The organism is Vibrio sp. HI00D65, assembly GCF_001635455.1.
GTDB lineage: Bacteria > Pseudomonadota > Gammaproteobacteria > Enterobacterales > Vibrionaceae > Vibrio.
Window position 1 is genome coordinate 1 of record NZ_LWEH01000225.1, and the last position, 57671, is coordinate 57671.

At 44.2% G+C, this 57671-nt stretch carries 44 protein-coding genes, 2 pseudogenes and 1 riboswitch (1 of these 47 running past the window's edge); of the genes and pseudogenes, 19 read left to right on the top strand and 27 right to left on the bottom strand.

Annotated elements, in window-relative coordinates:
* On the bottom strand, positions 1 to 1500 hold a 1500-nt coding region (locus A3712_RS16235; protein WP_157618790.1), incomplete at its 3' end, for an Ig-like domain-containing protein.
* Between the two features lie 403 nt (positions 1501 to 1903).
* Between A3712_RS16235 and A3712_RS16240 the strand changes: the two genes are divergently transcribed.
* From A3712_RS16240 to A3712_RS16255, 4 genes and pseudogenes are all read left to right on the top strand, one after another.
* Positions 1904 to 3211: a TolC family outer membrane protein gene (locus A3712_RS16240; RefSeq protein ID WP_063524272.1), complete on the top strand. Its 1308-nt coding sequence runs from the start codon at positions 1904 to 1906 to the stop codon at positions 3209 to 3211.
* Entirely contained in the window at positions 3211 to 3828 is a 618-nt protein-coding gene (locus A3712_RS16245; RefSeq protein ID WP_063524273.1) for an OmpA family protein, read from the top strand. The genes A3712_RS16240 and A3712_RS16245 overlap by 1 nt, the downstream gene beginning before the upstream one ends.
* A gap of 135 nt (positions 3829 to 3963) precedes the next feature.
* Positions 3964 to 4314 (top strand): DUF2750 domain-containing protein, encoded by a 351-nt coding sequence (locus A3712_RS16250; protein ID WP_004738289.1) that lies wholly within the window; start codon positions 3964 to 3966, stop codon positions 4312 to 4314.
* 255 nt (positions 4315 to 4569) lie between these two features.
* Positions 4570 to 4839: pseudogene (locus tag A3712_RS16255) on the top strand (GGDEF domain-containing protein); the annotation flags it as partial.
* A 104-nt stretch (positions 4840 to 4943) separates the two neighbouring features.
* Here the strand turns inward: A3712_RS16255 and queC are convergent.
* Positions 4944 to 5639 carry a 7-cyano-7-deazaguanine synthase QueC gene (gene queC, locus A3712_RS16260; protein ID WP_063524275.1) on the bottom strand — a complete coding sequence of 232 codons (696 nt, stop codon included), beginning with the start codon at positions 5637 to 5639 and terminating at the stop codon, positions 4944 to 4946.
* A 63-nt stretch (positions 5640 to 5702) separates the two neighbouring features.
* A complete protein-coding gene (gene queE, locus A3712_RS16265; protein ID WP_331710902.1) occupies positions 5703 to 6371 on the bottom strand; it encodes a 7-carboxy-7-deazaguanine synthase QueE in 669 nt (222 codons plus the stop codon).
* Positions 6372 to 6555: 184 nt separating this feature from the next.
* On the opposite strand from queE, the gene A3712_RS16270 reads away from it, so the two are divergent.
* The gene (locus A3712_RS16270; protein WP_063524309.1) at positions 6556 to 7365 is read left to right on the top strand and encodes a Cof-type HAD-IIB family hydrolase; all 810 of its coding nucleotides are present in this window, start codon (positions 6556 to 6558) and stop codon (positions 7363 to 7365) included.
* Positions 7366 to 7442: 77 nt separating this feature from the next.
* On the opposite strand, the gene A3712_RS16275 is transcribed toward A3712_RS16270, so the two are convergent.
* The 16 genes from A3712_RS16275 to A3712_RS16350 all read right to left on the bottom strand — a co-directional run bounded on the left by A3712_RS16275 (position 7443) and on the right by A3712_RS16350 (position 31671).
* Positions 7443 to 8855, bottom strand: a complete 1413-nt coding sequence (locus A3712_RS16275; RefSeq protein WP_063524277.1) for a bifunctional NUDIX hydrolase/phosphatase PAP2 family protein — start codon at positions 8853 to 8855, stop codon at positions 7443 to 7445.
* An 83-nt stretch (positions 8856 to 8938) separates the two neighbouring features.
* Entirely contained in the window at positions 8939 to 9418 is a 480-nt protein-coding gene (locus A3712_RS16280; RefSeq protein WP_063524278.1) for a GNAT family N-acetyltransferase, read from the bottom strand.
* A 327-nt stretch (positions 9419 to 9745) separates the two neighbouring features.
* A complete protein-coding gene (prpF, locus tag A3712_RS16285) occupies positions 9746 to 10918 on the bottom strand; it encodes a 2-methylaconitate cis-trans isomerase PrpF (protein ID WP_063524279.1) in 1173 nt (390 codons plus the stop codon).
* A gap of 9 nt (positions 10919 to 10927) precedes the next feature.
* Positions 10928 to 13582 (bottom strand): Fe/S-dependent 2-methylisocitrate dehydratase AcnD, encoded by a 2655-nt coding sequence (gene acnD, locus A3712_RS16290; RefSeq protein WP_063524280.1) that lies wholly within the window; start codon positions 13580 to 13582, stop codon positions 10928 to 10930.
* A 78-nt stretch (positions 13583 to 13660) separates the two neighbouring features.
* The gene (prpC, locus tag A3712_RS16295; protein ID WP_063524281.1) at positions 13661 to 14851 is read right to left on the bottom strand and encodes a bifunctional 2-methylcitrate synthase/citrate synthase; all 1191 of its coding nucleotides are present in this window, start codon (positions 14849 to 14851) and stop codon (positions 13661 to 13663) included.
* Between the two features lie 159 nt (positions 14852 to 15010).
* The gene (gene prpB, locus A3712_RS16300; protein ID WP_063524282.1) at positions 15011 to 15907 is read right to left on the bottom strand and encodes a methylisocitrate lyase; all 897 of its coding nucleotides are present in this window, start codon (positions 15905 to 15907) and stop codon (positions 15011 to 15013) included.
* 37 nt (positions 15908 to 15944) lie between these two features.
* On the bottom strand, positions 15945 to 16664 hold the full coding sequence (locus A3712_RS16305) for a GntR family transcriptional regulator (RefSeq protein WP_063524283.1): 720 nt from the start codon (positions 16662 to 16664) through the stop codon (positions 15945 to 15947).
* A 290-nt stretch (positions 16665 to 16954) separates the two neighbouring features.
* On the bottom strand, positions 16955 to 17275 hold the full coding sequence (locus tag A3712_RS16310; RefSeq protein ID WP_231891833.1) for a hypothetical protein: 321 nt from the start codon (positions 17273 to 17275) through the stop codon (positions 16955 to 16957).
* A 184-nt stretch (positions 17276 to 17459) separates the two neighbouring features.
* Positions 17460 to 18242, bottom strand: coding sequence for a winged helix-turn-helix domain-containing protein (locus tag A3712_RS16315; protein ID WP_063524284.1), 783 nt, complete (start codon positions 18240 to 18242; stop codon positions 17460 to 17462).
* 327 nt (positions 18243 to 18569) lie between these two features.
* Entirely contained in the window at positions 18570 to 20204 is a 1635-nt protein-coding gene (locus A3712_RS16320; protein ID WP_063524285.1) for a carboxylesterase family protein, read from the bottom strand.
* 92 nt (positions 20205 to 20296) lie between these two features.
* Positions 20297 to 22894 (bottom strand): hypothetical protein, encoded by a 2598-nt coding sequence (locus A3712_RS16325; protein ID WP_063524311.1) that lies wholly within the window; start codon positions 22892 to 22894, stop codon positions 20297 to 20299.
* Between the two features lie 317 nt (positions 22895 to 23211).
* Positions 23212 to 23901 (bottom strand): hypothetical protein, encoded by a 690-nt coding sequence (locus A3712_RS16330; protein ID WP_063524286.1) that lies wholly within the window; start codon positions 23899 to 23901, stop codon positions 23212 to 23214.
* Between the two features lie 196 nt (positions 23902 to 24097).
* Entirely contained in the window at positions 24098 to 25018 is a 921-nt protein-coding gene (locus A3712_RS16335) for a hypothetical protein (RefSeq protein WP_063524287.1), read from the bottom strand.
* 73 nt (positions 25019 to 25091) lie between these two features.
* Positions 25092 to 25823, bottom strand: coding sequence for a hypothetical protein (locus A3712_RS16340; protein WP_063524288.1), 732 nt, complete (start codon positions 25821 to 25823; stop codon positions 25092 to 25094).
* Between the two features lie 50 nt (positions 25824 to 25873).
* Positions 25874 to 28105, bottom strand: coding sequence for an inverse autotransporter beta domain-containing protein (locus tag A3712_RS16345; RefSeq protein WP_063524289.1), 2232 nt, complete (start codon positions 28103 to 28105; stop codon positions 25874 to 25876).
* A 395-nt stretch (positions 28106 to 28500) separates the two neighbouring features.
* Entirely contained in the window at positions 28501 to 31671 is a 3171-nt protein-coding gene (locus tag A3712_RS16350) for an HD domain-containing phosphohydrolase (protein ID WP_063524290.1), read from the bottom strand.
* Between the two features lie 383 nt (positions 31672 to 32054).
* On the opposite strand from A3712_RS16350, the gene A3712_RS16355 reads away from it, so the two are divergent.
* The 5 genes from A3712_RS16355 (at position 32055) to A3712_RS26870 (ending at position 36661) form a co-directional block, all read left to right on the top strand.
* On the top strand, positions 32055 to 33026 hold the full coding sequence (locus tag A3712_RS16355) for a tripartite tricarboxylate transporter substrate binding protein (RefSeq protein ID WP_063524291.1): 972 nt from the start codon (positions 32055 to 32057) through the stop codon (positions 33024 to 33026).
* Between the two features lie 240 nt (positions 33027 to 33266).
* The gene (locus A3712_RS16360) at positions 33267 to 33767 is read left to right on the top strand and encodes a tripartite tricarboxylate transporter TctB family protein (protein WP_063524292.1); all 501 of its coding nucleotides are present in this window, start codon (positions 33267 to 33269) and stop codon (positions 33765 to 33767) included.
* Positions 33768 to 33777: 10 nt separating this feature from the next.
* Positions 33778 to 35298 (top strand): tripartite tricarboxylate transporter permease, encoded by a 1521-nt coding sequence (locus A3712_RS16365; RefSeq protein WP_063524293.1) that lies wholly within the window; start codon positions 33778 to 33780, stop codon positions 35296 to 35298.
* 196 nt (positions 35299 to 35494) lie between these two features.
* Entirely contained in the window at positions 35495 to 36253 is a 759-nt protein-coding gene (locus A3712_RS16370; RefSeq protein ID WP_063524294.1) for a sulfite exporter TauE/SafE family protein, read from the top strand.
* Positions 36254 to 36475: 222 nt separating this feature from the next.
* Complete coding sequence (locus A3712_RS26870; protein ID WP_082856252.1) at positions 36476 to 36661, top strand: hypothetical protein; 186 nt, start codon at positions 36476 to 36478, stop codon at positions 36659 to 36661.
* A 149-nt stretch (positions 36662 to 36810) separates the two neighbouring features.
* Here the strand turns inward: A3712_RS26870 and A3712_RS16380 are convergent, their stop codons facing one another.
* Entirely contained in the window at positions 36811 to 37224 is a 414-nt protein-coding gene (locus A3712_RS16380) for a VF530 family DNA-binding protein (protein WP_032554115.1), read from the bottom strand.
* Between the two features lie 386 nt (positions 37225 to 37610).
* Here A3712_RS16380 and A3712_RS16385 point away from each other — a divergent pair.
* Positions 37611 to 38769: pseudogene (locus tag A3712_RS16385) on the top strand (HD-GYP domain-containing protein).
* Positions 38770 to 39125: 356 nt separating this feature from the next.
* Positions 39126 to 40433, top strand: a complete 1308-nt coding sequence (locus tag A3712_RS16390; RefSeq protein ID WP_063524296.1) for a hypothetical protein — start codon at positions 39126 to 39128, stop codon at positions 40431 to 40433.
* Positions 40434 to 40511: 78 nt separating this feature from the next.
* On the opposite strand, the gene gnd is transcribed toward A3712_RS16390, so the two are convergent.
* The 5 genes from gnd to A3712_RS16415 form a co-directional block, all read right to left on the bottom strand.
* Positions 40512 to 41960: a decarboxylating NADP(+)-dependent phosphogluconate dehydrogenase gene (gene gnd / locus A3712_RS16395; RefSeq protein WP_008220794.1), complete on the bottom strand. Its 1449-nt coding sequence runs from the start codon at positions 41958 to 41960 to the stop codon at positions 40512 to 40514.
* Between the two features lie 29 nt (positions 41961 to 41989).
* Positions 41990 to 42706: a 6-phosphogluconolactonase gene (gene pgl / locus A3712_RS16400; protein WP_063524297.1), complete on the bottom strand. Its 717-nt coding sequence runs from the start codon at positions 42704 to 42706 to the stop codon at positions 41990 to 41992.
* Positions 42703 to 44205, bottom strand: coding sequence for a glucose-6-phosphate dehydrogenase (zwf, locus tag A3712_RS16405; RefSeq protein WP_063524298.1), 1503 nt, complete (start codon positions 44203 to 44205; stop codon positions 42703 to 42705). The genes pgl and zwf overlap by 4 nt, the downstream gene beginning before the upstream one ends.
* A 457-nt stretch (positions 44206 to 44662) precedes the next feature.
* Entirely contained in the window at positions 44663 to 45358 is a 696-nt protein-coding gene (locus tag A3712_RS16410) for a response regulator (protein WP_063524299.1), read from the bottom strand.
* A 61-nt stretch (positions 45359 to 45419) separates the two neighbouring features.
* On the bottom strand, positions 45420 to 47072 hold the full coding sequence (locus tag A3712_RS16415; protein WP_063524300.1) for an ATP-binding protein: 1653 nt from the start codon (positions 47070 to 47072) through the stop codon (positions 45420 to 45422).
* Between the two features lie 602 nt (positions 47073 to 47674).
* On the opposite strand from A3712_RS16415, the gene A3712_RS16420 reads away from it, so the two are divergent.
* The 6 genes from A3712_RS16420 (at position 47675) to A3712_RS16445 (ending at position 55016) form a co-directional block, all read left to right on the top strand.
* Positions 47675 to 47902: a hypothetical protein gene (locus A3712_RS16420; RefSeq protein ID WP_063524301.1), complete on the top strand. Its 228-nt coding sequence runs from the start codon at positions 47675 to 47677 to the stop codon at positions 47900 to 47902.
* A 214-nt stretch (positions 47903 to 48116) separates the two neighbouring features.
* The gene (locus tag A3712_RS16425) at positions 48117 to 49565 is read left to right on the top strand and encodes a TolC family protein (RefSeq protein ID WP_063524302.1); all 1449 of its coding nucleotides are present in this window, start codon (positions 48117 to 48119) and stop codon (positions 49563 to 49565) included.
* A 3-nt stretch (positions 49566 to 49568) separates the two neighbouring features.
* On the top strand, positions 49569 to 50543 hold the full coding sequence (locus A3712_RS16430) for an HlyD family secretion protein (protein ID WP_063524303.1): 975 nt from the start codon (positions 49569 to 49571) through the stop codon (positions 50541 to 50543).
* 7 nt (positions 50544 to 50550) lie between these two features.
* Entirely contained in the window at positions 50551 to 51759 is a 1209-nt protein-coding gene (locus A3712_RS16435) for an ABC transporter permease (RefSeq protein WP_063524304.1), read from the top strand.
* A complete protein-coding gene (locus tag A3712_RS16440; RefSeq protein WP_063524305.1) occupies positions 51756 to 52925 on the top strand; it encodes an ABC transporter permease in 1170 nt (389 codons plus the stop codon). Before A3712_RS16435 ends, A3712_RS16440 begins: the two co-directional genes overlap by 4 nt.
* 549 nt (positions 52926 to 53474) lie before the next feature.
* Positions 53475 to 55016 carry an alanine/glycine:cation symporter family protein gene (locus A3712_RS16445; protein ID WP_063524306.1) on the top strand — a complete coding sequence of 514 codons (1542 nt, stop codon included), beginning with the start codon at positions 53475 to 53477 and terminating at the stop codon, positions 55014 to 55016.
* Positions 55017 to 55155: 139 nt separating this feature from the next.
* Here A3712_RS16445 and A3712_RS28630 read toward each other — a convergent pair whose 3' ends face one another.
* Together A3712_RS28630 and A3712_RS16450 are read right to left on the bottom strand one after the other, a co-directional pair.
* The gene (locus tag A3712_RS28630; protein WP_269451429.1) at positions 55156 to 55290 is read right to left on the bottom strand and encodes a hypothetical protein; all 135 of its coding nucleotides are present in this window, start codon (positions 55288 to 55290) and stop codon (positions 55156 to 55158) included.
* A 310-nt stretch (positions 55291 to 55600) separates the two neighbouring features.
* Positions 55601 to 56335 (bottom strand): hypothetical protein, encoded by a 735-nt coding sequence (locus A3712_RS16450; RefSeq protein WP_063524307.1) that lies wholly within the window; start codon positions 56333 to 56335, stop codon positions 55601 to 55603.
* A 529-nt stretch (positions 56336 to 56864) separates the two neighbouring features.
* Positions 56865 to 56984: riboswitch (glycine riboswitch) on the top strand.
* Positions 56985 to 57113: 129 nt separating this feature from the next.
* On the opposite strand from A3712_RS16450, the gene A3712_RS16455 reads away from it, so the two are divergent.
* A protein-coding gene (locus tag A3712_RS16455) for an alanine/glycine:cation symporter family protein (RefSeq protein ID WP_063524308.1) crosses the window boundary here: on the top strand, positions 57114 to 57671 show its start. 813 nt of this gene lie beyond the right edge of the window; 558 of the gene's 1371 nt are visible here — the first part of the coding sequence; the start codon lies at positions 57114 to 57116; its stop codon lies off the right edge, out of view.

Here is a 57671-nt window from a genome sequence, read left to right on the forward strand (position 1 = left end):
TGTGCCCGGCGTGAAGGCCACACTTGGTGTGCCGTCTTCTTCATCCGACGCCGTGAACGTCGCCACCACGGTATCTACCGCCGCGTCGTTTTCATTGAACGCTGCCTCTGCCACCACATCGATGGTTGGGCCGTCATTTTGAGCGTTATAAGTTGGTGTATCGCTGTCAACCGCCGTCGCATTGTCGCTATCGGTCGCCGTTAGGCTCACCGCTGGCAGTGTCTCGCCTGCATTCACCGCGTCAACACCCGCTTGCGTCAGTACCACATCGGTGCCGCTGATCGCGTAGTAACCATCGGTGTTTGTGCCCGTCGTGAAGGCCACACTTGGTGTGCCGTCTTCTTCATCCGACGCCGTGAACGTCGCCACCACGGTATCTACCGCCGCATCGTTTTCATTGAACGCTGCCTCTGCCACCACATCGATGGTTGGGCCGTCATTGATTTCCTCCACACCAACATCAACAATAATAGTGTCTGTTCCGCCATTTCCATCGCTAACAACAACAGTGAAGCTATCATTGCCGTTGTAATTTTCGTTTGGTGTGTAAGTCCAATTACCGTCTTCATCGACAACAACGGTGCCGTTGGATGGATCAGTGCCTTTGGAGAAGTTTAATGAATCACCATCAGTGTCTGATGCTGATAGGCTACCGCTGACTGGGGTATCTTCGTCGGTAGTTGCAGAAACACTATCGATAAGTGGATTGCCATTGACGTCTGTGATAACTGGCGTGTCGTTGGTTGGGTTAACACCAACATTTACGGTGATCGTATCAGTACCGCCTTGGCCATCGGATACCATGGCAGAGAAACTATCATCACCATTGAAGTCATCGTTTGGAGTGTAAGTCCAGCTTCCGTCACTGTTTAAAACAACTGAACCGTTACCGGGAGATTGTGACAAGCTAAACGTAAGAGCGTCATTATCGTCGTCAGAAGCATTTAATCTACCGCTTACAGGGGTATCTTCATCCGTTGTGAAAGAGACAGTATCTCCGACAACAACATTGTTGGGATCTGTAAATATAGGGGCTGTATTTGACTGCGTTGAAGATTCCGAGATAGAGCGATAGGCATCAAGAAGGCTCAAGCTTTGAGTGCGAGAGATGCCCAACGCTTCCAAGCCTTCGGTTACGAACTCGGTATCAGGGATAGTTTCTTCACCATCTCGCTTAATGGTGCCACTGATGCCTGGACTTGAACCATTTTGACCGGCAGCCGTCGAGAATTCTTCACCTAATTCAGCGGGATCTTGTCCTTCTTCTAGAGCCTCAAAAATGTTCGCAATATCTTGATCAAGTTCAAGCTCACCGTCTTCTGGTGAGAAGCGCTTCACGGATACATCGGGGCCATTTGATTCATTTAGAGATTCAAGAACGACATCTCCCGCCTGAAGTGTTTCACCTTCTTCTAGGACTTTAATAGTGCCATCTATTGAAATAACGATGCGCTGGCCTAGTGCCAATGCACCGCCTAGATTCAATGTTGTAATGTCCATATTAACCCCTAAAAACCCATCTTTTGTTGTCAACGTCAAAATAGTGACATCTCTTTATAATATTAGTTAGAATATAACATCTAGAATCATATTGTTCATAGTTATGAATCTATTATTTAACAACCTTAGATACAAGGTAATGACAATGATCACAGCAAGTGACAATTCAGGTGATTAAAACATCAATATAAGTTATTGTGTTAACGAGAGATAATGAGAATATTAATATAAGATTTATGTACCTAAAAACAACATAAACCGCACATCGGTCAGTTAACAAGTTTTACAAACATACACGGTAGCTTCTAGAGCGAACGTTATTTTTTTGGCGGTTCACCTAAGTTTGATGTCTTTATACAGTAAAGCTCAGATTTTGGTGCCAGTCCATTTGGGGAGACGGGAATTGAATTGCACTCAAGCAACAACATTAGGATCAGCAATCGCATTAAGCTTGACTGCTAGTGCACAAACCTTAGAACAGGCCGTAGGATTTACTTTACAAAGTAACCCTGAGATCAAAAGTGCTTACAACGAATACATTAGTAAGCGTTACCTAAACGATGCTTCTGGTGGAGCCTACCGACCTAGTATCGATATAGACGGTGGCATAGGATACGAACACACAGACCTTGCCACAAATGCCGATACAACCGACCTGACTCGTAAAGAAGCAACGATCACACTAACCCAACTAATTTGGGACGGCGCTAACACATCGAATGATATCGACCGTACTGCAGCCGATGCTGAGTCTGTACGCTACCAGCTCCTATCTAACGCTCAAGACATCGCATTAGAAGTAACTAAAGTCTACCTCGACGCGGTGAAGGCCTATGAAGTACTGTCACTTTCTGAAAGCAATCTAGCAACACACAAAGAGATATACAGCGATATACGCAAACGCGTCGAATCTGGGATTGGCTCGACAGCAGATATGTCTCAAGTAGAAGCTCGAATTGCAAAAGCACATGGCAACCTACTCGCGGCTCAAAATAACCTGTTTGATACTCATACCCAATTCAAGCGACTTGTTGGTCAATCGCCACTAGGACTCACCTTCCCTCGTGCCGATGCGGGCGCTATTCCATACACAATCGATGGTGCACTGGCAAAAGCATTCAATCAACACCCAGTAATAAAGATAGCGCAAGCCGACGTTGACTCAGCAAAGTTTCAATATAAGCAATCGAAAAGCACCAACTACCCAACCGTGTCTTTTGAAGCCGCTCAAACCTGGCGCGATGATGCCGGTGGTACAGAAGGCGGTAGTGATGAGTTCTCTGCAATGGTTCGCTTAAGGTACAATCTTTATAACGGTGGTTCAGATCAAGACCGCGCTGAGAGTGCAGCCTACCAACTGAATAAAGCCAAAGATCTCCGCGAAAGCACTTATCGCAATGTCGAAGAAAGTTTGCGTCTTTCCTGGAGTGCGCTTGACCTCACCGTTCAACAAAAAGAGTTCCTATCTGATCACGTAGATTCGGCATCAGATACCGTTATCTCCTATGAAAAACAGTATCGCATCGGTAAACGTACCCTTCTCGATTTGCTCAACACCGAGAATGAACTGTTTGAAGCTCGTAAAGGCTATTTGGATGCCAAGTATGACGAGCAATATGCGAAATATCGCGTGATGAACGCAACTGGTAATCTACTTACCGGCTTGCGAGTTGAGATCCCTGAAGAATGGAATGAAAAGGTGAATTATTAATGAAGCTAACAAACACAGTTTTATCGCTTTGCTTCATTGTTGTATCTACCCATGCTTTAGGTAACAACAATGAGGATGAATTTGAATATCGTGCCCTTCCGCCTGTCACTCAGATTTACGATCTGCAAGATGACGACAACGATGGGGTAATCAATGCGCGTGATTTGTGTGCCGATACACAGATTGGTGCAGAAATAGATAACGACGGTTGTGGTTCATATTTCGAATCGTCGGAGAAGAAAGAGCTCCATATACTCTTCGCCAATAACTCTACAGAAATTAACCCAGCTTTCCTTAATCAGATACGCCAAATGGCTGCCTTTTTGATGCGTTACGGGAGCACTACTATTGAATTGCAAGGTTACGCTAGTAAGGTAGGTAATGCCGAACATAATCTTAAGTTGTCAAAAGAGCGTGCTGCCAACGTTAGACGTGCACTTATCAGCAACGGCATTCAACCTTCTAGAGTCAACACCATTGGTCATGGTGATGTTGAGTTCAGTCGCAACGACACCGAAATCAACCACGCACTTCACCGTAAAGTCGTTGCTTCTGTGGCCGGTTTTAAAGGAAATATCAAAGAAGAATGGCACATCTTTACTAAGATTAAAAAGTAACTATCGTCGGACCTAACTGCACTGAAACGTTATCTTAAGTTAACATTTCAGTGCGATGATAATTCCTTGAATAGCATGTACCTAAGCCGTCTATAATGTTAATCTTGCCACGTTATCAACATAGAGAATTAATTCATGAGCAAACTAACAGCTGATACTCAAGCAAATCTAGAACTTTTCGTTTCTGAAACTCAAGAAACTAAACTGGTATGGGGCCTTCGCAACGAAGAAGGTTGGCTAGCATGTGACTCAAGTGAATTCGAAAACAGTGAAGTGATGCCTTTCTGGTCTTCAAAAGAAGATGCTCAAACTCACAACGTTGAAGAGTGGGCTGACTTTGAAGTACTAGAAATCCCACTAGACATCTTTGTAGAAGATTGGCTACTAACTCTTGCTGAAGACGGCGTACTGGTAGGTGTTAACTGGAACGAATCTCTAGAAGGCAAAGAGCTTGAACCTTCTGACCTAGCGAAATTATACATCTAATTTCAAATATCGGCCGTACAAATAGTATGGCCGATATCTCTCTGATAAAACTGAATAAATTAGAGTTCTATTTCGCAATACCTCTTACAAATACCCATGAAATTTGAAGCAAGATCAAACTAACCATAGAATATCCTTCTTTATCCTAATTGATAGTTTCCTGTGGCTCGTTCGATTTTCCTCAGCTTTATATTCTTGGTTTACTTTCCAACTCACAGCCAACCAGTCACTCTAAGTCGCTCTTCAGACTCATCTATCACGTTGCCAAATGCGGCTGTTACCGACACTCCAAATGCTGATTGGAATGCACTCTATCTTACGACATTGAGTCACTCCCCTTCTCGTGCACTTACCATGCTTCAAACACGCTACATGAGTACAAACTCGTATGGAAAAAAGCTCTACCTTTTAGGTCTATTATATCAATACATGAGCGAGCGAGAACAACCATTTTATGGCATTGCATCTAACGACAGTGAGTATCAAGCCATAGAGCAAGCATTTGTTGCCGCGCTCGTTGAAGATAGATGAGCTCTATTCAGTGCTTGACCAAGCTCTATACCAGGCAAAAAGTAACGGCCGAAACTGCATCATTGATGCGTATAACGCCCCCATTGACCTGCCTGAGATTATTTATTCTCAGCCTGCTTACGAACCAGTTCAGCCATGATAGATTCGCGATCATCTAGGTAGTCGTTTAGGCCAACTTTTCTCAGTTCACATGCCGGGCAATCGCCACAGCCATCGCCGATGATGCCGTTGTAACAAGTCAGGGTTTTATTCCGCACAAGCTCAAGTGCTGAGTATTGATCGGCTAAAGCCCAAGTTTCAGCCTTGTTTAGCCACATTAGTGGCGTTTTAATATCCAGCTGCTTGTCCATACCTTGCACTAACGCAGAGTTCATCGCTTTTACAAAATCATTACGACAATCAGGGTAGCCAGAAAAGTCCGTTTCACATACACCAGTAATCACCGTTTCTGCGCCAATTTGATATGCGTAAATACCAGCAAGCGTTAAGAACAGAATGTTACGACCAGGAACAAACGAGTTCGGTAATCCGTTCTCTTGCAGTTCATGAGAAACAGGAATATCGTCACGAGTCAAAGAGCTGATAGCTAGCTCGTTTAAAAGAGTCACATCCATCACTTTATGCGCCTTCGCGCCTAACTCTTTAGCTAGTGATTCAGCGACTTCAATCTCGAGTTTATGACGCTGACCATAGTCAAACGTAATCGCATGAACTTCATCATACTCTTTCAGTGCTTGAACTAGACATGTGGTTGAGTCTTGACCACCACTAAATACTACAACTGCTTTTTTCATTTCCATTCCTACCTAAAACTGACGAGCTTTCTACAACGGGTAAGTACCCTGCAATGTTACAAACTATGCGATGCTCAAGTACTTATGAGTTTGAATTGATAAGCGCCAGTTGCGCTCAATGCAGGTATCAATACAAAGCTTCGTCGCACGATCTTTTTGGCTAATTGGTTGTAGAGCAATCACAGTATCGTCAGATACTTCTGCTCGTTCCAGTAAACCATCAAGTTGCTCGATGTCCTTACCTGTCCCTACTGGGTGCTTAATCTCGTTAGCACGCTGTAAAGCGCTGTCTAAGATTTCCAGTTTCGCTTTCATTGCCACCTTAGGTGACACCGTAACCCAAGTATCTGGTGTCGCTTTTACCTCAGATGTACCGCTTGTCTCAATTTGGCAGCGACAGCCGTGTTTCTCAAATGCTTCAGTAAGAGGGACAAGATCATAGATACATGGTTCACCACCTGTAATCACAATGTGTTTTGCAGTGTAACCTTGCTTGATGTATTCATTCACGATTCCTTGAGCATCAATAGAAGACCAAGTCGGTGAATCCTCTGTCTTAACCATGATATCACCAAGGCTAGTCTCGTCTTCTGGCAAAGCTTCCCATGTCTGTTTGGTATCACACCAAGAACAGCCTACGGGGCAAATCTGCAGACGAACAAAAACAGCAGGAACGCCGGTAAACACGCCCTCCCCCTGGATGGTTTCAAACATTTCGTTAATCTTGTACAACTTTCCCTCAGCTCAATCATTTGATGAAATTAATCAACCGCAGACCTTAAAGCACTTGCCTCTTTTGGTCAAACAAATGAGTACTGATAAATCACTTAATCAAAGCCCTAGCCTAGCGTTTCTAGTTCCCTTATCCTTTCGCCCATCAGATTTCGTTAGCTTTTTATTTTTAGTAAGGAACAACATGTACAAACTGATTGCTCTTGATATGGACGGTACGCTGCTCAACAGTGATAAAGTAATTTCTCAAGAGAACAAAGACGCAATAGCCAAGGCTCGTGCTGCCGGTGTGAAGGTCGTTCTGGCTTCTGGCCGCCCTTTAGAAGGCATGCAGAGCAAACTCGACGAGCTTTCAATTAACGGCGAGGATGACTTTGTACTCTTCTACAATGGCTCTATGGTTCAGAATGTATCGACAAAAGAGATCATTCATAGCGAGATCAGTAATGGTAAAGCGGCAAAAGAAATCGCAGCACTTGCCGAGCAGCTTGGTGGCTATGTCCATGCATTCAGCAAAGTTCATGGCTTAATTACACCAGAGAACAACGAATACACCGGCATTGAAGCTCGCATTAACGGCTTAGAGATCACCGAATTCGATTTTTCTCAGTTGGAGGACGACCACGAAATCATTAAAACCATGATTGTTGCTGAGCCAACGAAACTGACAGACATCATCAGTAAATTGCCACAAGAGCTTAAGAATCGTTTTACTATTGTGCAGAGCGCTCCTTTCTTCTTAGAGTTCCTCAATCCTAACTCAAACAAAGGTGTCGGTATTGAAGCTATTGCCAAACACTTAGGTATTACAGCCGAAGAAGTTATCTGTATGGGCGATGCTGAAAATGACCACCATATGCTCGAATACGCGGGCCTAGGAATTGCAATGGACAACGCGATGGAAGAAACCAAGAATATCGCTGATCATATCACTGCAAGCAACGACGACCATGGTGTAGCGGTCGCGATTGAAAAGTTTATCTTCAACTCATAACGATTAAATGCCAAATCATTGAGACTAAAAAGGCTGTGCAATGCACAGCCTTTTTGTAGTTAACAAGTATCGTTCGACTATTTTCTTGCCCAAGGCATACGAAATGCCACAACACCAAACAAAATCAAAATTGGGAAACGCAGCGTATCGACAATAAATGAAGCGATACCACTAAATGATACAAAGCTCCCAGCCCAGCTAATCAACAGATTTCCCGCTAACAACATCACCATAACACCAAGCACAATCTTAAATGAGAACTTGCCGGTTAAAGGTTTCGAGTCCGTTAACGTTACCAAGCATGCAATAGTCATTAAAATAGCGACCCAGAATGAGAACGTTGGCAATGGCCAGATAACCGTGAGTACGATTGATAGCAGGCATAAACCCCACCACACACCTTTGGAACTCAATAGCACACTAATATCAACATCGGGTTTACTATCAAGTCTCACTATATGCCAAGTCGTTAAGGCGCCTAACAAACCGCCCATCAAAACATCACTGAAAAACGCACTGCCTGTATAAGCTTTGAAAAGCATAATCCAAAATAGCCCAGCTAGCACTATCAGTATCGATTTCTGTTCGAAGATACGTTTTAACTTCCACAACACCAACAAAGTTAAACTCACCCATAGCGCTGCCAACAAACTTGGAAAACTATAACCACTGCTCATAACGAGCTTCAATGTTGGAAGATAAGCGTGCGGACGTGGGAAACCAAACCCTTGGTGCGCGATTAATGTTAGCAGTGTCACCGAAATCAAGGTGAAACCGAACTTCAACGCAAACTTGCGACCAAAATACCAAGCAATTAGCGGCAAAATCACAATGAAAGCCCACGGTTTTGCGAGTAGATCGGTCAATAGAACCGTATTAGAAAAGATACTAGGTAGGTTATCGAACATGTTTTGCAACGAGACAATCCAACCTAGTTCAACTTGATGAACTTTTGGCGCTGCCCCCACCAGCTCCGTCACATAAGTCACAGGCTGATTTGTCGCTAATAGAAACAGCTTATAAATCTCAGACCACTGTTCTGGGTAGCGGTATTGATTTGCTGGTAGCGCAGTAGGAGGAAGCAACATCGCCCTACTCACTTCCACTCCATAATGCGGAGCAAACCAAATAGGTAATTCAAAGCCACCTATCTCGTTTCGAGCTTGATAACTGATCACCTCAGAATCTGAGATACAATCATAAATAACAGCGCTGTCAGTGTAACCAAGTACATCACCAACCGTTACGGATAGCCCCGCTTCTTCCCAGGTTTCGCGCTGCGCTGCAATAGCAGGTGATTCACCGGCGACTACGGTGCCTCCTGGGAGAGACAATTGCCCCGTGATCAGCTCATCAACTAACACAATTTGATTATCAGCACGTACTACACACAAGGCGCCCGCAATATGATCAGGCAAGGTGTTGTTTGCCAAAGCGGGAGTAGTACTCAACAGAGAAATAATAAAAATCAATAGATATCGAATAGCCAACGAATTTACCTACAAATAATAGAAGAAATGGAGACTGCTATCGCAGTTGAACTATTGTAATGAAACACACACAAAATCGCTGTCTATGTTTTGTGCAAAGCCTTTCTCATCCATTGAATGTGAGGTGTGAACCCCATTTTTTGATAGAAGTCCTTGGCAGGTGAATTAAAGTCCCAAACCTCGACGAACACTTGCGCGACACCATAGTCTTCGAAAGTAGATTCGATACGCTCAAACAGCGACTGAGCCACATCCGCTTTTCGGTATTCCGGTAAAACAAAAAGCTCATCGACACTCCCCATCTGAACCGGCTTACTCACAGTAGAGATCAGCTCGCAGAAATGCCCTGAAATGAAGCCAACAATCAGCTCACCTTTTAACGCTACATACACCAAGCATTCAGGATCATCCAAGTATCTTGCGATACTCTTTTCCTGCTCGATCTCTTCTGCGGTTTTAAAGTGCTCAGGGCAGGCTATATGATGGTGGTGGTGAAGATCAAACATCAACTCATTAAGTTGTTCTAGATCGGTGTGCTTTGCGGCCCTTAGGGTGACATTCATGGCGAGTGCGGTTCTCAAACGAGTTAATAGCTAAATTGAGTCTAGTTTACTTGCCATTGATATCTACACAAGTGATTGAAATAACTCGTAGTCTAGAGCGGATGTTTTGGATACGAAAATGACCACATTATGGTGGTTAATTCAGGGTGTTGTAAACATATTGGCGCAGGAAGGTTGTACTTCCCCCTTCCTACACCCCTGAGCAATTTCAATTCCACCAACCTTAGACCATTGCACACGCACAACGTTAATCCCCAAAAAAAGTAAAAAAGATTTATTAATGAGGGTACATCTTCTCTTGGTTCTTGAGACAGCCGCAGAATCGCTTTATTTAGAAAAAGGTACACGAATGGCACCTTCCATGATCACTCGGGCGCTACGACTCATGATCGCCCTCTCTACCTTCCATCCATTTTCAGTCTGGATCGCTTTAGCACCAACCTTTAACGTTCCTGATGGATGACCAAAAATCACAAAGTCACGAGAGCCTCCTCCCGCCGCTAAATTCACTAAAGTCCCGGGGACACTTGCCGCTGAAGCGATCGCAACCGCAGCTGTGCCCATCATGGCATGATGCAATTGCCCCATAGACAAAGCCCGGACCAACAGATCGGTATCAGCGACAGCAACTGCCTTGCCACTTGAAGCTTGATACGTTTGAGGCTTCGCCACAAAGGCAACCTTTGGGGTGTGCTGGCGTGATTCCGCTTGTTCTAACGAATCAATAAGTCCCATCGCAACTGCGCCATGCGCTCGGATAGACTCAAACATTTCTAGAGCTTTTGGATCACTGTTGATATCTGATTGAAGCTCTATGCCTTTATATCCAACCGATTCTGCATTAATAAAAATAGTCGGTATTCCCGAATTAATGTATGTCGCCTTGATGCAACCTAGATCTGGAACATCTAAGAAATCGACCACATTTCCTGTAGGGAACATCGACCCAGTCCCATCTGTCGGGTCTAGAAAATCGACCTGAACTTCAGCGGCGGGGAAAGTCACACCGTCGAGCTCAAAATCTCCCAATTCTTGGACTTCACCATCCACGATGGGCACATGAACAATAATGGTTTTCTCTATGTTCGCTTGCCATACTCTCACTTCGACCAATCCGTTTTCCGGAATACGACTTGAATCGACCAAACCACGGTGTATAGCAAACGGACCAATTGCAGCAGACAAGTTACCGCAGTTACCGCTCCAATCGATAAACGGCTTATCAATGGCTACCTGCCCAAAGAGGTAATCAACATCGTGACCAGCTTTACCACTTTTCGACACGATAACGGTTTTACTGGTACTGGACGTCGCGCCTCCCATACCATCAGTTTGCTTACCATAAGGATCTGGGCTGCCAATCACACGCAGAAGAAACTCGTCTCTCGCTGGCCCCGCAACTTGTGCCACTTCTGGTAAGTCATTCAAGCAGAAGAAAACACCTTTGCTGGTGCCTCCACGCATATAAGTTGCCGGGACTTTTATCTGTTTAACGTTCATCACAGGATCCTATTGCGAGAGAAAGTCTTTGGCAAAGCGTTGCAATACGCCACCAGCGCTATACACACTCACTTCATCTGCCGTATCCAATCTACAAGTAACTGGTACATCTAGTTTTTCACCGCTTTTACGAGTAATGACCAACGCCAAATCTGACCCCGCCTGGATGTCGCCATACACATCGTACAATTCAGTACCATCGAGTTGTAAGGTGTTGCGGTCCGTCCCCTCTTTGAATTGCAGAGGTAAGACGCCCATACCCACTAAATTGGTTCTGTGGATTCGCTCAAAGCCCTCAGCGACGATCACTTCAACACCCGCTAATCGCACACCTTTAGCCGCCCAGTCGCGTGATGAACCTTGTCCATAGTCTGCGCCTGCAACAACGATCAAAGGTTGTTTACGGTTCATGTAGGTTTCTATCGCTTCCCACATTCGGGTAACTTGCCCATCGGGCTCAACTCGAGCTAGTGAACCTTGGACCACGGCACCTGACTCCTTGACCATTTCGTTGAACAGTTTCGGATTAGCAAAGGTGGCTCTTTGTGCCGTTAAATGATCACCTCGGTGAGTCGCGTAAGAGTTAAAGTCCTCTTCTGGAACGTCCATTTTGGCGAGATATTCACCTGCCGCACTTGGTGCAAGAATCGCATTTGATGGTGAAAGATGATCGGTGGTGATATTGTCACCTAAAATGGCTAGAGGTCTCATACCAGAAAGGCTTCGTTCACCTGCGAGCGCACCTTCCCAATAAGGCGGTCTACGAATATAAGTGCTCTTAGGTCGCCAATCGTAAAGCGGCTCACTGCTTAGCTGCTCATCATCGGGCTGGAACATTTTCACGTAAATTTGTTGGAACTGTTGAGGTTTAACATGCTCACCAACAACCGCATCGATCTCCGCATCACTTGGCCACAAGTCATTTAAATAGATAGGGTTGCCGTTGCTGTCTGTGCCGAGGCTGTCTTTCTCGATATCAAAGCGAATCGTACCAGCCAAGGCATAAGCAACCACTAATGGCGGTGACGCTAGAAAAGCTTGTTTAGCATAGGGATGAATTCGACCATCAAAGTTTCGATTTCCTGATAACACCGCTGTTGAATAGAGATCGCGGTCAATGATTTCTTGTTGAATTTGAGGATCCAGTGTCCCGCTCATGCCGTTACAAGTCGTACACGCATAGCCAACAATGCCGAAACCCAACTGTTCCAGTTCAGGGAGCAAACCTGCTGAATCTAGATAGAGCTTGGCGACTTTAGATCCTGGAGCAAATGACGTTTTCACCCATGGCTTGCGAACCAAACCAAGTTGATTGGCTTTTTTCGCTACTAGTCCCGCTGCTACCACGTTTCTTGGGTTACTGGTATTGGTGCAAGAGGTAATCGCGGCGATAATTACCGCGCCATCCGGCATTTGCTCTTCGCTATATTGTTCAGCGTGTTGCGTTTTCCAAGAAGATTGGCTGACACCTTGCTCGGCAAGCTCACTGGTTGGTAGGCGGCGATGAGGATTCGAAGGCCCTGCAAGGTTTCGCTCGACTTTCGACAAATCAAATTCGAGTACACGCTCATATTGAGCAGAATCGAGCTCATCCGCCCACAGTCCGGTTTGCTTAGCGTAAAGCTCGACTAACTCAACCTGTTCAGGAGCTCGACCTGTCAGCTTGAGGTATTGAATGGTCTGCTCATCGATGTAGAACATGCCCGCCGTCGCACCGTATTCAGGCGTCATGTTTGAGATAGTCGCTCGGTCACCAATGGTCAGTGCACGAGCGCCTTCACCGAAGAATTCTAAGTAACTTGAAACCACCCTTTCATTGCGAAGAAACTCGGTAATTGCGAGCACAATATCGGTTGCTGTAATGCCCTCTTGTCGCTGACCGGTCAGTTTAACGCCTACGATATCTGGCAAACGCATCATCGAAGGGCGACCGAGCATCACTGTCTCGGCTTCCAATCCACCGACACCAATCGCAATAACGCCCAGCGCATCAACATGAGGCGTATGGCTGTCGGTGCCAACACAGGTATCTGGGAACGCGATACCTTGTTTAGATTGAATGACCGGAGACATCTTTTCCAAGTTAATCTGGTGCATAATTCCATTGCCAGCAGGAATCACACTCACGTTTTTAAACGCCGTTTTACACCATTCAATAAAATGAAAACGATCTTCGTTGCGACGCTCTTCAATTGCGCGGTTTTTATCAAACGCTTCGCTATCAAACCCAGCATGCTCCACAGCTAAAGAGTGGTCCACAATCAGTTGAGTTTCGACCATTGGGTTTACTTTGGCTGGATCCCCACCTTGGTCAGCAATCGCATCTCTTAAGCCCGCCAAATCAACCAAAGCGGTTTGACCCAGAATGTCATGACACACGACACGCGCTGGATACCAAGGAAAGTCTAAGTCGCTCTTGCGCTCGATGATTTGTTTCAAGCTATCTTCAAGAGCAGCTGGATCACAACGTCTTACCAATTGCTCTGCCAATACTCTCGACGTATACGGCAAGGTTTTATAGCTGCCCGGAGATATCGCGTCTACCGCTTCACGGGCATCGAAATATTCTAAGCCAGTTCCCGGTAGAACCTTTCTGTATTGGCTATTTTCAACGCCTATATTTTGATCAAGGCTCTGGTTTTTCTCAATTTTCACATCAGACATACATACACCATTATCTAAGATTCTATTCATTGGCTCTCAAGGACAACTCGATATATAAATCGCCTTGAGACAAAAGGATTAACGTAAATGAATAGGTAGCCAGTCTTGATGCTCTGGCCCGGTGTAGTCTGCACTTGGACGAATGATGCGGTTGTTTTCTCTTTGCTCGAACACATGCGCCGTCCAACCGGTAAGGCGACTCATCACAAAGATAGGCGTAAATAGTTTGGTAGGAATACCCATGAAGTGATAGGCAGAAGCATGGAAGAAATCCGCATTACAGAACAGGCCTTTTTCACGCTTCATTACCGCTTCAACGCGCTCAGATACCGCGTAAAGCTGCTCGTCTCCCGCTTCTTGAGAAAGCTCTTTTGACCAGCGTTTGATTAGCGCGTTGCGTGGGTCACTGTCACGATAAATGGCATGACCGAAGCCCATGATTTTGTCTTTATTAGCAAGCATCTGCATGATATTGGCTTCTGCTTCATCGGCGGTTTTCCAATCTTGGATCATTTCCATTGCCGCTTCATTCGCGCCACCATGTAGAGGGCCTCTTAATGTGCCTATTGCTGCTGTTACACACGAATGAATATCTGATAGTGTTGATGCACAAACACGAGCTGCAAAGGTAGAAGCATTAAATTCATGCTCTGCGTAAAGCGTAAGCGAACAGTGCATGACCTTCTTGTGCAGCTCACTCGGCGCTTTGTCCGTTAGCATCTTCAAGAAATAGCCACCCAAACATGATTCGCTTTGGTCTTGTGTATCAATTCGCACACCACCGTAACTGAAGCGATACCAATAGCAGATAATGGCAGGGAAAAGTGCAAGCATACGTTCAGTTGCTGATAGCTGCTCAGAGAAGTCAGATTCTTGCTCTAAGTTACCCAACATTGAGCAGCCTGTTCTCATCACATCCATAGGGTGAGCATCTGCAGGGATAAGCTCTAAAGCGGCTTTCAACGGTTCAGGCAAGCCACGTAAACCAATCAACAATGTTTTGTAGTCGTCTAACTCTTTTTCACTAGGTAAATGACCTCTTAGTAGCAGGTGTGCTACTTCTTCAAATTGAGCATGATTCGCAAGGTCGGTTATGTCATAGCCACGGTAAGTTAAACCCGTTCCTGATTTGCCAACCGTACATAGCGCCGTCGACCCCGCGCTTTGCCCTCGTAGACCAGCGCCACCAATCGCTGGCGCTACACTTGCTTGTTGTTTTACTGCAGAACCATTATCGACAGTTGCTTGATCACTCAAAGATACAGACATGATGAACTCCTTTTCTGGGTTAGCCGCCCTGCACTCTCTGGTGCTGACTATTTATATTCAGTGACCGCAACTATCTCATTCGATTTCACGGACCCGATGTGGCTGACTAACCATTCACGTTATTGGATTAAGTTGATGTTTTAATGTTTGAAACTGTGTTTATTCTTCACTCGAAAACAATTGATCCAGCTTGTTCTCGTAGTCGTGGTAATTCAGGTGTTCATAGAGCTCTTTACGGGTTTGCATTGAATCCAATAGTGCTTCCTGATTGCCTTCAACTAGCAAGTGCTTATAAACATTCTCTGCCGCTTTGTTCATTGCGCGGAATGCACTGAGTGGATAAAGCACCATGTCGACATGAGATTGCGCTAGCTCTTTGCAGTTGTAGAGTGGGGTTTGTCCAAATTCGGTGATATTGGCCAAGATTGGCACATGCTTACCTATTGCTGATTTGAGCGCTTCAGAGAACTTCTCGTATTGGTCGAGCTGATTCATCGCTTCAGGAAAGATCATGTCAGCACCCGCTTCAACACACGCAATCGCGCGTTCAATCGCAATGTCGATGCCTTCAACCGCCAGTGCATCGGTTCGAGCCATGATCACAAAGCTCTCATCAGTTCTTGCATCGATTGCCGCTTTTACTCGATCGACCATTTCCTGTTGGCTAACAATCGCTTTGTTTGGTCGGTGACCACATCGCTTCTGAGCCACTTGGTCTTCCATGTGAATGGCAGCAACGCCCGCTTTTTCCATCGCTCGAATGGTTCGTGCAATATTAAACGCCCCACCAAATCCCGTATCAATATCCACCAGCAAAGGTAAATCACACGCGTTGGTAATCCGTTCCACATCCACCAACACATCATTCAATGTGGTAATACCCAGATCAGGTAAACCGTGAGACGCATTGGCGATACCTCCACCAGACAAGTAGATTGCCTGATGACCCAAGTTCTTTGCCATGATCGCGCAATACGGATTCACCGTGCCGACGATCTGCAGTGGATCATTGTCTTGCACAGCTTGGCGGAATTTCGCTCCTGCTGATAACTTCATAATGACACTCCCTGTTTAATGATAATTTTTTAAGTTTCTAATCCACACCTTTGGATTGAATTTGTTGTTCGATAAGCAGACGACTACCGGAGATGTGCCGTCGCATCAGCATCTCTGCCAGCTCTTCGTCACGGTTACGAATTGCTTGTAGGATATATTTGTGTTCATCAAGCGCCTCTTTTGGTCGAGACTGTGCACGTGGCGATTGGTAGCGATACATGCGCAACAAGTGGTAAAGCTCATCACACAGTAAAGAAATAAGTTTGCTGTTGCGGCTGGCTTTTATGATTCGATAATGGAAATCGAAATCGCCGTGTTGATGAAAGTAGGAAGAACCCTCTACTTCATCGATATGTTTTGAATGTGTCGACAATAATCCTTCAAGCCCGATAAGCTCTTCTTGTGTGATGTGTCTTGCTGCTAGCCTAGCAGCCATGCCTTCTAGAGCCTCGCGAACCGCGTAAAGCTCAAGTAGCTTGTCAGCAGAAAAGGTAATCACTCGTGCGCCAACATGAGAAATCCGCTCAATCAATCCTAACCCTTCGACCCGCATGATCGCTTCACGTAATGGGCCTCGGCTTACCTCAAAGCGTTTGGCTAACTCGGGTTCAGAGATCTTGCTGCCCGGCGCTAAGTGACCGTTGACTATCGCTTCAACCAAGTATTCCGTCAGGCTTTCTGACTTGGTGTTTTCTTTGTCTCCAACACGCGTTTTGGTGTTGGCACTTAAGGTAAGATCTTTGATCGCGGTATTCATATTCACGCTGCCCACTTCTCATTGCTGAGCTTAATTGTAAACAATTCCATAACATAAATATAAAATAAACGATCAAATTGTCGACAATCAAGAGGATTGTCGACAATTTAGACTAAGGTATGACACTAAAAAGCTCAACAAGGTGGTGTAGGATTGGTGAATAGTCGTTAGCAGAGCTTAATCGCGTATTACGAGGTAAGTGAGGGGTTTGATACGAAACAGCACATCTTGGACATTTACTGTGTTACTCGTGCTTTGATTACAGGCATTAAGGAACAGCTATTGTTTTATCAGGTTATTGGCACGTATTGTTGACTGCGAGAACGCGATACCAACGTTGGGAACTCAAATATTCCGCCCTTGATAAGTACGATATGTTGGCTAAAGTAATTCACCGCACTCCGACTCACATCCCGGGTTCGTGTTTTCATTACGATCTCAGATGCCGTAAAAAACAACTCTTCAAAATATGGAGCAGTATCGTGCTCAGTAAAGTCCTCTAGTTCAGAATCATATAGACAGTACTCGAAAACATTTTTATGCCTTTCAACCACTTGCGCTTCAGAAGTAAACAATACTCCATCGCCACTGTTTGAATAAGAATAAGACATGATGGAAAAATGTTCATCGGAAAAGTGAGTCGAGCTTAATGTCTTGAGTTTGAGTTCATTTTTTCTCTCAACGTACTGTTTATAGTTGTAGACAAAGCTTAAGTTATGACGATTCTGATGCGTATAATGCCTAATAAAAGAAAAAAGCATAAAAACTAAACTTAACAGAAAGAAAAAGTGATACTTATTGAAATTTTTCAAGGATATTTTTAATTTTTTCATTTTGAGAGTGAACTGATATTATATAGTTATTGGCATAAGAGTTTTGCGATACATCTTCTAACGCGTAGGCGAAGTAAACCTTCCTACCTTCAACTTGATAAAATAGCGTCATATTAGTTTTCAGTTTACTAATAAGCTCCAATAATGGCTTCGGCGTAGTATGCTCCCTTAAAGTGATCAGGTTGATATTATTTCCTGCCTGACTCTCCAAGACCTGTAGATGGTAGTCAGATGATATAAAAGAATCTTGCATATATGGGGAGATCTGGGATAGACCTGAGTAAGCATAATCCTGGTACAAAAAGTAACCACCAACTGTAAGATTCAAACTAATAAAGAAAGTTAAAATAGGTCTTGTCTTGGTTGATATCTTGCTAGTAATTTGCTGATATATCGGCTCTTTTTTTTCAAGTTCTGGCTCTTCAAAGTCTAGGCTTATCTGTGTGTTATCAATAAACACATTCAATTTAGTGTTTATGCTGTAACCAACACCACGGAATGCCGTAATGTCAACATTCGCTTCTAGATCATAAAAAGCCTTTCTCAAAAGCGAAATGCTTCGCTTTATCGACCCCTCAGTCACCACCTTGTTCTTCCAAACCGTATCTAATATGGTCGATTTCTCAACCATTTCTCCCTGCTTCTCCAATAGGAGAATAGCTAGCTTAAACTCGTTATTATTGAGCAGTAACTCCTTCTCTCGGTAAGTTATTTTATTTTTCCCACTATCAAACTCTACGTTCATTGATAGAGTAACTCCACAGAAATGAATAAATTTATGTAATGTCTAACTATATCGACAAGTAATTGTAACGAGTACGCAACTTGATATATATACGTAATTAAACACTCTGAAATAATTCATTCATTTACGATTAAATTACACTGGATCGCTTCACAAAAAAACAAGGAAAATGTTTAAAAATCCACCTTAAAATATCTTTTACAAAAAAAAACCACGACCATATTCATTGATCGTGGTTTTGATTTTTTTGATTAACGATTACTTATAAAAATAAGAAGGTTTTAATTAACACATAAAGTTTTAAAACACATTTATTTGTTTAACACTCTAAAAAACCATCACTTGGTTTACTTGTTCACATAAGCTGGCATTCAGTGTGTTGTCCCAATCATTTTCCATAACAAACTCACCGTTAGTGTTAAAGACCGTCACATTGTCTTTTTCTAAAGCGTATGGTGTGAACGTAGAAGTCTGTAACCACTGTGACATAAGAGCATCTTTAACAGACTTGTCCTTATTAGAGAATTCAGCAGGTCCAGAGACTGCATTCACCTCATTGCCAAAAATGAAAGAAAGTTCTGCACCATGACATGAGCTCTCAGATGGCTTACACGTTTTGGCAAAGCTCTCTACGTAGTAGTCAGGCCACAGGCTAAAATCAGGTTGATAGTTGAACTGGTACAGCGCCGCATTCGAACCTCCAGCTGACAAGTTTTGCGCAACCTGTTGAGATGAACACGCAAACAGTACTTGATTCATTAGTTTACGGGCATTGGCTTTACGCTTTGCTGCGGTGGTGTTCCAGAAGCTTAATTTGAACTCCGGGATATTGCGCAGCTTAGAACCCTTATCTGCACCGAAAAACAGATCAATCAGTGAATTATAACTGCCTGGTAAATCAAGAAGCGCATCAAACGGCGCAACAAAGATATTCGACTCATCTTGGTTGAAACCCAGAGTCACATTAACACCATCTACTGACTTTAGTTCACTCGGCTGATACGGGACAGTCTCTCCATCGACATAGGGTGCCCAAGATAACAGACCCGCTGTTTTAGGGGTAATGCTGGTCAAGCTATTCAGCTGCGTTGCTACAGCTTTCATTTGAACCTGAACATCCACGATCTCTTCAAAAGGCACGCTAGTAATGTCTTTGTCCTTTCCAAGCTTATCTTGAACAATACCCGCTACCCATTTCGCTGACTCGGCATCTTTGTACTTAACGCCATATGGGTTACTTTCCATGATGGCACGTTGGTACAGGTGAGAGTTTTGTTGTTCATCCATTAATTGGATGCCAATCGACATCGCACCTGCACTTTCGCCAAACAGAGTAATGTTGTCAGCATCGCCACCAAAACTATCAATATTGGCATGAATCCACTGCAACGCTGCCTTCTGGTCTTGGATACCGTAGTTACCAGAGTGTTGCTCACTGTAGTAGCTGCCAAAAATACCCAAACGGTAATTCATGCTAACTAGAATAAAGGGGTTGCCCTCATCTGCATTTTTAGCAACAAGCTTCGCGCCATCAAACTGCTTAACTGTACTAGAACCAAGCTCAAATGCACCGCCATGAATGAACACATAAACGGGCAGCTTTTCGTCTTGTTCAACACCTGATGGGCGCCAAACGTTCGCATTTAAACAGTCTTCACTTTGTGTTTCTTGTACTACGCCGTTCGCTTCCATTGTGTGAGGTATTTGCGGGCAGATATCCCCTGCAGAAGTCACATCATAATGAACGCCAGCTTCAAAGTGATTAAGCTTGGGTGCCTGAAAGCGTTCTGCTGAAGCATATTTTACGCCCATAAACGCATCAACTTGTGATGAATAGCCCACCGGCGAATGTGCTAGGCCTTGTAGTGTCGCCCCTTCGATATCCACATTGGGTGCAGCAATGGCTTGGTTGCTTAACGCTAGAACGGCGCTTGCAATCGAGATTGATAACGTACTTTTCATCGGTTTACTCATAAATAGAGAATCAGTGTTATTTGTAAAAATCGAAAAAAAGGAGCAAGGTTTGTCACCTTGCTCCCTATGCTTACAAACTATTATTCAGGAGCGACTGTCCAAGCGTTGTAGCCTTTCTTCGTCTCAGTGAAATCAAGATTTGGTCGGCCCATTCCCGCTTCACACTTCGTTTCATTCGCTGGCAATGAGAAGAATGCATTGTGTGGGTTAAACTCTGGGAAGAAACGATACACCTGATCGAAAGCCACTGGCATAGACATTAAACGGTTATCGACCATTCGAGTTGTGCCCGCGCGAACCAGTTCCCAACGCTCATTCCAGTTAACACGAACATACGCGTCGTAATCTGAGTTGTTGGTCGCGGTCAGCTGGATACGACTCCAGTAATTCAGGAATGAGCCACCCGTTTGACATCTCATAGTCAAATCTACCGGTACAGTTTGTGGTCGGTTCGCTTCATTTTGAATACCGAAACGAGAAACAAACATGTGTTGGTTCATTGAACCCTTGTCACCATTTTTCGGGTAAACAATCAAATCCCCCCATTGACTACCACCAGCACCACCGCCACTGCGGTCAAAGACACGACCATTCCACAATGAAAAAATCGTCATCTCTGCAGTATTGCCTGAAGCAACAATAGATTCTTCTAGGTGGTTATCAGATTGCGCTTTAAAAGAGAACAATTGAGATACACCAGCGTCTACATTACATCCTTGGCTAACCACATTGTAACTGCTGTAACCATTTACCGTTAAACACTGTGTATCATCGCTCGCTGGGCGAACTTGGAATACATTCGTCGGGTGTGTGATGGTACCTGGCGCCGCTGGTACAAATTTAAACAGCACATTAGGGTCGGTATTTTCATTTACCGCTTGTGATGTGTCACAATCTTGGAAAGCAAACTTACCGCCAACATTGGTCAAACACTGTACGTTACCATTGCTATCGAAGTTAACAATACGCTTACCTCGGTCACCAATCGCAATATTGAAGCGTTTTGACTTCACCTTATCAACACCGTGTACACGGTAATGCGCGACAAGGTCCAGTGGGAGTACAACGTTTGCAAAACGTGGGAAGTACTGGTCATACTGACTGCCTAAGTTTGCAATTGCGTCTGTAATACCATCGTTAAGAGAAGCAACATCTAAGTAGAATTGACCATCTTCAGAGAACTCAACAGAGTTCGCTAAGATAGTGCCATTGATTGCCTTCTCTACCAGTTTCAAACCTTCTTCTACTAGGCTTGGTAGCTCGGGAGCGTATACCTTCACAAACTCAACCAGCGGATACTCTGCCGACCAAGTAACACTTTCCAAACCTGAAATGGCACTGTGATCCAGTGTATCAAGTGAAACTTGAATACCAGTGTTACGCGCTTCACGGCTGCCATTTCGGTTACCTTTGTTTGTCACCTTAGTAACAGCACCATTGATGTATGCGTTATCGTAAATCACATCGTTCGTTGCATCTGCATCGGCAAGCACAATTTGGCTGGCATCAGTGTTGTACGTAACAACCGTAGAAACGTTGTTCCAAGTAAATGTCTGTTTGCCTGTGGTTTGAAGATCGAACGCGACGTCGTTTATTACGTGGCCGCCTTGTAACGTTTTAGTTTGGGTGCCCGCTTGAATGCTTTGTCGGTTATCATCATCTTGCCATACATTAAGACCCGTCAGTTTTACACCGCTACCGTTGGCAATAAAGTCACACGACTCCGGGGTGTTTTGTGTCAACACACAGGTACTGTCTGGGTTATTAGAATCGACAATACGCATAGGCGATGCACTCAAGTAAGCGCCCTGGCCTGTCATTGTGGTGCGGCCTTGCGGATCAACAAAAGAAACCGGTGTGTCATTGTCGTTCAGCTTATAACCCAGCGATACACTGTAGAACGCCGCTGAATCCCAACCTTGTGAAGGGATAACCTGACCTGTGATGGTGTTGTGACCACTGTTGATGCTTTGGCTTTGGCCTGATAGCGTTACCCACTCTGGTAGGGTGTTGTCATCGCCAGTACCGCCCGTTTTTTCCAGTAGCACTCGAATAGGTTGGTTAGCAAAACTGTTTGCGCTGTCATTCTTTAAATCAAAGTCTAACGTAACTTCGATTGGCGTTTGGGTCGCTAGCCACATTTTGCCGTCTCGGGTCAGGTTGTCACCTTTTGCAGGCGCAAATGTCGCGGATGCGTTTTCAATTGCAGGCGCATCAGGGATCAAATCATCGATGGTGAGGTCGCCGCCCCACATTTTGCGCACGCCATCGGCCACCCACAGTTCTATCTGAACACCCGTGCTATGGAAACCAGACTCAGGAAGCAGACAAGACCACTGGCTATCCCCCAAGCTTGAACAGGTAGAATTGTGATTATCAGAGCCACGAATCACCACCTTGCTTGGCGCTTGCTCTTGGAACCACATGCCCTGTGGGAACGAAACCGGCGTGGTAATCAATACCTTTTGATTAGGCTCTAGAGTAAGCCCTTTTGGTTTAAAATTCGCAACACAAAATGCACTGGCACCATTAGGGTTGACATCTAAACACTGCTTGTTGGGCGGAATATTGTCTGCGCCATAACCTTCCGCAATGTTCTGAGTGTGTTGAGCGGCATGGGCTGCTGAAATGCTGGCTAAGCTGGTGAGCAACGCCGCGTAAATAGGAGAAAATTTCATTAAGATTTCAGTCTCTTTGATTGAAAGTAACAGTATTAAAATGGAGATAAAGGCCTTCAAAGCCTCAACCGCTGCGAATTCGTTGGCAACGAATGCCATTGAACGTGATCAGCCAAATGGCAATTGTTGGAAGTCATAGCCAACAGCAAGCGACGTTTAAAGACCCGCCAAGCTTGTGCTTGATTCGGCGTGAAATACAGTGAATTACCGTTAGTTTAGGTTTTATGAGCTTTTTTTAGAGGCTGTTAATTCAATGAGTTAGCTAATTAAGCCCGCTTCGTAGAAAGCGGGCGTACTCAGTGAAAGAATCGCCAGTGTTATGGCTGAAGAAGCGCAGGCACCTCGTCATTTTGCAAGGCGCAGGTGTGTAAAATGTCCAGAATCAGAGCATTTTCATCGATGGTGTCTTGGTAAGGAATGGTCGGTAGCCCTTCCAGCGCCAAATGAAGTTTTTCTGCGGTATAACGGTAGCTATCAAACCCCTGGTGTTTCCACAATTCAATCGAGGCAATGGCGCGATCAATACACGCCTCCATCGGTACCGGCTCCACCAAGTCGTCGACGGTCAGTTCGCCGCCCCACATTCTGCGCACGCCATCAGCCACCCACAGCTCAACTTGCATACCCGTACTGTGGAAACCAGCTTCAGGAATCAAGCACGACCACTGGTTGTTGCCTAAGCTTGAGCAAGTAGAATCATGAGCATCAGAGCCACGAATAACCACTCCAACGGGGGCTTGCTCTGGGTACCATTCGCCCTGTGGGAACGAGACCGGCGTGGTGATCAAGACCTTTTGATTAGGCCCTAAAGTAAGCCCTTCAGGTTTAAAATTAGCCACACAGTATTTACTGGCACCAGCAGGGTTGAAATCTAAACACTTAAGGTGGGGGGTGATATTGTCCGCGCCATAGCCTTCCGCAATGTTTTGAGTGTGTTGAGCGCCATGCGCTACTGAAATGCCGGCTAAGCTGGTGAGCAATGCCGCGTAAATAGGAGAAAATTTCATGGTTGTTGGTCTCTTGGTGATTAAATAAAAAGGGAAATGATTCAAAGGCACGAATCAGCCCGTTCTAAAAGCGGTACAAACGGGCGCATTGAATCGTGATTTTATGCGTGCTGAGTGAGTGGCATACAACGGCGAGAAAAAACTGCCATCCTACAGCCGATTGATACCCACTGCTGATTGATATAAAGACGATTGGTTAGCGGTCAAACTGCTGGCAATGGACCATGCTTGTTCGTCTGTCTTGGTCACTGCCCGCCATATTGAAATCAAAGCTAAGATCTGTGATGGTTATTTCAGGGTTTGTCTTCGGGTAATCCACTTCGGAACCAGCCGTTTTATATGACACGTAACCCCATTGAGGGGGGATCGATCCCTTGGTCAGCGTAATCGGTATCGGTTTTTTGCCATCGTATGAGAAGTCGACAACCAGTGTTTCAGGCAGCTTTTTGCTTTTAAATTTTGGGGTCGAGGGGTAGAAATTAACATCAGGTGCAGTTGCCGATTCTGAAGTTTCAACCACGCCCGGCACGGAATCAAACGCCAGCGCCTCAAAGCTCAACCGGTACTGCCGACTTCCTGATACATTTGAACCAATATTGCCAACGGAGATTTGCATAGTATTGACAGATTGTGCCTCGTAACAGATGCCTTTGGTGCCATCTGGCGGGTACTCGAGCGCCACGGGTAACGGTTCGCTTTCAAAAGTACGCGTTGCTTCCGGATAGCCCTTTTCGACCTGACCGCTGTATTTCACGGTCAGAGGTTTAAAGCCCACGCCTTTATCAAATACCTTATCAATATCCGATGGGTTGATGGTCAGGGTTGGCGAACTCGCAAAACACTCTCCCTGATCATTACACCACTGGTAGGTTTTTGAATCGGCAATGACCTCATCGCCATCGGGGTCGAGATCTTGAATAGGACGAACGGAGATGGGGCCTGTGCCTATGGTGTTGTTCTCACTCGGTGCGAAATTCCATTCGGGCATATCCGTTGGGTAACCGTGGCCTGAAATGGCGGACGTAGAGTTCGAGCAAACTTGATTTTCAGGGCATTCTGCCATTGCTGACCAAGAACAGCTTAAAGCCAAAATAGTGATGATGGATTGACGTATCATGGTTGTACCCCTATCGAGAGAAAGCGGGCTGAAAACAGCCCGCTTGGTTAGTGGTTAAAGCAATCTCAAAGGATTAACGCAGTAAAGCACGAGTAATTTGTGCCTCGTTCATAGACGCAGTGATCGTGTAACCTTGTGCCTCTTTCGGTAATACGAATGTTAGGTCGTTACCGGCATCAACCAGCGCCGCTTGAAGCGCAGCTTGAGCATCGCCTTTCGGGTAAAGGCCAGCGGTGTCTGTTTCATTTTCTGCCAGTGTGAACGTCACGTCTGCGATAGCTAGGTCAACAACCGCACCGTCATCCGCGTGTACCGTCAGAGTTTGACCCACTTCAGCTGTACCGCTGATGGTAAGAGCCGTCTTCGCACCAACCGTGAAGCTGTTCGAAGTCATTTCATTAGACACAAGCGTTGTTGATGGGTAGCCGTATTGAGTATGAACTTGCCACACTAGGTTTAATTGTTTGTTTTTTAACTCAGTGAAGTTTGAAAATGTAATGACACCGTCGTCCAGTTCGCTGATATCCGCTTCATCTACTTTTGCGTATTTGGTGCCACTCGCGTCTTGTAGCCAGTATGTCACCTTGGTGATGGCATCATCGTCTTGGTCTCCAAGAGTCGGTGTATCAAACTTAACTTCGATAGGTGCTGGTGCCCATAGAATTTCAGGTGTAGTTACTACAGGAGCCGATACCGTTGGCTGGTGCCCCAATACAGGTGCAGTCGCAACACTTTCGATAGCCCAAGCTGCTGTTGCTGTAAAACCACCCATAAGTAGGCCGATAGTGATCATTGATTTTTTCATTGTCTTTCCTTTCTGAACGAAAACGTTCATGTTTTATTGTTAGTTATGAATTACTTGTTGTTTGTCGCCGACTTTGAATTCGACGGTTTTTTCTTTGTCACTTGGACTTTGAACTGGAACCCTTGGTCTTCGCCTTTCAACACGTACTTTTGCTGATTTGCGTTCGCCACCTTGGTAAATTCGTTTTGAGTATCATGCTCTCTTCGGAACCATTGGAACGAGTATTGAGAAAGGTCTAAGACCGCCGCTTCATCTTCGAACACATAAGCCGTGATGGCTTCTGTCGTGAATAGGTCTTCATCTAGATGGTGCCCTTCATGAAACAGGTCAACACGATAGACACTGCCCTTTAACCACTCGATATTGCCTTGCTTTGCGTCTTGTTCGTTCTGGTCGTAAATTGCTGTTACCGTGACGGATTGCGCCACATGACTCAGTAAAACCAGCTCAGCAATGCCTTCTTCATTGGTGACAGTTTGGTAAACGAAATTCGCTTGGTTCGGTTCGAGCTCTAACGCCTCTCCATTCAATGTCAAAGATGTTAAGTCTTCAGCAGTAATCTGATAGGTCATTGGAATATCGGCAACAGCTTTGCTCAATAAGGCACTCGCAACGATGCTTTCACCCGCGATCGCGGTTTCTGGTTCAAACGAAATTGACTCAAGAAACTTACTGTCAGTGACGGTAATCGACATGGTATTAGACTCTTTCACTTGGCCGCTTTTTAGCTTGTATCTCACCTTGAGAGACAGTGTATTGTTGCCATCATAGCGGTAGCTTGGCGCGGTAAATAAAGGTACCGAAGCACTCTGATTGTTCAGATACGGATTAGCAGTACCTAACCAGGTGTAAGAGACGATGTCAGGTCCCCCTTTCACCTCCATCCACTCCGCTAATGACTGCTGAGAGTTTTCTGTAACCACTACAGATTCAGGCAGACGAATACTGATCTCTGCGTATTTCTGTTTGTATTCCAAAACAATGTTATGGTCACGTTCAACAAAGTCCGTTAAACGGTCTTGTTTTGGTAGCGAACTTTGGAAAACTTCACGGCGCTCAGGCTCGTAAAAACCGCTAAGAGACAAGGTATAGTTAACACCAGCTATCCACTGTTCACTTGCTCCTTCCTCGTTTTGGTATCCCAATGAGAACGCCAGCTCTTTGGTCGGTTTAAACTCGGTGTTTAACTCGAAACGCAACGGGTTTTTGGTCGGGTTACTGCCATCGCGATGTTCTACGTATCGACCAAGATATTGACCCGCAGTACCACTCACCTTCCAGCGTGTATCCATTGGTAGATAGCTTTCTAGCGTGAGATCCCAACCCTTCGCAGGCTTTTCAACAAGGCTGTTCATCCCTTCATACTCGTCCGGCGAATCTTTCCAATTCGACAGAGGAAAATAGAAGTTGGAGCTCATATTTCCGTAGCCCACCCCGTACTCAACACCTAAACTCATTCTTCGGTGATAGCGCTGGTGGTCATAATCTATAAAGGTGTTTACCCCGTAGTACTCATCTTCAGCGAGTTGACGATAACCCGTACCAATGTGCGAGAAGTCTCGGCCATGGAAGTCGTCTTGGTTAAAGACAGCACCCGCTTGAATAAACCACAAAGATTTATCGTCGGCTCGCCCAAAAGGGAACAGGCTTTCAACCTGATCAACTTGCCATTTGCTGCCTTTCGCTAAAGAGACACCTAAATCGAACTGTGCGCCACCAAAAGCTTCAGATAACCAGTCTTCTGTTTCACTCACACCAGCAGCCACCAAACGTGATGGTACTTGCTCTTGGTAGGCGCGAATGTTGCCCTGTTCAGACTGCTGTTGAGCAACGGTCACGAGTTCAGAAGTCATGGGAGCAACATAAGGGCTAACTTCGTTAAGCTTGTTCTCGTCCAACGCTAGGTTTGGCAACGAAGCACTATCTAGCCCCTTGCGGGTCTGATATTGGTGATCGGTCAATTCAGCAATAAGTGGCTCTACCGTTTTCCACTCCGCATCACTGTATGGACCACACTGAAGCTCGTCCTTCCCTAGTTCAACCTCACGACAATAGGTGCTCATTTTTATAATGGTATTGAGCAGTGCTTCATCGACTTGATAAGCGGAAAACGTGACAAAGGTATTTTTTACCGTCGCTTGCGCGTTGTTAGCTTGTATGGTTGAAGCTAACTCTACGGGTTTTGATTGGTCCCCCTCTAATGGGTTTGCATAACATGCTAGGCTCACAGCCAAACTACATGGCAGTAAGAACACAGCATTAATGGTTCGTGGCTTAAACATGACAAAATGGATTCTTCAAAAATTTTTCAGAATATTAATCAAGAAAGCGGGAATTACCGTGTGATTTACCGTGAAAGATGAAAAGTACTTAAATTCAATGATTTGGAAGGTAAAACAAGGACTAAGAGGCGTGTGATTTAGAAGTTTTTTAGTTTTTTATTGATGAAATTACCAAGTAAACTCCTTATTAATATGGGTTACCAATCGATAAATTGTTACTTCAAAAAATGAGATTTTTTTTCATCTTGTTTTTCTGCGAACTTATTGACAAATAGAGATGTTGCATAGAAAAAGCGCACCAATTGAGTGCGCTTTTGAGTCCTGCCAAGTTAAAGGTAAACCGCGTATTCACCTAATTTGCATCGAGTAGTGAAGCACCTTTTAACTTAGATGTATTAAGCCGCTGCACTTTTCTGGAGATATTTCGATACGTCGACGCTGTCTATTTGCTCTGGGTTCAAATATATTTCAGCGTATCGAATGTGGGTCCCACTCGTTAGGAACAGCCTAAACAGTTCTATGTCGATATGTTCATCCAAAGCCATTTTGTGCATGATGTCGATGGCAACGCTGATTGGCTTCGCTTTCTTATAAGGTCTATCAGCAGCGGTCAACGCCTCAAAGATGTCCGATATCACAAGAATTCGTTCGGGGATTGAGAGGTCCTCTGCAGTTAACTTTCTAGGGTAACCAGTACCTTTAAGCGTTTCATGGTGAGTCGACGCATAGCGCGGCACTCGGCTAAGTTCTTTCGGGAATGGCAGGCTTTCAAGCATTTTGATGGTCCCTATCATATGCTCATTGATTTTGAATCGATCTTCCATCGTTAAAGTGCCACGTGAGATACTTAAGTTATAAATTTCTCCCAGATTGTATAAGTGCTCAGGAACATCCATTTTTATTTGATGCTTAGGATCAAACTCTAATGGTCGGTCTCGTTTCACTATGTGCTCTGGTCTATCACTTAAAAGTTGCTCTTTAGCGGGTAAGCTGGAGTTAGGTACCCTATTCATCGCCTCTATTGGCGATAAACCCAATTGGTCGTCAAAATTACGCGTCCAAGTCGTTGCAGCGATAGAATGAATACGAGCAACCTTATCATCACTCATAAATTCACCACCTACATTAGATGTCGCGATAAACGCAAAATCGTCTTGTAGCTTTTTCTTCGTTATAGCTAACTCTTCGACTATCTGATCCCTTGGTAATTTACCTTCAAGCTGCTTACGCAAAGCCGTAATTTCTGCATCACGCCAAAGCACCTCAAATCGTGTTCTCACCTCATGGATACGGTTATAGTTCGCTTCTAGTTTAGAGCCTTTATCCACGATGTGTTCTGGCGTGGTGATCTTTCCGCAATCATGCAGCCACGCAGCTATTCTAAATTCGCGACGTTCGTCGTCACTCTCAAACTGAAAGTCTTTAAAGTGCTCAGATTGTGATTTTTCAGCCGCTTCTGCCAACATTAATCCCAGCTCAGGTACACGGTTACAATGCCCCGCGGTATAGGCAGACTTGTCATCAATGGCTTGTGCAATCAGCTTAATAAAAGATTCTACAAAGGCTTCATGCGTTTGTTCGTGCTGTTTTATTTCGGCGGCCATGTCTTTAACCGCGACAGATAGTTCCCATACTTCCTTGATAGGAGTATCAAGCACGGACACATCGTCATAGTCACGCTGTTTTACTTTGTTAGTTTCAACTTTGAGCTTACGTATTGGCCGCACAATCGGCGCGCCAAAGATCCACGCTACAGGCAAGGTGAGGCTCATTAATAAACCTGTTACTCCAATCGAGGTCGCGACTCGCTTGTTAACTGCGCTGTATACTTCAGCCTCAGGGATAACTACAGCAAAGTATTCTGAGTAGTACTCACCCGTGTCAATCTTCTTCAAATATAGGTGTTTAAGTTCACCATTGAGGTTTAGCTCAACCATCTCCCCTTCGACGGTCGCTGTTGCCGTTTTTTTATAGAGTTCCGTGTAAGGAATCGTCGGACCCGCATCCATAGCCTGATGATCAAACCACTTTTGAGCTAACGCCGTTTTCTGCTCATCAGTAAGCGACTTGATGGCTTGGTTGATGATAGGTAACAGCTGTTGGTGTTTATTCTGCAAAACAATATGGAATTGATTAGGATAGTCTGTTTTTAGATCAAGCAGCGCTTCACTTACTTTCAAATTCTGATGGAAGAACTTATCCAATGAAAATGACAGTACAGGCTTAACATCAATTACCGCAAAAACCTCTTCGTTGTCGACAGCGTCTAGCGCTGCCTCAACATCGTTAAACTCCAAAAGCCTAATATTTGGGAAATCAGTTCTTAATTTCGGTGTCATTGACCATCCAGATACAATGGCTACGCTCTCTCCATCAAGCTCTCGGTAGTTAATTACTGCTGGAGCATCACGTTTCGTGACTACAGCAAACGGTAGTTCATAAATCGGGTCAGTGTATAAACCGATAATGCCGTTACTTTCGTAATTTTGAACCGAGTGTAAGCCATCAATACTTCCCTTTTGGAATTTTCCAGTTAACTCCGCCCACGAGAGGCCATTTACAAATTCGAACTGCACTCCACTCATCTCACTGATCATTTTCAGTAGATCAATCGCATAGCCGTGTGGTTTTCCTGATACTGAAAAATCCATCGGTCCCCGGTCACTTTGATTTGAAAACAATAAAGGCGATGTATTGTCTATTATGCTTTGTTGCTGTGAAGACCAGTTAATTTGATTGGCTTGAGGGAGTGTGTTGCTTGACTGATAATTGCGATTGGACGCAATAATATTGCCCACTTTAGAGTATAGAAAGGATTCAACTTGACTAGCTTCATCTAGGCCCAATGCAGTCGCAGAGAGCTTGTTCGCTAACGAAGACAAAACAATATCAATCCCTATCACCTGTTGAGTGTCGCTCGCGGCTTTGGATTCAAACGCTAATGAATATGTTTGACCTGTAATTTGGAGGTATTGAAAGAGATATGGCTGGGTTTTCCCGACAGTCTCGGTATTGGCAGAGACATACCAGGGTCTTGTGGTTGGGAAGTAATTACTTTTTTCAGCTTTGGAGTCCCTGAGGTTAAAATCAAGATCATAGTATCTGGTTTGACGAATACGACCTTTTTCGCCATTGCTAATGTCAATGACCACCCAACTGTCGCTATCTTGTGCGCCTATTTTTGCTCTAACCTGAGGAAAGGATTCCAAATTAATGATCTGGAAAAAGTTGTCGTTGGATGAACCAATATAAATACTGTAGAACAGCGGGTTGCCTTTTATGGCTTCAGAGAGAATATCACGCGAATCTTCCCTTGAGATCTGGTCACTCATTGAGCGATTCACTGAAGAGAGTAAGTGTGCTGTGTTTATCGCATCTAAATCAACGCTACCTATGTAGTCGCTTAAATCCTGAGAAACCATGGTAAGTTTAGACAAGGTATGCTCAGTAGCCATCTTTTTACTAAAATAGTATTGGAGTGAAACGGCTACGATCGCGGTGAGAACCGTCGCTAGTAAAAACATCCCGCCAACGGTCACCCGTAATGAAATTTTTGTGTTTGTCATTATTCTATCCTTGAATAATTCCAGCTTAGAAATTTAACATCCGTGAAACATTCATCTTTCTACTACGTCATATCTTCCCCTTCAATACAAACTTAGACCTATGTGTTGTACGCTTCTTATACTGTTCTCTACGTCGCACTATCCTCTAATTTAAGTGATATTTATCAATATAAATGAATCTCTTATCACTCCCGTGAACTTTATGAACTTTATTCACCCAAAGTTCTTTATTCCCAATATCGCCGCATTAAAGACATTTTATTAACACATGATTAACTTTCACTTTATCTGCTTAGCAACACTCAAGAGTGATGTTTAGCAGCTAGATATAAAACATAAGTTTCTCTCCATTGAAGAGATCCCCTACATAAGGAACGTGAACCATGTTCAAGGCACTGAAACCTACTCTTGCGGCTTCTATTATCGCAGCAACCTTTTCTTTCAACACTTTTGCTGCAGACGTAGAAAAAATCCATTTCCTAATCCCTGGCGGCGCTGGTGGCGGTTGGGATATGACAGCGCGTGGTACTGGTGATGTATTGGTTAAATCAGACATCGTAGAAAATGCCTCTTTCCAAAACCTATCTGGTGGCGGCGGTGGTAAGGCCATTGCTCACCTAATCGAAACAGCACAGCGTCAAGAAGACACATTGATGGTGAACTCTACCCCTATCGTTGTTCGCTCACTAACGGGTATCTTCCCTCAATCTTTCCGCGACCTAACACCGGTTGCTGCAACGATTGCTGACTATGGTGCGATCGTTGCGTCTGCGGATTCTAAATACAACACTTGGGAAGACGTAGTAAAAGAATTCGAAAGTAACCCTCGTAAGGTAAAAATCGCTGGTGGCTCTGCACGAGGCAGCATGGATCACCTAGTGGTTGCAGCGGCATTTAAAGGTGAAGGCTTTGATGCTAAGAAAGTTCGTTACATCGCCTACGATGCTGGTGGTAAAGCGATGGCAGCACTGCTTTCTGGTGAGACACAACTCCTATCAACCGGTCTTGGTGAAGTACTAGAGATGTCTAAATCTGGACAAGTAAAAGTACTGGCAGTAACGGCACCAAAACGTCTTGAGGCAGCACCAGATATCCCAACACTAACTGAGTACGGCAATGAAACTGTATTTGCGAACTGGCGTGGCTTCTTCGCGGCTCCAAACACAAGCCAAGCGAAAATCGATGAGTGGAACGAAGCGTTAGGCAAAATGTACAAAACCGATGAGTGGCAAGTGGTTCGTGACCGTAACGGTTGGATCGATAACTACAAAGCCGACAAAGACTTCTACGCCTTCTTAGAAGATCAAGAAAAACAGATGGGCGACCTAATGCGTGAGCTAGGGTTTTTAAAGTAACCAATAACGATAGAGGGTCATAGTGCCCTCTTACTCTTTCCTTGTTTCGCCGTACATGAGTTTACTAAAGCTCCTTTGTTTATTCGTAACGTATTACCAAAGCTTGCCGATTCATTGTAGACGCAAATGGCTAAAGCAGCACTGTAATTCGCTTACCTTCGGTTAGTGACCCAGGCATTATTCATTAACTCGCTCATATACGGCTTTTTTACTTTCTACACACCCCAAATGGAGTTGGATATGTCGGACTTACCAACCAAATTTTTTAGCAAAGAGTCTCTGCTGACGAGTGATCGTCTCGGCGCAATGATCTTCATGCTAGCGTGCTTGTGCTACGGCTACCAAACTACCCTAATTCCGCTATTTCCCGGTGATGAGTATGAACCCTTCACCGCGAGAACACTGCCTACCTTGCTGACTTTCATTGGCATAGGCCTTTCACTGATTTTGCTTGTTACTGGCCAACCGGACAAAAAGCTCAAGTGTGAAACCGCACCTTTGAACTGGAAGCTACTGATTGGTTTCTTAGTGCTAATGGCATTTTACGGCGTTGGACTGACATACCTAGGCTTCGTTTTGGCAACAAGTTTCTTCTTACTTGCTGGCTTTTACTTATTGGGTGAGCGCCGCAAGTCAATCTTGTTCGGCGCATCGTTTCCTTTCGTTATCGCGTTCTTTCTTCTTTTAACTCAAGGCTTAGATATCTACCTAGAGCCTGGCTTAATCTTCACTCTTTGGTAGGGACAACATTATGTTAGACGGAATTTTACAAGGACTTTCGACCGCCGTGATGCCAATGAACATCATGATGGTTATCGTGGGCTGTTTCGTTGGCACCTTCATTGGTATGCTTCCAGGATTAGGTCCAATCTCAGCGATTGCTCTCATGATCCCTATCACTTACGGCTTAGATCCATCATCAGGCCTAATCTTAATGGCTGGCGTATACTATGGCGCGGTATTTGGCGGCTCGACGTCATCTATTCTAATCAACGCTCCAGGTTGTTCTTCAACAGTTGTAACCGCTTTCGACGGCTACCCAATGGCGCAAAAAGGCCAAGCAGGTAAAGCACTAGCCCTTGCTGCGTACTCTTCTTTTACTGGCGGTACGCTTTCAGCAATCATGCTGTTAATCGCAGCGCCGGCTTTAGCAAGCGTATCACTGAGCTTCCAGTCTTCAGACTACTTTGCACTGATGCTATTAGGTCTATCAGCTGTGGCAGCATTTGCTGGCCCGGGGCAAGTTATCAAGGCTTGGATGATGACTATTTTAGGCTTAATGCTATCAACCGTAGGTATCGATAAAGGTGTTGGTGTCGAGCGTTTCACATTCGGCCTAACTGACTTAATGGACGGCTTTAGTTTCTTATTGTTAGCGATGGCAACCTTCGCACTGGGCGAAACCTTAATGGGTATTCTTAAGCCAGAAAAAGACACCAGTGCTGAAGAAAGCAAAAAAATGTCTGATATCGGCAGCATGAAAGTGACCAAAGAAGAGATCAAAGAAGTGGCGCCTGTTTCAATTCGCTCTTCAATCCTTGGCTTCTTTACAGGTGTACTACCGGGCGCAGGTGCAACTATTGCGGCATTCCTAAGTTACGGCATGGAGCGCAGCCTTGCACCAAAAGACAAACAGAAAGAATTCGGTCAAGGAAGCATTCGCGGTCTTGTAGCTCCAGAATCAGCGAACAATGCAGCATCAAGCGGCTCATTCGTTCCACTGCTAACACTTGGTATTCCTGGGTCTGGTACAACAGCTATCATGCTTGGCGCATTAATCGCTTACGGTATTCAGCCAGGTCCTCGTCTGTTTGTTGAGCATCCAGATGTATTCTGGTCGGTAATCATCTCTATGTACTTTGGTAACATCGTACTGGTTATCTTGAACCTACCACTGATTCCGTACATCTCTAAACTGCTAGCTGTACCGAGAACCGTATTGCTACCAATGATTTTGTTCTTCTCAATCACAGGTGTTTACTTGGTTTCTTTCAACACCATGGATGTATTTGTGATGCTGATTGTTGCAATGGCTGCCATTGCATTGAGGCTGGCTAACTTCCCTCTCGCACCGCTACTGCTTGGCTTTATCTTAGGTGGTTTGATGGAAGAGAACTTAAGACGAGCACTGATGATCAGCGATGGTGAACTGAGCTTCCTGTGGGAACGACCAATTACGTTGACATTCACGATCTTAGCCGTATTGGTTCTTTCAAGCCCGATTCTGGTTAAGCTGTTCAAGAGCTTTAGAACAAAACCTGTCGAGGCGTAACCAACACTCACACATAGTGCAAAATACGAAACCCAAAAGGAGCCTCTGGCTCCTTTTCTTTTATCCGCTGCTGAGAATAAACACAGCTTTAATATGGTAGCAAACTCACAAACTCACGCTTTTAAAACGCTCAGCTCTGATATTCATAACAAAATAAAGTAAGGTAACCAGTCGTTTAACGCGTTGGATTCAAACTATGGATTGGTTGATTCTATTTTTATCAGGAGTAATCGGTGGTGTGCTCAACTCTATTGCTGGAGGTGGCAGCTTCATAACCTTCCCTGCTCTATTGTTTGCTGGCGTCCCTCCGATTGCGGCCAACGCCACGAATACTTTCGCCTCTTGTGCTGGCTACATCAGTGGTGCTTACGCTTTGCGTCATGAGATTCAGTCCGGTACCAAGCAACTCAAGCTCGTTATCGCTTTGTGTGTACTCGGTGGCGGTATTGGTGCTTTCTTACTGTTGCACACACCAGAAGCTCTATTTACCCAGTCCGTACCTTGGTTACTGCTTTTTGCCGCACTACTGTTTACCTTTGGTGGCACACTAAACAAATGGCTTAAGCAAGCAACCGCGAAACACAAACACGCCACCAGCGCTGGGGCGTTTTTTTCAGCACTGTTACTACTGATTGTTTGTATCTACGGGGGCTATTTCAATGCGGGTTTAGGCATAGTGACATTGAGCTACTTGGCACTGGCTGGCTATACCAATATTAATGTTATGAATGGTATCAAGTTACTGGTTTCGGCTTGTGCTTCCCTCGCTGCGATAGTCTTTTTTATCGTCAAAGGTTCGATTGACTGGCCATCGGGCATGGCGGTATTAATGGGAACCTTGGTTGGTGGGTATTACTCAGCCAAAGTCTCTCGTCGTATTCCGCAACAATACGTTCGAAATACAGTGATCGTCGCGAGTTTCTTAATCACTGCTTACTTTTTTTACGCCAGTTAAACGAAGAATTTTTGTGACTCACGCAAGAGTGACTATCTACACAGCTTTACTCCCGAACTAGCCACACCACTATTTTATTGCTCACATAACAGCCAACTTAGAATGTGTGAATACCGTCATCGAATTAGTAAATTTGACATTAATCTAGGCTATTTTTTAGCCTTTCCTATAAAAAAATGGAATAGTTCTCCTGTTGAAAATGAAACTTCACTAGGAGGCGTTATGAACATCAAACTCGGCCATGTCATGTCATCAAGTCGACTCATTTGCTTTGTGGCTTTTCTTGCCGCAACGTGCGCGTGGATCTTAAAAATGCCTGCTGTGTTTTCTGTATCTGCGCTCTTCTTACTGGTCAGCGCCATCGTTTATGTTGTAGATATCTGGAAGAACCAAAAGAGAAATCGCTAAGCTTAAGGCTCAATAGCAGTAAGCTGAGCACACAAAAAAAGGAGCGCTTAGGCTCCTTTTGTATTTTGTGTTCATCGCTTTCTTGGCGTAACGCTCGCTTTTAGAGGCGCCCAATTTTATCGACGCCTTCTTATTAACGACGTTTTTTATTAACGACGAAAGTTACGACCGTTACCACCACGACGAGCTTTAAATGCGGAAGCCGCTTTCGCTTGAGAAGCTTGAATCGACTCTACCGTTAGCTCCATAGGCTCACGTGGCTCTAACCCGTGGCGGAATGTACGCGAACGCGGAGGCATTTGGTATTCAATGTCTGACGCTTTAGGCATGCGCTTGAAACGGTACAGGTAGAAGTTTTCAACCTTTTCACGAGCCCACTCGGTCTTCTTAAGATATTTAACAGCACTTGCGATAGTTGGCTTAGTGTTAAAACAATTCATTCGCATTGCAGCATCTAAAATTTCCCAACCATAATGATCCACTAACTCAGTGATCATGGTTTCAAGCTTTAAGCCATGCAGTGGGTTATTTCGTTGCAGTTCGATTCTTTCTTCTTCAGTCATAACATTACCTTTTTCAAGGCAGATCAACGCCTTGAATATACGCTAGAACGCCGTCATCACTGACCACTTCTTGCTCAATCATTTAGGCATTATGTCCTTTGCCCTTATTTATGTCGTTATGATGGCATAAAGCGCATCGGTTATCCTATTTATCTTTTCATTTAATTTTAAAACGTTCACTAAATGCTCTGACACTCAACATTTGGGCTAGCAGCAGTTTGGACCTGCACAAACAAAAGTGCCAGTTAAAAAAATGGTGACAACAAACTGAAATAACTTTTATTTTTTTATTGTTATTGTCTTTTGTCCGCACGCAGTGCTATTGTTTGAGTAACATTGAAAAATAAAAATTCATTACCAAACAATGATATAGCTATAAATAAAGGTTGGTTTGCAACATGTTTGACTACTCCCAGATTAATAGAGTAGCCGCACAGGATAAGGACATTATCGCCACCGTAGATGACCTTTCCGGCTAGCTCGTGAACATTACCCCTCATTATCACGGCTCTCGGTCATATTATGCAGTGACAATAGAGCATCAAATTATTTTGTGTCAGATGCCCTGAGTAAAGAAGCAGAGCATCGTTATATTGATCTAGAAATAAAACAAGAATCAGCGTTGTCGCGATTAGCAGAATCTCTCGATACGCGAATCATTCATGATCTCAGTTCGACTCCACCAACAGAGCAAACTTGCAATTTATTGAAGCTCGGTCATCAGAGTAGTTACACAACCCCTATTCACTATCAAGAACATAATCTTGGATTTGTATTCGTTAACGCCTCATCGATTGGGTGCTTTTATGAGCCGTCAATACAATGCGATATAGCCTATCTCACTCAAGTCATCTCAAGCTTGTTCATTCAGCTGTTTGAGCGACAACGACACTTTCAATCTTCCTTAGCCATTGCACTGAATATGGGGCACGCTCGCGACCCTGAAACCAAAGAGCATCTGATTCGGATGGGCAAATACAGTGAGCAATTAGCTCGAACCCTGTCAAATACAAACACTGAGATTACGCATCAGTTCATCCATCGTATTCGCTTGTATGCGCCCTTTCACGATATAGGGAAATACCGAATTCCAGATAGTGTGTTGTTCAGTACCGATCGCTTCTCAGATGAGGAAAGAGCGATAATGAAAAACCATACGCTATACGGGGAAGATATGATCAACGATGTGGTTTCGCTATCTCACCACAACTCAATGTGTTCAAAAGAAATTCAGTTCATCAAGAATATCGTGCGTCATCACCACGAAAGATTTGACGGTTCAGGCCTACCCGACGCCTTAAAAGGCCAAGCCATTCCTTCAGAAGCCAGAATCGTGACCTTAGCCGATGTGTTTGATGCGCTGATGAGTAAAAGAGCCTATAAACAAGCATGGACATTAAGTGAAGTGATGGAATACATAGAGGTACACACGGTTCGATGTTTGACCCACAGTGTGTCAAAGCGCTGAAACAGAACCTCGACTACTTTTTGTCAATTAGAAAGCAATATAACGACAATATTCAACCGCAAGCCATGACAGCTTAGTTCATACTTAACCTGCAAGCTCTCAATCTAATATCAAGCGTTAACTAAACCGCAGCCAACAAAAAAGGATGCCAATTGGCATCCTCAACTTTAAAACCCATCGTATTAGTGTATCTGAGCCAAACCACATCGAAACCAATCGACTTCGATTTCAAATGATACTCGCCTCAACAAACTGCAGCTTCGCAACAAATGATAATTCAACGTAAACAGCAAAAATGAACACCAAGCTCGCACTGTAAATATAGATATTTAAAATCAAAAACACCAAATCAATCACCACGTGTATTTATGGTGGTGTTGGTTTGATCTGTATTCATAAAAAGAAAAACTTAAAATTATCCAAAGGTAGGCACGTGAAACTAATAGCTCAAACTAAGAGTATCTCTAATCGGTTACTAACAGCCATAATCGTTTCTTCAATTATCTCAGGCTGTGGCGGCGGAAACTCTGATAGCAAGCTCGAAGACGCCGGAAACCCTGATAGCACGGTCGAAGACGGCGTTGCTTTAAGAGACTCTGATCTCACTCTTTACGAAAATGAATATCAACATCGCTTTTGGTACGATGTTAAATACAAAGATGGCAAAAATAGACACATCACATTCAAAGTTTCAGAGCAATCAACGGCAAAGAATGGTGAAGATTTTGAATTAATTACCTCACGCTCAACCTCAAATAATGCTGGCTATTTTACGCTTGCGATCCATGACGATGACCGTTTCGAAGGCAAACAGACGATCGTCATAGATATCATGGTTGATGGTCAATTTATTAGAGAAGAAACCATAACACTTGATGACACAAATTCAACGTCTCTGACTGACCATGCAGCCATTGAAAAGAGAGGAGCGGTTGGCCATGGAGAAACAACAGTTGTAATAGATGACACAATGTATGAACTCAGTATTGTTAAGGGGTTATTCAAATATGATCTTCTAACAAATAAAACTGTAAGAAAACGCGAATTTCCTGCTTACACATCGTTCGGTAGCATTTTCCAATATGATGGTGACATATTTTCATACCGTAATGACAAGATACAACGCCTGAACACAGACAGCCTACTTTGGGAAATTATTTCAGCCCCATCATCTCCAACAAACGAGATGGGTCCAGTTAGTTATGTAATACAGTCAACACAAGTAGTTAATGACACGCTCTATTTATTTGGCTATCAAAATGTTCAAGATGAAAAAAAGCCAATCAATTTTAGCTATGACTTTCAACACAAAAAATGGAAAGAGTTAAGTAATCGCCCACACTTCAACACTTTTGATCAATCGGTGCTGTTTGGCAATGATGGCTATCCTTTGGCTCAATCGGTGCAGTTTGGCAATGATGTCTACCTTTTCAGAAATGGGCAAGCCATGATATACAACACTTCAAAGGATGAATGGTCTACTGACCCTGTCGAAGCAAAAATTGGAACAACACAACCTCATGTTGCAGGAAAGTACGCTTATAACTTTTTGGTTGAAGATAACGCGGCTTACTTATCGCGCTTCAACCTTGAAAAACGAACGCAAGAAGTACAGCAAGTATCCAATTCCCAAAGAGGCTTTTCATGGGAGATAAAAGGAACCTTCATGTATAAGGGAAGAATTTACCTGGCGAATAACGAAGCTACACGCCTGCTCTCCGCTTACTGGGGAGATAACTAAATTCTTTTCCAATATACGACTTATTAAAAAGGTGCCCTGTGGGCACCTTTGTTATATTAACAACGAAATGATAATCAATTATACATCGTAAGTTGTAGAAGCAGTGTCGCCGCCTGTACCAGTCCAGTTTGTGTGGAAGAACTCACCACGTGGACGGTCAGTACGCTCGTAAGTGTGAGCACCGAAGTAGTCACGTTGAGCTTGAAGCAGGTTAGCTGGTAAGCGTGCAGTTGTGTAACCGTCTAGGAAAGATAGAGCAGAAATCGTACATGGCATTGGGATACCAGACTCTAGAGATTTCGCTGCTACTTTACGCCATGCCGCTAAGCTACTTTGTAGGATGTTTTTGAAGTACTCGTCAGAACCTAGGAACGCGATGTCTGGGTTTGCTTCGTACGCATCACGGATATTACCTAGGAATGCAGAACGGATGATACAACCACCACGCCACATTAGTGCTACGTTACCGTAGTTTAGATCCCAGCCGTTCTCGTTAGATGCTTCGCGCATTAGCATGAAGCCTTGAGCGTAAGAGATGATCTTAGAAGCTAGTAGAGCTTGACGTAGTGCATCAACCCACTCTTGCTTGTCACCTTCAACTGGAGTAATTGTCTTACCGAATAGAGTTTCAGCTTCAACACGTTGATCTTTCAGTGCAGATAGGCAACGAGAGAATACAGACTCAGAGATAAGCGTTAGAGGAATACCTAGGTCTAGTGCGTTGATACCAGTCCACTTGCCAGTGCCTTTTTGGCCAGCAGTATCTAGGATCTTCTCAACTAGCGCTTCACCGTCTTCATCTTTGTAGCCAAGGATGTCAGCAGTGATTTCAACTAGGTAGCTGTCTAGCTCAGTCTTATTCCAGTCAGCGAATACTGCTTGCATCTCGTCAGCAGACATACCTAGACCATCTTTCATGAACTGGTAAGCTTCTGTGATAAGCTGCATGTCGCCGTATTCGATGCCGTTGTGTACCATCTTAACGAAGTGACCAGCACCATCGTTACCAACCCAGTCACAACAAGGCTCGCCAGCGTCAGTTTTTGCAGAGATACCTTGGAAGATTGGCTTCACCGCTTCCCAAGCTTCAGCTGCGCCGCCAGGCATGATTGAAGGACCGAAACGAGCACCTTCTTCACCACCAGATACACCAGTACCGATGAAGTGGATGCCTTTTTCACGACAGTGCGCTACGCGACGGTTAGTGTCTGGGTAGTTAGTGTTACCACCATCAATGATGATGTCTCCTTCGTCTAGAAGTGGGATTAGGTTGTCGATGAACGTGTCTACAACGTCACCAGCACGAACCATAAGCATCACTTTACGTGGCGTTTCTAGTTTCTCAACTAGCTCTTCTAGAGAGTAAGCACCAACAATGTTAGTACCTTTAGCTGGACCTTCTAGAAACTCGTCTACTTTCGCAGCAGTACGGTTGTGAGCCACAACTTTGAAGCCGTGGTCGTTCATGTTTAGGATAAGGTTCTGACCCATTACTGCTAGGCCAATTACACCGATATCACCTTTCATTATTTATATCTCCTTGCGGCTAGTCGCACTTATGCGATAGCACTTGCTGCATTTGAATCTAGGAACCACTCTGTTTCACCAGTTTTAGACTGGATTTTCGCTGCCGGGTAAGGCAACTCTGAAGCAGGAGTAGTATGAATTTCTTTAACGATCTCAACTTTACCTGCACCCAGTACTAGGTAGCTGATTCGTTTTGCTGCTTCTAAAACTTTCGCAGTTTTAGAAACACGGATTTGACCAGACTCAGGGTGAGAAGCCAGCACAGACAGGTTCTCATCTTGGTAGTTCGTTGCACCCGGGAATAGTGAAGCCGTGTGGCCATCTGCGCCAACACCAAGCAGAATCCAATCGAAAACAGGTGTGCCGTTTTCACAAGGAATCACATCGGCCATCTCTTTAGCAAAACGTTCTGCTTCTGCTTTTGGCTCATCTTCACCACGAATACGGTGGATGTTCTCGGCAGGAAGATTTACTTGAGAGAATAGAAGTGCGTTTGCTTCACCGTAGTTGCTTTCTGCATCATCCGGTGTAACACAACGTTCATCACCCCACCAGAAGTGAAGGTTGTTCCATTGAATGCCTTCTGCGTATGGCGCTTGAGCCAATAGTTTGAAAAGCATTTTAGGTGTACTACCACCAGACAGTGAAATGTGAACAGGTTTTCCCTGCTCGCTGTACGCTTTCATTTCGTTTGCTAGGTTTTCAACAACTAGCTCTGGCGTTTCAAAGATCTTGTGGTTGATCATAGTTCGCAGTAATCCGTGTCTGTTAAGTTTTTGCATGGGAAACGCCATGCGCGGCCATCACGTTGCAGAAGTTCATCCGCTTCCTGTGGGCCCCAAGTACCACAAGCATAGCCAAACAGTGCTTGAGGGTCTTGTTTAAAGTCTAAGATTGGTTGAACGTACTTCCAACATGCTTCTACCGCATCGGTACGTGCAAACAGAGTTGCGTCACCATTTAGTGCATCAAGAAGTAGACGCTCGTAAGCTGTTAGCATTTGAGTTTCTGGCAAGTCAGAGTAAGAGAAATTCATTTTCACTTCTTTTGCTTTGAAGCCTGCGCCTGGCTCTTTCAAACCAAAGCTCATCTGAATACCTTCGTCCGGTTGGATACGGATAATCAGTTTGTTCTCTGGTGCATCTTGACCAAATACTGGGTGTGGCGTGTTCTTGAAATGAATCACGATTTCCGTTACGCGCGTTGGTAAGCGTTTACCAGTACGCACGTAGAATGGAACCCCATTCCAACGCCAGTTGTTGATGTGCGCTTTCAGACCAATGTAGGTTTCAGTACGAGAGTCATCAGCAACACCGTGCTCTTCGCGGTAGCCAAGCAAATGCTGGCCGCGAACATCAGAAGCAGTGTACTGACCTAGCACTAGATCTTTACGCAGGTCTTCTTCTTCAAGAGGCTTCAGACACTGAAGTACTTTAACCACTTCGTCACGAATAGAGTCAGCGTTAATTTGAGCTGGTGGTTCCATACCAACCATTGCTAATACTTGTAGCAAGTGGTTTTGGAACATATCACGAACTGCACCAGAACCATCGTAGTAGCCGCCACGTTCTTCAACGCCAAGGAACTCTGCACCTGTGATTTCAACGTAATCAATAAAGTTACGGTTCCATAGTGGTTCAAACATCGCGTTTGAGAAACGAAGCACGAGAAGGTTTTGTACCGTCTCTTTACCTAAGTAGTGGTCGATACGGTAGATCTGGTGTTCTTGGAAGTGATGATGGATCTCTTCATCTAACGCTTGAGCAGAAGCTAAATCGTAACCAAATGGCTTCTCGATGATCAGACGGCGCCAGCCATTCGTTTCATCGTTAAGGCCATGCGCAGCAAGGTTTGCTGGGATAACACCGTACAGGCTTGGCGGCGTTGCCAAGTAGAACAAAGTGTTGTGGTTTTCGAATTGGTAGTCTTGCTCAAGTTTGTCTAGACGTTGTGCTAAACGAGCGTAATCGTCTACATCTGAAGTGTTGATCGCTTGGTAATGCAAATGTTCAATAAATGCATTCAGCGTCTCTGGTTCAGTTTGTTCCATTTCCTGAAGAGACTTCTTCAGCTTCTCACGGTAAGACTCATCGCTGTACTCAGTACGGCTCACTCCAAGAATCGCAAAGGATTCTGGTAGTTGATTGCTAGCATACAGGTGGTACAAAGCAGGAATTAACTTACGGTAAGTTAGATCTCCCGACGCACCAAAAATAACGATGCTGCTGTTTTCAGGTATTACCATCATCTTTCCTATAAAAACAAGGTTTTTAGTATTCGCTAAAGGTATCAGCGACATACGAAAATAGATAATAGGTCTTGGCTATTACATCAATAGCAAGTGCCTATTACACTTGAGAATGCGTTTGGTAAACGAGGGTGAATGCTATCACCACTATTCGGGACAGTATTGTCTATGAGTATTTGATTTACATCAACCACTGTGAAGGCAATCGATTAAATATTGACTCTTTTCGAACAAAATATAATCGACCATAGATTTCTCAAGGGTTGAAACAGAAGCAAATCTGCATTCTCGAACATTGTAGTCGAGAAAGAATAGCATCTGGTCTGTGGAGTGAGTAGAAGGAGGTGAAAAAGAAATTAGAGAGAGGCGGAAAAGAAAGTAAAACCAGCTTACTCAACTGGTTTTACACATAATGAGGAACAAAGGTTATCTCTTTAATGGAAGGGTATATACGCTACCTTGTTGCTTTGTTGTAGCAACGTTCAGGTCGTCCCACCGTACCGTAATTCAAATCAGCAGCTAACTCCCCGGTGGTAATCAAGAACTCAAGATAGCGTCGTGCTGTAGTTCGGCTTGCACCAATGCGTTCACCGGCCTCATCAGCCGTGATGTTCACCGAATCTGCCTGTTGAAAAATCGCGCGAATCTTATCGAGCGTTACTCCGTCGATCCCTTTAGGCAACGTCGATACTTTTGCATGGTCTGCTTTAGCATTGGCTTGCAACATCTTATCGACCAAACCTTGGTTAAGATCTGACACACTCTCGAACTCTTGTTGCTGTGACTGATACTTCTTCAGCGCAGCTTCCAAGCGAGGAAACATGACGGGTTTCAATAGGTAATCCACCACGCCACCACGCATAGCTATCTGTAAGGTGTTCACATCTCGGGCTGCGGTGATTAAAATCACATCACACCCTTGGTTGTTACCTCTAACATGATTAAGAATATCAAGCCCACTGCCGTCTGGCAGATACACATCTAAAAGCACTAAATCTGGCCTTAAGATATCCAGCTGCATTAACGCTTCAGAATGGGTGGTCGCTATCCCAATAACATCAAAACCTCCCATCTGCTCTAGATAGCGATGGTGAAGTTCTGCAATCGCAATATCATCTTCAATGACCATGACTCTCGTGATTGCGTTCATTTAAGTTCTTCCTTTAACCATTATTTTTCGTCACGGTGATCATCATAGGATCACTCACGTTTTATTGTTCTTCTTTCGGCAAATACACTGTCATGCGCGAGCCAAAGTCGTTGTTGTCGACCATTTCTAATTGCCCTTGATAGCGGTCAGTGAGCTGCTTAACCAAATACAAGCCGACACCGCGGTTTTGTTTGGCTTTACTCGACACCCCTTTTTCAGTCAGCGCATCGGTCGCTAAATGTTTGGGTAATCCACATCCTTTATCTTCCACTTCCACGATGATCTCGTTGCCAAAATCACTGATAGACACTTCAATCACTCGACGTGAAGGGACAATCTGCCCCTCTTGTTTTATCGCTGCCATCGTCGCATCAAAAGCATTGTCAACCAGGTTACCAAGAATAGTGACAACGTCATCAGCGTTCAGCCAACTTGGCAATGCCTCTAGCCTAGACCCCTCTTCAACTTTGAGTTCTAAGCCTATCTCACGTGCGCGCTCGGTTTTGCCTAGCAGCATACCCGCAATCAGTGGATCTTTTACCGTTTCTCTCAAGAACTCGATAAGGCTCTGATAGTGCGCTGTTTCTTGCCCAATCAATTGCTGAACAGATTCCAATTCACCCATCTGGATCAAGCCACTGATCGTGTTTAGCTTGTTCTTATGCTCGTGAGTTTGTGAGCGCAATAAATCGGCATATTCTTTTGTTTGGGAAAGCTGATCCGTTAAATCACTAATCTCATCGCGCAATCGGAAACTGGATACCGCCCCTACCACTTCACCCTCTACAATGATTGTGCTTCGGTTGGCGATGATTCGTTTGTTATTGAGATACAGCTCGACGTCATGATCACTATTACCTGTCGATAGCAGCTGCTCCAAGTCACTGCCAACCAACACATCGGAAAGGCGCTGTTGATTAAGGGCGGATTCTCTGTCAATAGATAAAATATCGCAGGCGCTTTTGTTTATTGAGCGCAAAATACCGTTCTTATCGATACTTAAAATGCCCTCTTTCACGGTACTCATGGTCACATCAAGTTCTACGTATAAGCGGCCTATTTCTTCTGGTTCAAACCCCAAAATAGCGCGTTGAAAACGACGAGAAACGTAGCTTGAAATAAGAGCGTTGACCGCGACCACCAGCAATGCCATCACAATCAAAAAAGCCAAATAAGGTTCAATTCTGTCTTGGAGGGAATCTAAAAGATAACCGACCGAGACAACACCAATTATCGTGCCATCAGCATCTTTTACCGCTGATTTACCACGTACTGAAAAACCCAGAGAGCCTTTCGCGGTCGACACATAAGACTCCCCATGCACCAAAGCCTTTTGGTTATCGCCTCCTCGCATTGGTTTGCCAAGCCTGTCGTCATAGGGGTGAATCAAACGAACGCCCTTTTCGTCACCGACAACGATAAATGCAGCACCAATCAGCTGAGTAAGTTTTCGGAATTTGGCTTGGGTTTCTTCAGAAAGAATATGAGGGGTACCGTTCGAGTTTAAGGTTCCATTTTCTTGAATAATGCGTGTCACAAGCGGTGACTCAGCAAGGAAATCAGCAACACCGAGCGCTTTCAAGCCCATCTCTTGCTCTTGAGATTGTTTGATATAAGCAAAGCCTGCTGCTGAAAGTATCAACAGCTCAACAAGGCCAGTGACCGTCATGATAATCAGCAACCTTTTTCTGAAGCTGATACTACTCCATTTCATATAAATCCGTCCCTAGTGCTCAGCTAGCAATGTTAACACTAAGTTAATCAAAGCACCTTTACGCCAATCCGAATTTGTGACTATTGCGCAACTAAATAAATAACCAGATTAATAATTGATATCCCTTTATGTTCGATACTCGCGCCAATCGTTCGTTTTTAGAACGGATTAGGTGAAAAGCTTAAATATTCGAACAAATATTGAGCTAGATCACTAAGGTTTTAGGTGTTTTTTAGGTTGTTCAAAATAAATTCAATTATAATGGTTGCATATGCAGGAATTTAACGTTGCTGAGTGACGAGTCTTTGTTTGAAGACCACGGTTTGCACTCATTTTGCAGTTAACAAACAGGCAACACTTTTTGAGTTACAGGACTTGTCAGCCAAAAAAGAAGGGCGAGCTGTCTTATCTCTAATGTGCATCATTCCGCACTATTAATATTTGACTAACAATCCAACAGTGATTCGTTAGATAGGAAGTAACTGACAAAACAACCCTTTATAACCAATAAGGAAGAGCTTCAGCAATCGCTCAATGGCAACGCCTGATAGAAACCGGATAAAAACATAACGTATAAACATTGTTGAAAAGGAAACCAGACAATGAAACGCGATACTTTTGGAATCTGCCTTACAAAGGCTATGCTGTTCAAAAACTTACAATCGACTTTTACTCATGTCAGAGCATATGAGAAGAACGAGACTTCCCCTCTCGATCTAAAAGTGTTGTTAGCTTTCCCGCAAATGTCAGGTAGAGATTTATTACAAACGATGCAAAGTTCAAGACATTTGGTGTGGCGCGCTGACCACCATTGCCCAAGCTTTAAATAGCACCCGCAATTTGTAGTAATTTCTTCTATACTGAACTTAAAGAGCACGATTGGTCGTGCTTTTTTTGTTTCTTTGTCTTAAGCCACTAAATCCTCAATAGCATTCACATTGTGTTAACGATTGATTAGGTTATTTGCCCACATGAGGTAATCTGTTCAAGACAAATGATGATCCCCCTGTTAACATTAGAGTTAATACTCTAATTTGGTAATTAATGCAGATGACCAAACCGACATTCCGATGCCTTGCGATTGCCAGTATCCTTTTCGGTACTATCAGTACGTCAAGCTATGCAGCCCCGCTCACTTTTTCTGAGGCATGGCAAATTCTCCAAGAGAACAACAATTCTCTTGCGTCTCAACAAGCTAATGTTGAGCGTTATCAACACCTCCAAAATGCAACTGGAAGCCTCAACCTGCCTTCAGTGACGCTCGGTGCTAACTACACTCACCTTGATAGTGATGTGACCATCAATGGTGAACAGTTCGCTGACAGCTTGAGTGGTGTACCCTCTATTGGTCTCCCTGTTCCTCCTCAAATTATCAGTGCGCTCGGTGGCATTACCTCAACTATTACCGAGCAAGATATCTTCAGTTCTTCTATTCGTGCAGTATGGCCTATTTTTACAGGTGGTCGAATTACCGCGGCACAAACGGCTGCTGAAGGTAAAAGCGAAGAAGCACAAAGCCAACTCTTGATGGAAAAGCAGGCTCGCTACGAAGACTTAAGCAAATACTACTTCTCAGTGATCTTAGCTGAAGATGTCTTAGAAACGCGTCGAGCAGTCGAAGCTGGCTTAACTCAACATCGTGACTTTGCTATTAAGCTTGAGCAACAAGGTCAAATTGCACGAGTAGAACGCCTACAAGCAGACGCTTCTCTAGATAAAGCGGTAGTGGAACGCACCAAAGCTGAAAATGATCTTAAGATTGCTCAATTAGCCCTTACCCAAATTCTTGGTCAAAGCCAAAGCGTTGAACCTTCTGAGCAACTGTTTATCAACAAAAACCTACCTCATATGGATGTGTTTATTGATCAAACATTGATGACTTATCCGGGCCTAAAAATTCTCGATGCGAAAGAGAAGCAAGCAAGTAGCTTAATCAAAGCAGAAAAAGGCAAGTACTACCCAGAGGTTTACCTATACGGAGATTACAACCTCTATGAAGACGATTCACTCGCCAGCGAAATGAAACCAGATTGGTTAGTCGGAATCGGTGTTAACGTGCCACTACTCGACACTTCAGGTCGTTCAGACAAAGTGGCGGCTGCGCACAGTGCAGTATCGCAAGTTAAATTCCTAAAGTCGCAAGCGAAGCAAGATTTAACCGTGTTGGTGCAAAAGACCTATCTCGAAGCAAACCAAGCTATTGAAGAAGTCCAAGGACTAAACTCTAGCTTATCGCTAGCTCAAGAGAATCTGCTACTTCGCAAAAAAGCCTTCACTCAAGGGCTCTCTAACTCGTTAGAGGTGGTTGACGCTGAGCTATACCTTGCGAGCATCAAAACACAGCAATCTGCTGCACGATTTAAATACCTTATCTCTCTCAACAAGCTTTTAGCGCTCAGCAGCGAAATGAATGCTTATGCGAGCTACTTAACTTCTTCTGTCACGTCTGATTTCGACTCAAAAACAGACACCGCTAGCCAGTCAAAAGGATAATTCATGAAACCTATTAAGCCTCTTCTCCTATCTATAGTTGGTATCGGCATTGTTGGCTGGGTCGGATACAGTTTTTACCAAGCGTACCAACCTCAGCCCGTAAAGCTTCAAGGCCAAATCGATGCTCAGCAATACAGTATCTCTTCAAAAGTGCCAGGCCGAATTGACGAAGTATTTGTGCGCAAAGGCGACTCTGTTGAGAAAGGTGAATTGATCTTTTCTCTTCTGAGCCCAGAAATTGACGCAAAGTTAGAACAAGCTAAAGCAGGTGAAAAAGCGGCTGGTGCTCTGGCTCAAGAAGCAGAAAATGGCGCACGAACTCAACAAATCCAAGCTGCCAAAGACCAATGGCTGAAAGCCAAAGCAGCCGCTGATTTAATGGAAAAAACCTACCAGCGAGTAAACAACCTTTACAACGATGGCGTAGTCGCGGAGCAAAAGCGTGATGAAGCCAAGACACAGTGGCAAGCAGCAAAATATACAGAAAGCGCAGCTTTCCAGATGTATCAGCTAGCACAGGAAGGTGCTCGTGATGAGACCAAAGTGGCTGCCGCTCAAAAAGCATTGATGGCCGCTGGTGCAGTTGCTGAAGTCGAAGCTTATGCAAAGGACACACAGATCCACAGCTGGTTCAGCGGTGAGGTATCTCAAGTGCTACTGAGTAGCGGTGAGTTAGCGCCACAAGGGTTTCCAGTTGTCACTGTGATCGATACTAAAGACGCATGGGCGGTTCTTAACGTTCGTGAAGATATGCTCAAGCACTTTGAGAAAGGCGCACAATTTAAAGCTTACCTACCCGCTTTAGATAAGTCGCTGACTTTCCAAGTGACGCATATTGCTGTTATGGGTGATTTTGCAACTTGGCGTTCAACCGATGCTGCGCAAGGCTTTGACTTACGTACATTTGAAGTAGAAGCACGCCCTGTAGATACAAGCGAAACACTGCGCATGGGTATGAGCCTTGTGGTTGAGCTTTAGGTGACGTATGTCTGCTAATTCTCACTTCCCAGAGCATCACAAAGCGAAAAGCAATTTGCTTAGACAGTGGGCTATTCTTCGTAAAGACAAGTGGCTACTGTCGTGCTTAACTTGGATACCCTTGCTGCTTGCTGCAAGTATCTGGCTGATCTTCTCACAAGGCATCGCCCGTGATTTGCCTGTTGCCCTAGTTGACCTAGAACACAGCCAAATTTCACAGCAGTTTACTCGCTTAATCGATGCGTCACCTACCCTTCAGGTCACTCAGAAATACAGCTCCGCAAGTGAAGCAGCTAAAGCCATGATTGAACGTGATATCTACGGCTATGTTGTTATACCTAGACACTTTGACCGAGACCTTTACCTTGGGCTCAACCCGCAGGTATCCGTGTTCTACAACAGCCAGTTTATATTGATTGGTAAACTGGTAAATTCGGCTCTACTGCAAGCTCAGGGCACGTTCAACGCTCAACTCGAAGTGGTTAGACAGCTTTCACACGGAGACACCACGGTACAATCTGCATTGGGGCAAGCTGTCACAGTACAAAGCCAAATCACCCCATTGTTTAACAAGAACACCAGTTACGCTCAGTTCTTGGTATCTGCCGTTATTCCTGCTTTATGGCAGATCATGATTGTAGTGGGAACAATTTTGATATTGACTGCAAATGTACGGGCGCGTGGGCTAAAAGCATGGTTATCTCACTCCCCTGTTAAGTCACTTGCATCGACGTTGACCCCTTATGTTGTGCTGTTTTTGGGGTTCGGTATTGCCTTTAGTTTTTGGTTTTATCGCCTTTTGGAGTGGCCATTTAACGGCAGCTTTATGGCATTAACCATTGCACAGCTACTAACGGTTATTAGTTGTGTCATTATGGGTTGCTTGTTCTTCTTCTTGACGCTTGATCCAGCAAGAGCGATGAGTTTCGCTGGCGCATTTACGGCACCAAGTTTTGCCTTTATGGGAATCACCTTCCCTGTCACAGACATGAATACGGCAGCCCAAGTTTGGAGAAGTCTATTGCCTGTTAGCCATTACATTGAAGTACAAACGGCTCAGTCCAGTTACGGTGTGAGCGCTGCGCAATCACTGATGAAGCTCACTTCAATGTTTTGGTATGTTGTTCCTGCTCTTGTGGTGGTCTTGTTGATTAAAAAGCACTTAGCGCAAGCAGCACAGTCGACACAAGCAGAACATCAAGGAGTAAATCAATGAGCTTTACTCAATTGCTAAAACAAGAATTACTGGCGGTTCTTCGTAACCCTGTTGTATTGCTGACGGTATTTGGTGGTGTGGTCTTTTACTCATTCTTGTACCCGCTGCCCTACGCCAATCAAGTACCTCAACAATTGAAGGCATCAGTGGTGAACCTAGACAAGAGCCAAAGTAGCTACCACTTGGAGCGAATGGTCGATGCGACCTCTCAAATTGATTTGGTTCGCCGTGACTCCACTATCGCTGACGCAAAACAGGCTGTGCTTAACCAAGAAATTGGTGGGTTCATCGTCATTCCTGAAGACTTCTACAGAGACCTACTTCTAGGGAAAAGTCCAACGCTCTCTTATGCAGGCGATGCGTCTTACTTCTTGGTTTATGGCACTATAGTTGAAGGGCTTACGAAGGCTGGCGGTACGCTAGCGGCACAAGTAAAGGTCAGCCACCTCTTAATTGAAGGCATGCCTTTAGAGTCCGCTGCCAAGGGTTACAGTGCATTTAGCTTGAATCTAAAACCTACTTTCAATAGTCGTATGGGATACATCGATTACGTGGTTCCGGCTGTCTTTGTGTTGATCCTTCAACAAACTTTAGCTATGGCATCCGGGTTGGTTGGTGCGACACAAAACGCCCAGTCTACGTTCGGTTACTGGAGTAAAACCTCTCCAGCAAAACTTATCCTTGCTCGTTGTTGCACCTTAGTAGGCATCTACTATTTACTATCTATGTACTACTTCGGCGCCAGCTTTTCGATGTACGGCATAAACTTGCTCGCCACTATTTCACAGATTTTAACCTTGTTGCTGCCCTTCTTATTGGCTAGCTGTTTGATCGGGATTTTTGTCGGAGAGTTAGTGCCAAGAAGAGAACTCGTGACTGTGGTTGTACTGATCAGTTCAATGCCGCTCATTTTCTCCTCTGGCTTTATTTGGCCTATTGAGATGATGCCAGAATGGCTCGTACTATTATCACAATTGTTCCCAAGTACACCAGCGATTCAAGGGTTCTTAGCTTTAAACCAAATGGGCGCTTCCTGGCAAGAAGTCGCATCTCAATGGACGCTGTTATGGGGGCAAGTCGCTCTATGGGGATCGTTATTGGCGTTCAAGCTCTACCACAAGTCGAGCAAAAGCGTCGTTAACCATGCTACCGACCATAGCCGTTGAACCGATTAGCCCATCGAAAACCCAAAAGCCCTAATTTAGGGCTTTTTTTTATCCTTAGCCTTAAAGCTGGCCTAAGTTCTTACGACCAGTCACCGCAAACCCACCTTCCCTGATTTAGTCTACCGAGGTAAAAACATCACAACTCAGGTTTATCAAAAGCCGTTTCAAACATAGTTACAAAGCCTACATGAGACTATTTATGCTGCAACTCTTGCTATTTTATATGCTTTTTCCAACTCAAAAATCATCAACTTATTCCCAAAAGACGACAAAACACGAATAATTGTAAATTTATTGTAAAAATTTCTTTGACGCCATTCGTTTTATGTATAGGGTTATCAATAAGACGTGGTGAGCCGAATATCATAGTCTTAATGGTGCACGTGCCGAAAGGATATCCATATAAAACGTGATTAATAGTCATATTTATTTCGCATTTCGACTTGGCTACAGAGCATTTTGTTGCTACCGAAGAGATAACTAAGCTATTGAAATATAAAACAAACACAATAGAAACAAACATAATTTAATAAAAAGACAGGGAAAACCATGAAAAACATAAGAGAATTATTTTTTGGGTTTATATTATTGTTTAGTTCCAGTGCATTTGCAGAAGAAGGATCATTTAATCAAGCTATTAGCAACTTGAGTCAAAGTGTTGATGGATTTTTCAACGAATACACAGGATGGTTCGTTGGATTAATATTTAAAAGTGTACCGGTAGGTGAAGCTAACTTCCCTATCATTGTAGGCTGGCTACTACTGGCAGCTATGGTCTTCACGGTTTATTTTGGTTTCGTACAATTTAAACGTGTCGGTATGGCTATCGATATCATCAAAGGTAAGTACACCGACCCTAAGTCGAAAGAAGATGGCGAGGTTTCTCACTTTCAAGCACTCACCACAGCTCTGTCAGGAACCGTTGGCCTAGGTAATATCGCCGGCGTTGGTGCAGCCCTTGCGATTGGTGGTCCTGGTGCAACATTCTGGATGATTTTGTGTGGCCTTCTAGGGATGGCTTCTAAGTTCTGTGAGTGTACTTTAGGTGTTAAATACCGAACTATTTTGCCGTCAGGCGTTGTTTCGGGTGGTCCTATGTACTACCTCAGCCAAGGCCTTAGTGAAAGAGGTTTAGGCGGGCTAGGTAAAGTACTAGCTGTCGGTTTCGCACTCATGTGTATCTTAGGTTCACTGGGTGGCGGTAACATGTTCCAAGCTAACCAAGCTCATGCAATGCTAACGTATGCGTTTGATATCCCAAGTGAGTACGGTGTTATCACTGGCCTTGTACTAGCGGCTCTTGTTTTCTCTGTGATTGTTGGTGGTATGCCTTCTATTGCATCGGTAACAGAAAAAGTCGTTCCTTGGATGGCTGCGCTATATATCGGTATGGCTTTGGTTGTTATCGGTTCTAACTTAGATCAAGTTGGTCCTGCATTCAGCACAATCTTTACAGGTGCATTCACTGGTGAAGGTGTCGTTGGTGGCTTCATTGGTGCGTTAATTCAAGGTTTGAAACGTGCTACCTTCTCGAACGAAGCGGGTGTTGGTTCTGCGGCTATTGCTCACTCAGCAGTTAAAACAAAAGAGCCAATCACTGAAGGCCTAGTGTCACTGCTAGAACCGTTCGTTGATACAGTAATCATTTGTACTATGACTGCATTGGTTATCACTATTGCTGGCTTGAACACAGGTCCATTCGATGGTTCAGGTTTAACAGGTGTAACTCTAACTGCGGCATCGTTCACTGAAACTGCAGGTTTCTTCAAATACACATTGGCACTAGCTGTTATCATGTTTGCATTTTCTACTATGATTTCTTGGTCGTACTACGGTCTTAAAGCATGGACTTACCTATTCGGTGAAGGAAAGGCTACGGAACTGGTTTTCAAAGTGATGTTCTGTGTGTTCGTTGTAATTGGCGCAACAATCCAATTTGGCGCGGTAATCGACTTCTCTGATGCAGCTATCTTTGCAATGTCTATCTTTAACATCCTAGGTCTTTACTTCTTGATGCCTGTTGTTAAGAAAGAACTGCAATCATTTGTAGCTCGTGTGAAATCAGGTGAAATCAAAACCTACGAAAAGTAATCATTCGCTAATTAGCACTGTTCTAAAAACTTTGGTAATACCCTTTGCTTGAGAAAGCGAGAACAGGACAATAGCCTAATGAAAATCCCTACCAGCTTTGCTTGTGGGGATTTTTTGTACCTAAATTTTCCTGTTCACGCTACTCAGGATCTTGGCATACTTGTATACGTTCAACCGCCTCTTCCACATCAACCATATCTCGTTGTGTTAATGACGAGTTACAGTCATCAAAGCAATAGGCTACAGTGCAATTCTCACACTGATATTCGTTCATGGTCTCCCCCTCCCCATTCAAATGGCCTAATCAAAGAACAACAACAGGCCGCGAATTCATCCCAGAACTGAATCACTATGAGGCTTACAACGTCTATAAATATGCGCGCAAAATCACCAAATACTCAACTAGTCACATTAAGCTGTTAACTATATAGCATCCATCACAAATGGTAGAGAGGTTGATGCAAGCATCCTTATTAGAGAGGCACATTCGTCTCACCACTTAGCACCAACAAAAAACACCCACACCATTTGCATGATGTAGGTGTTAAAAATAAAGATTAAAGAGTGATGACTTAGCGTTTACACTACAAACCCATCTCTTCAGTTAGGGCTTTGATTTGCTCAAGATCCATGGTGTGAACTTCGATCATTTGTCTGATGTCACTGAGACGGGAATTCGCGTTATCTTGCTTCTCACAAGCGTCAGACTTGGCGTCCCAAGACGTACCATCTAAGAAAACATCACACGCTTTCTTCAATGATCCTAGGTTTTGCTCAATGGTATCTCTTTCTTTCTCAAGCTTTTCTAGTTCTTGAGAAATCTGTAATTCTTTTCGGAACAGTTCGCGAGAACGCTCAAACAAAGCCGACTGCATATCTGCCTGACGGTTTAGTTTCTGGTTATCTTGCTCTGTTTTATCTAATGTCTGTTTCTGCTCGTTTAACTGTTGCTCTAGTGAGTAATTTGCTTTCTCCAACACGGCAGATTGCTTAGCAAGATCTTGAAGTTCTTTTTGATGTGCTTCTGCTTGCTCGGCCAAAGCCGCTTCAACCTTAGCATCGATTTCTGTATCAACTTCTGCCACTTTAGCTTCAACAGAAGACACCAACTGTGTTTTGCTTACACTCAATTCTTGATAGCGAGCTTCGAGTACCTGATAAGTAGATTCCCACTTGGAAGCTGTCACTGACGAACCAATCAAGCCACCAAAAGCCAAACCAATAACGGCAGCGATACCGATATAGAGCTGACTGCGCTTGTCGCGTTCTTCAATAACAACCACTTCATCTTGTTCGTTTTGTTCAGGTTGCTGATTCACTAGCGGGTACTCCCAAAAATATGTTAAACGTTACAAGGTCACTGAACAATTAAGTTATACCAAACAGTGCTATCGAGTTAATTCCGAAATCATTAGACTGGCAGTATATAAAAGGAAGCTACTAACGATAACTATCACCACCCATTTTTGTACTTTTTCGTTTGTCCTATAACGAAACAGTACAAATGCCAACGCCAATAAAAAAACAATCGCTATTAGTCGAGTCATAACTCCTCCTTGTTTCTCTATTTTATACCATTTAAATAAGCAAGTTACGTCAGAGTCACGTTGTTTGATCATTTAGTTGAACAACATTTGTTCAAACAGATATTTTGTAGCTGACATCACAATTTATATGATCTAGGATACGCCTACAGATTATCTGATAAGTCAGATAATTGTTCCAATGAAGACTGCAGGAGAGTGGTTTTTAACTAAATATTAACATTTAGTTAGATTGACCCGCCGAAGAAGTGAATCTTTCAGGTGCTTTATGCTGGAGAAATCCGGAAAAGTGAGGACTGTCGTTGGAGGAACCTCTGGAGAGAACCGTTCAATCGGTCGCCGAAGGAGCAAGCTTAGTGCCCATCACTTATCTAAAAGTGATTCGCTAAGTGAAACTCTCAGGCAAAAGGACAGAGGAGTGGAAAGCAACAAGCCTTAATTAACAAAAGAATTCTATTTAGAAATCCGTATGTATTAAGTGGTGCTACCGATCCCTGCGATCTGCACTGCCTTCACTCTTCTCCTTAAATTTCTAATTTATTAAGGGGAATTTATGAACCACCTACAAGCTACACTACAAACCATCAACCAATTCGTTTGGGGACCACCACTGCTTATTCTACTCGTGGGTACAGGCATCTACTTTACTTTTCGCTTAGGCTTACTCCAGTTTAGACACCTTCCAACCGCGCTAAAAATGTTGTTCAGCAAAGACAAATCTGGTTCGGGTGACGTATCAAGCTTTGCCGCTTTGTGTACCGCGCTGTCAGCAACTATTGGTACAGGCAACATTGTTGGTGTAGCGACCGCAATCAAGATTGGCGGCCCTGGAGCCCTATTCTGGATGTGGCTTGCCGCGTTATTTGGTATGGCGACTAAGTATGCTGAGTGTCTACTAGCCGTAAAATACCGCAGAACGGATAGCAATGGCGAAATGGTTGGTGGCCCAATGTACTATCTGCAATACGGAGTGGGCTCAAAAATCTTGGCGATAATGTTCGCTGTATTCGCTTTAGGCGTTGCCTGCTTTGGTATCGGTACCTTTCCACAAGTAAACGCGATATTAGATGCAACAGAAATCTCATTTGGTGCTTCACGCGAAATGTCAGCG

Bases quoted from the DNA above. Each gene is read 5' to 3' on its own strand.
- A3712_RS16370 (WP_063524294.1), top strand. From the start codon at position 35,495: ATGGATTGGTTGATTCTATTTTTATCAGGAGTAATCGGTGGTGTGCTC.
- A3712_RS28630 (WP_269451429.1), bottom strand. From the start codon at position 55,290: ATGAACGAATATCAGTGTGAGAATTGCACTGTAGCCTATTGCTTTGAT.
- A3712_RS16415 (WP_063524300.1), bottom strand. From the start codon at position 47,072: ATGAAATGGAGTAGTATCAGCTTCAGAAAAAGGTTGCTGATTATCATG.
- A3712_RS16305 (WP_063524283.1), bottom strand. From the start codon at position 16,664: ATGAATACCGCGATCAAAGATCTTACCTTAAGTGCCAACACCAAAACG.
- A3712_RS16360 (WP_063524292.1), top strand. From the start codon at position 33,267: ATGTCGGACTTACCAACCAAATTTTTTAGCAAAGAGTCTCTGCTGACG.
- A3712_RS16380 (WP_032554115.1), bottom strand. From the start codon at position 37,224: ATGACTGAAGAAGAAAGAATCGAACTGCAACGAAATAACCCACTGCAT.
- A3712_RS16435 (WP_063524304.1), top strand. From the start codon at position 50,551: ATGTCTGCTAATTCTCACTTCCCAGAGCATCACAAAGCGAAAAGCAAT.
- A3712_RS16330 (WP_063524286.1), bottom strand. From the start codon at position 23,901: ATGAAATTTTCTCCTATTTACGCGGCATTGCTCACCAGCTTAGCCGGC.
- A3712_RS16365 (WP_063524293.1), top strand. From the start codon at position 33,778: ATGTTAGACGGAATTTTACAAGGACTTTCGACCGCCGTGATGCCAATG.
- A3712_RS16445 (WP_063524306.1), top strand. From the start codon at position 53,475: ATGAAAAACATAAGAGAATTATTTTTTGGGTTTATATTATTGTTTAGT.
- A3712_RS16440 (WP_063524305.1), top strand. From the start codon at position 51,756: ATGAGCTTTACTCAATTGCTAAAACAAGAATTACTGGCGGTTCTTCGT.
- A3712_RS16320 (WP_063524285.1), bottom strand. From the start codon at position 20,204: ATGAAAAGTACGTTATCAATCTCGATTGCAAGCGCCGTTCTAGCGTTA.
- A3712_RS16355 (WP_063524291.1), top strand. From the start codon at position 32,055: ATGTTCAAGGCACTGAAACCTACTCTTGCGGCTTCTATTATCGCAGCA.
- A3712_RS16270 (WP_063524309.1), top strand. From the start codon at position 6,556: ATGTACAAACTGATTGCTCTTGATATGGACGGTACGCTGCTCAACAGT.
- A3712_RS26870 (WP_082856252.1), top strand. From the start codon at position 36,476: ATGAACATCAAACTCGGCCATGTCATGTCATCAAGTCGACTCATTTGC.
- A3712_RS16245 (WP_063524273.1), top strand. From the start codon at position 3,211: ATGAAGCTAACAAACACAGTTTTATCGCTTTGCTTCATTGTTGTATCT.
- queC (WP_063524275.1), bottom strand. From the start codon at position 5,639: ATGAAAAAAGCAGTTGTAGTATTTAGTGGTGGTCAAGACTCAACCACA.
- A3712_RS16410 (WP_063524299.1), bottom strand. From the start codon at position 45,358: ATGAACGCAATCACGAGAGTCATGGTCATTGAAGATGATATTGCGATT.
- A3712_RS16340 (WP_063524288.1), bottom strand. From the start codon at position 25,823: ATGAAAAAATCAATGATCACTATCGGCCTACTTATGGGTGGTTTTACA.
- gnd (WP_008220794.1), bottom strand. From the start codon at position 41,960: ATGAAAGGTGATATCGGTGTAATTGGCCTAGCAGTAATGGGTCAGAAC.
- A3712_RS16315 (WP_063524284.1), bottom strand. From the start codon at position 18,242: ATGAACGTAGAGTTTGATAGTGGGAAAAATAAAATAACTTACCGAGAG.
- acnD (WP_063524280.1), bottom strand. From the start codon at position 13,582: ATGTCTGATGTGAAAATTGAGAAAAACCAGAGCCTTGATCAAAATATA.
- prpF (WP_063524279.1), bottom strand. From the start codon at position 10,918: ATGAACGTTAAACAGATAAAAGTCCCGGCAACTTATATGCGTGGAGGC.
- A3712_RS16420 (WP_063524301.1), top strand. From the start codon at position 47,675: ATGAAACGCGATACTTTTGGAATCTGCCTTACAAAGGCTATGCTGTTC.
- A3712_RS16425 (WP_063524302.1), top strand. From the start codon at position 48,117: ATGCAGATGACCAAACCGACATTCCGATGCCTTGCGATTGCCAGTATC.
- prpB (WP_063524282.1), bottom strand. From the start codon at position 15,907: ATGAAGTTATCAGCAGGAGCGAAATTCCGCCAAGCTGTGCAAGACAAT.
- pgl (WP_063524297.1), bottom strand. From the start codon at position 42,706: ATGATCAACCACAAGATCTTTGAAACGCCAGAGCTAGTTGTTGAAAAC.
- zwf (WP_063524298.1), bottom strand. From the start codon at position 44,205: ATGGTAATACCTGAAAACAGCAGCATCGTTATTTTTGGTGCGTCGGGA.
- A3712_RS16345 (WP_063524289.1), bottom strand. From the start codon at position 28,105: ATGTTTAAGCCACGAACCATTAATGCTGTGTTCTTACTGCCATGTAGT.
- A3712_RS16310 (WP_231891833.1), bottom strand. From the start codon at position 17,275: ATGTCTTATTCTTATTCAAACAGTGGCGATGGAGTATTGTTTACTTCT.
- A3712_RS16430 (WP_063524303.1), top strand. From the start codon at position 49,569: ATGAAACCTATTAAGCCTCTTCTCCTATCTATAGTTGGTATCGGCATT.
- A3712_RS16350 (WP_063524290.1), bottom strand. From the start codon at position 31,671: ATGACAAACACAAAAATTTCATTACGGGTGACCGTTGGCGGGATGTTT.
- A3712_RS16280 (WP_063524278.1), bottom strand. From the start codon at position 9,418: ATGAATGTCACCCTAAGGGCCGCAAAGCACACCGATCTAGAACAACTT.
- A3712_RS16325 (WP_063524311.1), bottom strand. From the start codon at position 22,894: ATGAAATTTTCTCCTATTTACGCGGCGTTGCTCACCAGCTTAGCCAGC.
- A3712_RS16335 (WP_063524287.1), bottom strand. From the start codon at position 25,018: ATGATACGTCAATCCATCATCACTATTTTGGCTTTAAGCTGTTCTTGG.
- prpC (WP_063524281.1), bottom strand. From the start codon at position 14,851: ATGTCTGTATCTTTGAGTGATCAAGCAACTGTCGATAATGGTTCTGCA.
- A3712_RS16250 (WP_004738289.1), top strand. From the start codon at position 3,964: ATGAGCAAACTAACAGCTGATACTCAAGCAAATCTAGAACTTTTCGTT.